Genomic DNA, 56,597 nt, shown 5'->3' with positions numbered 1-56,597 from the left:
GCGCAGCAGCGACATCACCAGATTCGAGAAACCCGTGACGACGGTCACCGAAAGCGCCATGACGATAGCGGGCTTGAGCTGCACGGTGACGGCCAGCGCCGAACAGATACCCAGGATCTGCACGATGACCGGGTTGTTCGCGGAGAACGGCCCCGTCAGGAACTTCCTGTTCTTAGCCGAAAACAAAGGCTCTTTTTCTTGCTTACTCATTGTTTTCTACGTTTTCTTGGTTAGACTCTTCCCGCACGGGGGCAAATACGATCGCCTCGATTGCGGCCTTGCGCTTGGCTTCGAGCAACGGCAGGTAGTGGTGCAGGCTGTTGTAAAGCATCGCCGTCACGCCGTCCGAAGTCTTCGTACCGCCCGAAATGGCGTCCACTTCGTGCTCGGGATCCTGTGCGCCGCCCTTACGCAGCTTCACGGAAACGAACTCGTCGCCCTTGAAGATTTTCTTGCCGACGAACAGCGCCTGGTATTTCGGCGTGGCGATCTCGGCACCCAGGCCCGGGGTCTCGCCCTTGTGGGCCATGATGATACCGGCCATCGTGTCCATATCCTTTTCGAGCGCCACATAGCCCCAGACTGGGCCCCAGAGACCGGTACCCGTAACCGGGATCACCACACGGCCGTCCTTGGCCTCGAACACGGGGAATTTGCCGTCGTCGAAAGCGCCCTGCAAGTCCTTAAGTAGTTCGAATACGTCCTGTCCCTCGACCTTCTCGCCCCGGGCGTCGACGACGTAGGCGTCGATGAAGGTATCGTAATCCTGATCCTGCGCCGAGAGCGACGAGAGGATCGAGGATTTCTTTTCGTTCAGCTCGTTGGCATACTGGCGCTTCTGGAGCGAGAGTGCCGCCACGGCGAGCAGCGTCGCCACGATCACGACCATCACGGTCGAATACATTATAATATATGCGTTGCCGTTCTTGTCGCTCAGCATCCCCTTCTTCTTCGCGTCCTCGATCTCGACGAACGCCGAAGCGGGAGCCGCGCAAACGGGGCACGTTTCGGGAGCGGCCTTCCCTTCGTGGATATAGCCGCAGACTGTGCATTTGAATTTTTTCGTTGCCATATATCTCCCCTATTTCGCCAGTTTAACACGTTTCTTTCTGCGCGAGATGTTCGCCTCGACCACGTAGTAGTCCACCAGCGGAGCCAGCGCATTCATAAAGAGGATCGACAGCATCATGCCCTCGGGATAGGCCGGGTTGACCACGCGGATCAGCACTGCCAGCGCACCGGTCAGCAGCCCCACGATGTACTTGCCCGTATTGGTCTGGGCCGAGGTCACGGGGTCGGTGGCCATGAAGACGGCACCGAATGCGAAACCGCCGATGATCAGGTGGTACCATGCCGGATAGGTCGTCACACCGATCGCCTGGAAGAAATAGCCCATCGCCAGCCCGCCGACGAATACCGAAACCATCGTGCGCCACGAAGCGACGCCCGTGAACAAGAGGATCGCGGCGCCCAGGAGGATCGCCAGCGTCGAGGTCTCGCCGATACACCCCGGAATGAAACCGAGGAAGGCATCCATGGCCGAGTAGCCCATCTGGCCCGTGGTGCTCAGGTTTTCGAGTGCCGTGGCGCCCGAGAAGCCGTCCACCACGCCCTCGCCCGAGGAGAGCCCTGCGATCCACACCGTAGCGCCCGACATCGAGGGCGTATAGGCGAAGAACGCGAAGGCGCGGGCCAGCAGCGCGGGGTTGAAGACGTTCATACCCGTACCGCCGAACACCTCCTTGCCGAAGATGACCGAGAAGGCCGTGGCCAGCGCCACCATCCACAGCGGGATGTCCACCGGCATGATCATCGGGATCAGCAGGCCCGTCACGAGGAAACCTTCGTTGACCTCGTGGCCGCGGGCCTGTGCGAAGGCGAACTCGATGCCCAGGCCGACGACGTACGAAACGACGATGATGGGCAGCACCTTGAGGAACCCGAACCAGAGAGAAGCCCAGAATTCGGGCTGTACGCCCTGCGAGAGGAAATGCAGGTAACCCGTGTTATAGAACCCGAACAGGAGCGCCGGCATCAGGGCGACGACCACCATGATCATCGTACGCTTCATGTCGTTGCAGTCGCGTATGTGCGCGCCCTTCTGCGTCGTGGTGTTCGGTACGAACAGGAATGTCTCGAACGCATCGAACGTCGACTCCAGGAAGCCCAGCTTGCCACCCTTGGTGAACGTGGGCTTGATCTTATCTACCAAATTGCGTAATGCGCTCATCGTTATGCCTCCTTAATCATTAAGTTAATACCGTCGCGGATGATCTGCTGTATCTCGATCTTCGAGGGGTCTACGAATTCGCACAGGGCGAAATCCTCCTCTACGACCTCGTAGATGCCGAGGTTCTCCATCTTGTCGATGTCGCCGGCAAGGCAGGCCTTCAGCAGGTACATCGGGTAGATGTCCATCGGCAGGTACTGCTCGTAGAGTCCCGTCACGACGAACGGGCGCTCGCCGCCGTTCATGTTGGTGTCGAGGTCGTAGGCCTTCTTCGGGCAGAGCCACGAGAAATAGGAGCGCGATACGGAGAACTTGTTGAAACGGGGCATCGCCCAGCCCAGCAGCTCGTACTTGTCGCCCTCGGGGATCACCGTGAGCTGATTGGCATAGAAACCGAGGAAGCCGTCGGCCGGAGTCTTCGTGCCGGTGAGCACGTTGCCCGAGATGATGCGTACACGGTCGCCCTCCTTTTGGGGTTTCACGTTGCCCCGGAGGATCGAATCGACCCTGGCGCCCGCGACGACGCGGCAGTACTGCGGTTTTTCGATCTCAGAGCCGGCTACGGCGATGATCTTCGTCATGTCGACGCGGCCTTCGTTGAACAGGCGGCCGATGATGGCCAGATCCTGGATATTGACTGTCCACACGACGTCGCCCTTGTTCACGGGGTCGATGTGGTGGATCTGGATGCCGACGTTGCCCGCGGGATGCTTGCCCGCGAAGGTGTGCAGCTCGGCACCCTTGAGCATGGGCATCTGCCCCTCGGCCTTGGCACGCACCGAAAGGTGCACTTTGCCCGGCGTGAGGCGGCGCATCACCTCGATGCCGGCCTGGAGGTTCTTCTGCTCGTTGCGGAGCACGAAGTTGTAATCCGGGGCCAGCGGCGCGGAGTCGAAGGCGGAAACGAAAACGGCCTTCGGCGTGTCGTTCGGGTCGGCGATGATGCCATAGGGCCGCTGCACGATCATCGGCCAAAGGCCCGAACGGAGCAGCAGTTCGACAATCTCCTCGCGGGACGCTTTCTGGAGGTCGGGCTTGGCGAACTCCTCGTAGCTCTGCGTGGCATCCGGCGTTACGGTTACGGAGAGCACCTTGCGCTTCTCCCCGCGGTTGACGGCAGCAACCGTCCCGCTGACAGGCGACGTGAAGAGGACACGCTCGCTGTACTTATTGAAGAACAGCGGCGTACCGGCTTTCACCTCATCGCCTACCTTAACCAGCAACTTGGGAGTCACGCCTTCGAAATCGAGCGGCGAGAGGGCATACTCCGAAGCCTGCGGCGCGTCGGCCAGAGACTCCTGAGCCTTTCCCCGGAGATTGATGTCGAGACCCTTGCGTAGTGTAATGATTTTCGACATGGTTAAAGATTTTGATTGTTATGTTTGGATATTTTTGGGTTAAATTTCGGGCCGGTTTTTGTTGTTAGCCTGCTAACAGCATAATTCGCGTGCGAAAGTACGAATTTTTTCCGAAAAATCCGTATGCATTATCTATTATTTTTTAATTTACTTAAAATTTGTACTTTTGTCGCAATGACTGCCCAATTCGTCAACATACACACCCACCGCCCGACAGGCCGGGGCATCGAGCTCCGCACCGCCGGCATCCACCCGTGGGACGCAGACAAAGAGGACATTGCCGCACTCGGCACGCTCCCGGCGGACGTACAGGCCATCGGCGAGACGGGGCTCGACTATGCCCGCGGCGCCGGGCGCCAGCAGCAACTGGCCGCCTTCCGCGCCCAGCTGGCACTGGCGCGCGACCGGCAACTGCCCGTAGTGCTGCACTGCGTCAGGGCCTTCGAGCCCGTCATGCTGGAACTGGCCGCCCGCGAGCCCCGTGCCGTCATCTTCCACGGGTTCATCGGCTCGCCCGAGCAGGCACGTCGCGCACTGGAGAAAGGCTACTACCTCTCGTTCGGCGTGCGGACGTTCTCGTCGCCCAAGACCATGGAGGCGCTGCGCGAAACGCCCCCCGGGCAGCTCTTTCTCGAAACCGACGACAGCGACACCGGCATCGAGGAGGTCTACGCGCACGCGGCAGCGGTGAGAGGCACCACCGTCGAAGCCCTGAAACGGGCGACGACCGAAAATTACGAACGGATATTCGCCCCGCAAAATGGATAACTGGCTTGAACGCACCGAGCTGCTGCTCGGCAAGGAAAAACTCGACCTGCTCCGGCAGGCGCACGTGCTCGTCGTGGGACTGGGCGGCGTAGGCGCCTATGCCGCCGAAATGATCGCCCGGGCGGGCGTGGGACACATGACCATCGCCGACGCCGACACCGTGGCGCCGAGCAACATCAACCGCCAGTTGGTGGCCCTGCATTCGACCGTAGGCCGGCAGAAGGCCGAGGTGCTCGCCGACCGGCTGCGGGACATCAACCCCGCGATCGGGCTGACCGTCGTCAACCGCTACATCCGGGACGAGGAGACCTACACGCTGCTCGACGCCGCCGCATACGATTTCGTGGTGGACGCCATCGACACCCTCTCGCCCAAGCTGGCGCTGATAAAGGGCGCCCTCGACCGTTCGCTGCCGCTGGTCAGCTCGATGGGCGCCGGCGCCAAGACCGACCCCACGAAGATGGAGATCGCCGACATCTCGAAGACCCACCACTGCCCCCTGGCGCACATGCTCCGCAAGCGGCTGCACAAACTGGGCGTCCGCAGCGGCTTCAAGGCGGTATTCTCGCCCGAGGCCATGCGCGAGGGGGCGATGATCCTCTGCGACGAGCAGAACAAGAAGTCGAACGTCGGCACGATCTCCTACATCCCGGCGCTGTTCGGCATCGGCTGCGCCTCGGTGGCGATCCGCACGCTGATCGGGGAAATGGACTGACAACAAAACCATAAACACATACGCCAATGAAACCTAACATCGTATTTCTGGACGAGTACACCCTCGGGGGTGCCGACCTGACCCGCCTGCACGAGCTGGGCCGGTACACGGGTTACAGCACGACCGCGCCGGACGAGGTCGCGGATCGCTGCCGCGATGCCGAAATCGTCATCACCAACAAAGTCGTGATGCGCCGCGAGACGCTCGCCGCACTCCCCGGGCTGCGCCTGATCTGCATAGCCGCCACGGGCATGAACAACATCGACCTCGACGCCGCGGCCGAGCTGGGCATCGCCGTCAGGAACGCCGCGGGCTACTCGACGCACTCCGTAGCCGAAACCACCCTCGGGGCGGCCATCGCCCTGCGGCGGCACATCGTCTACTACGACCGCTATGTCAAGAGCGGCGCTTACTCGGCCGCCGGGCAGCAGTTCCACTTCGCCAAACCCACGCACCAGCTCTACGGCTCGAAGTGGGGCATCGTGGGGCTCGGCGCCATCGGGCACGAAGTGGCGCGGCTCGCCGCGGCCTTCGGCTGCGAGGTACGCTACACCTCGACCTCGGGCGCCGTGCGCGAAGAGCCCTACCCCGCCGTGTCGCTTCCCGAACTGCTGGGCTGGGCGGACACGGTCTCGGTGCACGCGCCGCTGAACGACCACACGCGGGGGCTGATCGGCGCCCCGGAGCTGGCCGTGATGAAGCAATCGGCCATCCTCGTGAACGTCGCCCGCGGCGGGATCGTCGACGAGGCGGCACTGGCCGAAGCCCTCGACCGGGGATCGGTCGCAGGCGCCGCGCTCGACGTATTCTCGCGCGAGCCGCTGGCCGCGGATAACCCGCTGCTGGGCATCCGCGAACCCGACCGGCTGCTGCTCTCGCCCCACAACGCATGGTCGCCGCGCGAAGCCATCGACGTGCTGGTAGGCTGCATCGCGGAGAATATCGAAGAATTCTGCAAGGCCCGATAGCCATGGACGGAATGGAAACGGCAAGCCCCGGCGCCGCAACGGCCGCCCCGACGCCGGACGAACGCCGGCAGCGGGTTTTCGGCTGGCTCGACGCCCGCGGCATCGCCTACACGTGGTACGAACACCCCGAGGCACCGACCATCGAGGCCGCACGCCGCTACTGGCGCGACGACGGGTCGAAGCACTGCAAGAACCTCTTTTTCCGCAACCACAAAGGCAACCGCCACTACCTCGTATGTTTCGACTGCGAACGGAACCTGGCCATCCACGACCTGGAACACCGCCTGAGGCAGGGTAAACTGTCGTTCGCTTCGGAGCAGCGCATGGAGCGCTGGCTGGGGCTGCGTCCCGGTTCGGTGTCGCCCTTCGGGCTGATCAACGACCCGGCCAGGCACGTGCACCTGTTCCTCGACGCCAGCCTGCAACGGCTGCCGGCCTACTCGTTCCACCCCAACGACAACCGGGCGACGGTGGTGATCTCCCGTGAGGAGTTCCTGCGTTACCTGGCGGCCGTAGGCAACACCTACGAGTTCATCGAGCTCTACTGACCCGCCCATGCGGTATATCGAAACCAAAACGATCCTCTCGAAGCTGCGGACGGCCGATCGGTGGTTCGGCATCGCCTACAACATGAACCTCTACCGGGGATGCCAGCACGGGTGCATCTACTGCGACACGCGCAGCGACTGCTACGGGATCGGGGACATCGCCCAGATAGCCGTGAAGCGCAACGCACTGGAATTGCTGCCCGCCGAGCTGCGTGCCCGGCGGAAAAAACGCGCCACGATCGGCACGGGGTCGATGAACGACCCCTACATGCCCGTCGAGCGCGAGCTGCGGCTGACCCGCCGGGCACTGGGCATGATCGCCGACGAGCGTTTCCCGGTGCATGTCATCACCAAGAGCTCCCTGGCGGAGCGCGATGCCGACATCCTGCAGGAAATTTCCGCCACCTACGCGGCGGTGAGTTTCACCGTGACCTGTGCCGACGACGCGCTCAGCGTCCGCACGGAACCCGGCGCCCCGGCCTCTTCGGAGCGGTTCCACGCGATGGCGGCACTGGCTGCCAAGGGCATCTATACGGGTGTCACGATGATGCCGCTGCTGCCGCTGATCAACGACACGCGGGAAAATGTCGAAGCCATCGTCCGCCGGGCGAAGGACGCGGGGGCGTCGTATATCCTCCCGATGTTCGGCGTGACGCTCCGCAGCGGGTCGAGGGAGCATTTCCATGCCGCCCTGGAGCGCGGGTTCCCCGGGCTGAAAGCACGTTACGAAGCCTGTTTCGGCAACCGCTACGAATGCTTCGGCCCGAACTGCCGGGCGCTGGACGACACGTTCCGCAACCTGTGCGCAAAGCTGGGCATAGCCACCCGGATGGAGTTCTACCGGCCTGCATCTGCGCAGCAGCAAACGCTCTTTTAATTCCCGGAATTTGCCACGCTCCAAATAAGGGTTTATCCCGACACGTCACCCCTAACGAAAAACACCCCGGAATGTAGATTCCGGGGTGTTTTATTGAAAAGGCAGGCTATTTCATCTCCACGAGCGCCTTGCCGGTCATTTCGGCGGGTTGCTCCAGCCCCATCAACTTGAGCACCGTCGGCGCGACGTCGGCCAGGATACCGTCGTGCACCGACTTCACACGGTCGGAAACGACCACGATGGGCACGGGGTTGAGCGAATGCGCCGTATTGGGCGTACCGTCGGCATTGACAGCGTTGTCGGCATTGCCGTGGTCGGCGATCATGACGACCTCGTAACCGTTCTCCTTAGCAGCCTCGACAACTTTGGCGACGCACCCGTCGACGGCCTTCACGGCCTTCACGATGGCATCGTAGACGCCCGTATGGCCGACCATGTCGCCGTTGGCGAAATTCAGGCAGATAAAGTCGAACTTCCGCTCACCGAGTGCAGCAACCAGTTTGTCAGCGACTTCCGGAGCGCTCATCTCGGGTTGCAGGTCGTAGGTGGCCACCTTGGGCGACGCGACGAGGATGCGGTCTTCGCCCGCGAACTCCGCCTCGCGGCCGCCGTTCAGGAAGAACGTCACGTGGGCATATTTCTCGGTCTCGGCGATGCGCAGCTGCCGCAAGCCCTGCTTCGAAACGAACTCGCCGATGGTGTTGGGCACGTTGTCCTTGTCGAAGAGGATGTGCAGCCCCGTGAACTTGGCATCGTAGGGGGTCATGCAGCAATAGTAGAGGGGCATGGTGTGCATCCCCTCGGCGGGCATGTCCTCCTGCGTCAGCACGATGGTCAGCTCCTTGGCGCGGTCATTGCGGTAGTTGAAAAAGACCACCACGTCGTTGGGGCGGATCATGCCGACGGGCTGCCCGTTCTCGTCGATGCGCACGAAAGGCTTGATGAACTCGTCCGTAACGCCCTCGTCATAGGATTTCTGGACGGCTTCGACCATGTCCGACGAACGCTCGCCGATGCCGCTGACCAGCGCGTCGTAGGCGACCTTGACACGTTCCCAGCGCTTGTCGCGATCCATCGCGTAGTAGCGCCCGATCACCGTGGCGATCTTGCCCGTCGTGGCTGCGAGGTGCTTTTCGAGGTCGGCGACGAACCCCTTGCCGCTGTGCGGGTCGGTGTCGCGGCCGTCCATGAAGCAGTGCACGAAGGTATTTTCGAGGCCGTAGGCCGCCGAGATGTCGCACAGCTTGAAAAGGTGCTCGAGCGACGAGTGCACGCCGCCATCCGACACGAGGCCCATGAAATGCATGTTCACGCCGTTCTTTTTGGCATGTTCGAACGCTGCCTTGACCTCGGGGTTCTCCAGGATCGAATTGTCGCGGCAGGCGCGGTTGATCTTCACCAGATCCTGGTAGACCACGCGGCCGGCGCCGATATTGAGGTGCCCGACCTCCGAGTTGCCCATCTGGCCGTCGGGCAGGCCGACGTTCTCGCCGTCGGTGCGCAGCTCGGCATGGGGATATTTCGCCGTCATGGCCGAGATATATTCGGGATGGACGGTCGAAATGACATCGGCCTTGTCGTGGCGGCCGTTGCCCCAGCCGTCGAGGATCATCAGTAATACCTTGTTATTCATAATTATCCGGTTTTTAACTATTCTTTTACTTTACCTGGGCCATAATCAGCTCCACGGCCTTGTCGATGGCGGCCTGCAGCCCGTCGGGGTTCTTGCCGCCCGCCGTGGCGAAGAACGCCTGTCCGCCGCCGCCGCCCTGCATCAGTTTCGCAGCCTCGCGCACCACGGCACCGGCGTTCACGCCCTGAGCCGTGATCTCGTCGCCGAGCATCACCGTCAGCATGGGTTTGCCGTCGTTGACCGACCCCTGCACGAACACCAGTTTCGGGGAGCGGGCACGCAGGTTGTAGGCCAGGTCTTTGACGAACTCGGGCGTACGGTCGGTCTGCGTGGCGATGAGCTGCACCCCGTGGCGCTCGGGCGTCGAGGAGATGATCTTCTCGGCCCACTGTGCGACCTGCTCGCGGCGCATGGCCTCGACCTCCTTCGAAAGCGTCTCGTTGCTCTCGAACATCTTCTTTACGGCCTGCAGCACCTGCGGGTTGTGGAGGTATTCGCTGATGTCGCGCATCGTATCCTCGGCGGCGTAGATGATCTTCTCGGCCTGTTCGCCCGTGACGGCTTCGATGCGGCGCACGCCGGCCGAGATGGCGCTCTCGGTCAGTATCTTGAAGAACCCGATGTTACCCGTGGCGCTGGTGTGCGTGCCGCCGCAGAGCTCGACCGACGTACCGAAGCGCACCATGCGCACCTTGTCGCCGTACTTCTCGCCGAAGAGCATCATGGCACCGCATTTTTCGGCCTCCTCCTTGGTGGCCTCGCGGTTCTCCTCCAACGGATAGTTGGCGCGGACGGCGCGGTTGACGAGCATCTCGACCTGGCGAAGCTCGGCGGGGGTCATCTTCTGGAAATGCGAAAAGTCGAAGCGCAGGATCTCGGGCGTCACCATCGAACCCTTCTGCTCGACGTGCGATCCCAGCACCTTGCGCAGCGCCTCGTGCATGAGGTGCGTCGCGGTGTGGTTGTTGGCCGCGGCCTGGCGTTTGGCAGCGTCAACGACGGCCGTGAACTCGGCCGCAGGGTTTTCGGGAAGCTCCTTGACGATATGGATAATCAGTCCGTTTTCCTTTTCGGTAGCCACGACGGCGATGCGCTCGTTGGCATTCTCGATATAGCCGATGTCACCGATCTGGCCGCCCGAATTGCCGTAAAACGGCGTGCGGTCGAAGACCAGCTGGTAGGAGGTTTTGCCTTTGGAGGTCACGCGGCGGTAACGGGCGATCTTCACCCGCTCGGTCAGCGTGTCGTAGCCCGTGAAGACGCTCTCGCGAATGGGGAACAACTCCACCCAGTCGTCGGTATCGACGGCCGCGGCGTTGCGCGAACGCTCCTTCTGTGCCTGCAACTCGGTTTCAAAGGCTGCCAGGTCGACGCCGACGCCCTGTTCGCGGGCGATGAGCTCCGTCAGGTCGATCGGGAACCCGAACGTATCGTAAAGTTCGAAGGCGTCCTTGCCCGAGATCAGCTCGCGCCCTTCCCTGCGGGTCTTTTCGACCACGCCGTCCAGCAGGCTGATGCCCGTGGCCAGCGTACGCAGGAACGAGGCCTCCTCCTCCTCGATGACCTTTTCGATCAGCGCCTGCTGGGCCTTCAGCTCGGGGAACTGGCCGCCCATCTGCTCCACCAGTCCGGGAACCAGCCGGCAGATCGTAGGCTCCGTAAAGCCGAGGTAGGTATAGCCGTAGCGCACGGCGCGGCGCAGGATGCGGCGGATGACGTAGCCGGCCTTGACGTTCGACGGCAGCTGCCCGTCGGCGATCGAGAAGGCGATGGCACGCAGGTGGTCGGCGATGACGCGCATCGCCACGTCGCACTTCGCGTCGGCGCCGTAGGTCTTGCCCGAAAGCTGCGAAATACGCTGGATCGTAGGCTGGAACACGTCGGTGTCGTAGTTCGATTTCTTGCCCTGGAGGATCATGCAGAGGCGCTCGAAGCCCATGCCGGTATCGACGTTGCGCGCCGGAAGCTCCTCCAGCGAGCCGTTGGCCTTGCGGTTGAACTGCATGAACACGAGGTTCCAGATCTCGATCACCTGCGGGTGGCCCTCATTGACCATCCCGCGCCCGGGCTTGGAGGCGATCTCCGCCTCGTCGCGCAGGTCGAAATGGATCTCCGAGCAGGGGCCGCAGGGGCCGGTCTCGCCCATCTCCCAGAAATTGTCGTGCTTGTTGCCGCGGATGATATGGTCTTCGGGCAGAAACTGCTTCCAGTAGTCGTAGGCCTCCTGGTCGAAGGGCACGCCGTCCTCCTCGGAGCCTTCGAAAACCGTGGCGTACATGCGGTCGGCGGGAAGTTTGTAGACGCCGTGGAGCAGCTCCCACGCCCATTCGATCGCCTCTTTCTTGAAGTAATCGCCATAAGACCAGTTGCCCAGCATCTCGAACATCGTATGGTGGTAGGTGTCATGCCCCACCTCCTCCAGGTCGTTGTGCTTGCCCGAAACGCGCAGACACTTCTGGGTGTCGGCCGCACGCGGATATTTGCGGGGCGCATTGCCCAGGAAAATATCCTTGAACTGGTTCATGCCCGCGTTGGTGAACATCAGCGTGGGATCCCCCTTGACGACCATCGGTGCCGAAGGCACGATCACATGGCCCTTGCTCTCGAAGAAGTCCAGAAAGGCCCGGCGAATTTTATTCGATTCCATATATAAGATTTTATCCGATTTCCACGTTTGTGATTTCGGGTTGCAAAATTACACAATTAAAGTTAAATTTGCATCTTATTAACCGGAGTTTTTTCCGCAATGAAGCAAAAAGGGCAGAGATTCGACACGCAGGCGCTGACACAGGAAGCGCAGGCGCTGACGCGCGACGTGGTCACGGCACCTTTCCGCCTGCGCACCTACCGCCTGATCCGGAAAATACTCATCGGCTTCATCCTCGTCTCGATCGCCAACGTGCTCTTCTCGTACTTCTTCTACACCCCCAAGATGTACCGCATCATCCGCGACAACCGCGACCTGGTGATCAAGTACCGCATCCTGCAAGACCGCATCCGCACCTCGCAGCGGCGCGTGGACGAAATCCGCCACCGCGACAACTACGTCTACCGCTCGCTCTTCTCGACCGACACGATGACCCTCGACGGCGTGTGGCAGCCCTATCCCGACACCAAATACGCCGCGATGGCCGGGGACGACTTCGCCCCGCTGATGGTCGGCACCTGGAAACAGCTCGATGCGCTGGCCCGCATACTCTACCTCGAATCGGTGTCGTTCGACGAATTGCAGGCATTCGCCCGCGACAAGGAGAAGATGTCGTCGGCGATCCCGGCCATATGGCCCATCGACCGCTCGGCGCTGCACAACGACCATATCGGCGCCTTCAACATGCGGCGTATGCACCCCGTGCTGGGGTATATCCGCCCCCACAAGGGCATCGACCTGGGCTGCGACCGCGGCACGCCGGTCTACGCCACGGGCGACGCCGTGGTGGAGGTCGCCTCCTCGGGGGGCAACGGCGGATACGGGCGCATGGTGCTGCTGAACCACGAATTCGGCTACAAGACCCGCTACGCGCACCTGAGCAAAATCCTCGTGCAGCCGGGCGAACGGGTCGCCCGCGGGCAGGTCATCGCCGAAACGGGCAACACGGGCATCTCCTCGGGCCCCCACCTCCACTACGAGGTGATCCACAAGGGCATGCCGGTGAACCCGATCAACTATTTCAACCGCAACATGACCGCCGCGGAATACGACGCACTCATGGAGAAGATGCGCGATACGAACTTCGAAAAGCTCTGACATGGCAGGAAAGAAAGACCTGGAGCGGCTCCGCAGGCGTAAGCGCCGCAAACAGAACATCATACGCGCGACGGTGCACTTTTTCGTGTGGGCCGGGGTCGCCGTGCTCTACTACGTCGGGTTCTCGCTCTTCTTCGACACGCCCGTGGAGTACGAGCTCAAACACTCGACCGACCGCCTGCGCCGCGAATACGCCGCACTCACCCAGCGGTACGACTCGCTCACGACCGTCATGCACAACCTCTCCGCGCGCGACCGCAACGTCTTCCGCACCCTCTTCGAATCGGATCCCTACGACTTCGATTCGGAATACGAACGCCGGCAGGCCGTCACCTACGAAAACATCTTCAACCGTTCGTCGCGGCGGCTCAAGCTCGAACTGCGCGAACGGGTCGCCGACATGGAGAAGCGGCTCGACGAACTGAACGCCTCGTACCTCGACCTGCAGGCGCTCATCGACTCGGCGGGCAGCGGCTGCAACAACATCCCGGCCATCCAGCCCGTGATAAACAAGCAGTTGACGCTGCTCACGGCCTCGTACGGCATGCGCATACACCCCTTCTACAAGACCCTGCAATCGCACCAGGGCGTGGACTACACCATCCCCGAGGGGTCGCGCGTCTTCGCCACGGCCGACGGCGTGGTGCGCGACGTGGCGCTGCGCAACTCCACGTCGGGGCAGACGGTCGTGATCGACCACGGCAACGGCTACGAGACTTCGTACAGCCACCTCTCGAAGATCAACGTCCGCAAGGGCCAGCGCGTGAGCCGCGGCGAGATCATCGCCCTCTCGGGCGACACGGGCCTTTCGCTCTCGCCCCACCTCCACTACGAGGTGCGGCTGAACGGCATGCGCGTCGATCCGATCCACTACTTCTTCATGGAACTCACCCCCACCGAATACCAGCGCCTAATGCGCATCGCGCAGTCGGGCATGCAGTCGTTCGACTAAAAACATAAGGAGATGGGAAACGACTGGACAAAGGATTTCGGCTTTGCGCGCGAAGAAATTTTCCGCAGCGAAGAAACGCTCCGCACAATCCGCCATATCCGTGCCTCATGGGGCGGCGAACCGGAGTTCCTCTGGGAGAAATTCCCGGACTACGCCGTTTTCCGGCGGCAGGACAACGCCAAATGGTATGCCGTGATATTGACGGTGCAGGCCGGCAAACTCGGCCTCGCAGACCAGGGGCGGACAGAGATCCTCGACATCCGGGCCGATGCGGAGACCATGGCGCGGTCGCTGGACTTCGAACATTATTTCCCCGGGTACCATATGAATAAACGCACGTGGCTCACCGTACGGCTGGACGGCAGCGTACCCTTCGGGGAAATCGCCCCGCTGATCGCCCGCAGTTACGAACTGGCCGGGAAAAAGTAGCCCGTCATGCAAATCCGACTCATCCTGCTCGACTTCGACGGCACGCTGGCCGACACGCGGCGCGCCAATACGCTCGCCTATGTGGCCACACTGCGCGAGGCGGGCTATACGCTCACCGAGGAGGAGTATGCGGCAAAGTATTTCGGTATGCGGTGCAACGAGTTCCTGACCCGTTACGGCATCGCCGACCCCGGGGAGCGCGAGCGGCTGCGGCTGCGCAAGATCGCGCTCTACCCCGCGTTCTTCGACACCGTGCGGCTCAACCGCCCGCTGTGGGAGTTCTGCAGGCAGTTCCGGGCGCAGGGTGGCCGCGTATGGATCGTATCGACAGGCAGCCGCGCCAACATAGACAACGCCATGCGCCACCTGGGGATCACGGTCGCGGGACAGCGGACAGGGAGCACGGGTGCGGCAACCTCGGGTGCGGCGGGCAGAGACTTGACAGGTGCGGATGAGGCATGGCTCCGGACAGCCGGCACGGCAACGATAGATGCAGGTACGCCGACACACGCAACAATCACCCCCGAGCCGGGCGAAGGGCCGAACGGCTCCGTGGACGGCATACTCTCGGGCGCCGACGTCGAACACAGCAAGCCCGCCCCGGACTGTTTCCTGGAGGCCATGCGCCGCGAGGGCTGTACGCCGCAGGAAACGCTGATCTTCGAGGACTCCGAAATCGGGCTCGAAGCAGCCCGCCGCAGCGGAGCGGCCTATTTCAGGGTAACGCTCTGACCATCGCCGCCCAGGCCGTTCCCGGCATCCTGTATCCGGCATCCGGCACCCGACATCCGGCGTCCGGCACCCGACATCCGGCTCCCTGTATCCTGTATCCTGTATCCTGTATCCTGCGTCCTGCACCTCGCACCCGACACCCGGCACCCGCTGCCGGACGCACTCATTCCTCCGCGCCGTCCCCAACAGCATCCATCCGGCCGATCTTCCACAACCGAGCCATGTAATTTCCGGGAGTAATCACCACCCGGCAGCGGAACTCGTCCGCCCCCGTCACGACACAGCCGGTCAGCGCTTGCAGATCACGTTGAAATCGCAGTACTTGCAGGTATCGGCATCCTCGCACTGGCGGAACGGAACCGAGGTGTCGTAGAGTTCGGCGAGCTGCGCGCGCAGCAGTTCCTCGAAACGCTCACGGTAAAGCGTATAGCGCGCCCCCTTCACCCCCGTTTGCTTGTCGTCCAGCTGCGGCGAATAGCCGGGGCGATTCATGTTGCGGACATAATAGAGCGCCGGTTCGACGTCGCAGCCGCGCGACCGGTGCAGCATCATCGCGTAGAGCAGCGTTTGCAGGATGTTCGAAAGGCGTTGTTTGCCCGTGCCCGTGAACAGGCTCTCCACGCCGTCGAATTCGAGATGCGGCGCCCCGGTCTTGTAGTCCACCACCCTCAGCGCCCCGTCGTCGAGCGTGTCGATACGGTCGGCGATGCCGGCGAATTTCATCTCCAGGTCGCGCCCGCCCGCGCGGAAGCGGAACGGATAGGCTACGGGCTCCTCCAGCCCCGACACGGCGAAAGCATCGTGCGCAGCGTCGTAGGGCATCACCCCGCCTCGCAGGTAACGGATCACGATGTCCTTCACCAGCAACAGGTTGCCCGAATAATCCTCGGCCGTGGCATGTTTATCCTGCAAATAGTTCTCGTTGATGGCCGCCTCGACCGCCTGCGCCACTTCGCCCGTACGGATCATCGCACGCAGGGTTTCACCGGGATGCGCCTCCCCCGCGATGCGGGCGTAAAGCATCTGCACGGCGGCATGGAGGATCGTACCGAACATCGGGGCGTCGACCTCCTCGGAAATTTCGTCATCGGCCTCCAAGCGGGCTATGGAATGGAAATAGAAGCGCAAGGGGCAGGCCACATAGCGAAAAAAAGCCGTCGGCGAGAGCGTCGCAGGGCTTTGGGCGTCGACGAAACGCTCCAGCCGGGCCATCACCCCTTCGTCCTTGGGCACCTCGATCGGCGCCGTTTCGGCCAGGTTGACGTCCACCCCCACTTCGACCTTGCGCACGTCGAAGCCGCTCTCGTAGTCCAACTGGTAGATATAACGGCTCGGCTCGCCCGTCGACTTGTCGTCGGCGTGCGAGCAATAGAGCATGTGGACGGTCTTGGCGCGCTGGATCAGGCGGTAGAAATAGTAGGCATAGACGCCCTCGTGGTGCTCGGGCGTGGGCAGCTCGTAGGCCGCACGCAGGTTGTAGGGGATGAACGACGCCTGCGCCATATGGTTGCCGGGGAAATTGTCGTCGTTCATCGAAAGGATGATGACGTTTTCGAAATCGAGGTTGCGGGTCTCGAGGATCCCCATGATCTGGATGCCCTCCAGCGGCTCGCCCTCGAACGGGATGCGCAGCGTCTGCAAGTGCCGGCGCAGCAGCGAGGTGTAGACCTCGGCCGTAAGGTCGATATCGCACTCGTCGAGCGAGTTGCGCAACTTGGTGACCTGCTCGGCGATGACCGCCAGGAATTCGACCCGCTGCCGTGCGTCGTCGCCCTCGTAGGGCTGGCGCGCCACGGCGGCGACCACGTCCAGCATGTAGTCGGACAACTCGCGCCACGTCGCGGCGGGCGTAAAGATCCGTTTCAGCAGTTCGTTGCGGCCCAGCCACGCGGCATCGACCGAAATGCGGCGGTCGCGGACGATCTCCTCGTGCATCGTGCGCGTGAGTGCGGCGTCGCACTCGGCCACATAGGGGTGTGCGAGGATGCCGGCGACGTCGGCATGGTAGAACGTGCAGCCGTCGCCCTTGCGGCGGCGGTGGTTCTGCAACTCCACCAGACGCTCGACGAACGTGTAGGCCAGGCTCTGCCGCAGGGGGAAGCCCATCGTCACGTTCACCCGTCCGATATCGGCGGGCAGGGCGTACAGCAGCGGCAGCAGCAGGTTCTCGTCGGTAAGCACCACGGCGGTCTCCTTGCCCAGCGCGGGCCTGGCGCCCGCGGCGATGCCGGGGTCTTCCTCCCTGCGGCGGCGGGCAAGGTCGGCGAGGATCGCCGCGGCATATTTGCACTGCACGGCGTTCGAGACGGCGGCGACCGACACGACCTGCTTCTCCCCCCGCATGTTGTCGTGCCGAAGTTCCGTGCGGGGCGGGAACTGCGCCACGTTCGAACGCACGAACATACCCGCCTCCTGTTCGGGGTCGTCCTTATAATAGGAGTCGTAGTCCCAGTAAAAATCGGTTTCGGCCGCCGTGGCGAGGAACCCGAAGAGGCGCTTCTCGCACTCGGAAAGGGCGTTGAACCCCGCCACGACATAACGCCGGGGCTCGGGGAAGGCGAACCCGCCCCCGCGGATGCGGTCGGCGGCGGCGCGCTGCACCATGCCGTTGTAGGCGATGCCGAGCGACGAGAGACGCTCCCGGAAGCGGCGGTAGATGGGGCCGAGGGTCTTCCAGATCGCCAGGAAACGGCGTTTCTCCTCCGAAAGGTCGGCCTGCTCGCCGAACGAGGACCAGAACGAAAGGATGCGCAGCTGCGCGGGCGTGAGGTAGGAAATATCGGCTTCGATCTCCTTGATCTCCGAGATGTTGCGGAACAGCATCTGCGCGTCGATCAGGTATTTGTCGATCGTATCGAAGTCCGTGAGGAGCATGTCGCCCCAGAAATAGAACTTGTCGAAAGGTTCGTTGTGGTAGGCCGAGTAGACTTTGTAGAGCTCCGTGATGAGCCGCACGCGGTCGCCCGTATGCAGCCCCGATATTTCGCCCGTCAGGTCGTCGATCGTCACCCATTCGGGCTGCCACATCGGCCGCCCGGCGATACGCCCCAGGGCATCGACGAAAAACAACCGCGCACGCCGCGACGGGAAGAGCACCGCCCGATCGGACAGTCCCTCGCCATAGCGCGCATACAGGTCGGCGGCCACCTCCTCCAGAAATCCCTTCATAGCAGTTCGGACAGCCCCGGCGACTTTCCCGGCGGTATCGTCCGCCCGGAATCCGGAAGCCCCCTTCGCATTATTGTTCCGTGAGACTATTCTACGTGGCTGATCTCACCGCCCATGAACTTGGCGCCGCCGCGCACGACGGCAGGCTGCCCCTTATAGGTAATACGGGCGTTGGTCGTGGTCTTGCCGATGAACCGGTCGGTGATCCACAGCGACACGTCGGCCTTGCTCTGGGCATTGACCTCGGCCGACATCACCTCCAGCCCCGAGGCCGCGACCCTGCCCGTCGAGGCGAACAGCGTCAAGTAGCCCGCCTTGCCGGTGAGCGTCGCGCTGCTGCCGCCCGTGAGCTCCATCCTGAGGTCTTTGACATCGAACGCCGCCGTGAGCGACGCCTTGCGCCCCAGGGTCAGGTCGAGCAGCACTGCATCCACCGTTCCCTCGAACACGGCTGCGGCGCCCGACAGCGAAACGGACTGCAACGTATTGTAATAGACCGTCACCTGGGTGCGGTCGGGACGGCGCGAATCATACTTCTCGCTGATACGCAGGGTTTTGTCCTTCACCTCGGCGCGGAATTTCGAAGTATAGGAGCCTTTCGTGTCGTATACGATCTTGGGGGCCTCGGTGTCGGGGACTTTCACGAATTTGATATCCAGGTCGGCATCCACCGCGACGGCCTCGAACGTGGTCAGCCACTCGTTATGTTCCGTAGGACTTGCGGCACCCGCCTCCTGTGCACGGCCGGAGGCTGCGAAAACCAGCATCACGGCGCTCAGAATCATCTTCTTCATACATTGTAGGTTTAAATACGTCGCTAAAATACAAAATTATTGCGAACCCCGGTTTGCCGTTCGGGATTTGTTTTGTACTTTTACTACCTAAAACGACATTTCGGACAGTGAGGGCGAGAATTTTGAATGCAAGCGCAGGGTCGGGCAAGACCTACCAGTTGGCGTACAAATACGTGCGCGACGTGGTCGAACAGCCCGGCATTTACCGCCACATCCTCGCCGTGACCTTCACCAACAAGGCCACCGAGGAGATGAAATCGCGCATCCTCAAGGAGATCCACCTGCTGGCCTCGGGACAGCCGAGCTCCTACCTCGACAACCTCTGCCGCGAATTGTCGCTCGATGCCGCCACGGTGCGCCGACGCGCCCGGGAGGTGCGGTCGAAGATCCTGCACGACTATTCGCGCTTCACGGTGCTGACGATCGACACCTTCTTCCAGCGCATCCTGCGCGCCTTCATCAAGGAGCTGGGCATCGACCTCAATTACAACGTCGAGATCGAAACGGCCTCGGTGCTGACCAAGAGCGCCGACACGCTCATCGAGCAGATCACCACCGACCGCGACCTGCAGCGCTGGCTCACGGACTTCGTGCAGGAGCGCATCGACGAAGGCAAGAAATGGGACATCCGCGACGGCATCCTCACGCTGGGCGGCGAGCTGTTCAAGGAGAAAAACAAGGACGCACTCTCGGCGGCCCGCCCGCGCGAGGAACTGGCGCGTATCGTGGGCGAAGCCACGGCGCACGCCGCGGCGACCAAAAAACGGATGCAGGACGCTGCGGCCGAAGCCGTACGGATCATCGGGGACGCAGGCGCCTCGGTCGCCGACTTTCCCTACAAAGGCTCGGGCTTCGCGGCCTATTTCTACGCCGTGGCGGGCGGCAGCTTCGAGCGCTACGGAAGCCGCGCGGAGGCGGCCTGCACCAGGGACGAGGCGTGGGGAAAACCCGGCAGCACGGCACAGGGGCTGCGTTCCCGGCTGCAACCCCTGCTGCGCGAAATGTGCGGCCTCTACGATGAGAACGTCCGCGCGTGGAACACCTGCGACCTGCTGCGCGAGAACTACCGCAGCTTCGCGCTGCTCTCCGACCTCTATGCCAAGGTGCAGCAGATGTGCGACCAGGAAAACATGATGCTCCTCTCGGAGACCAAATACATCCTCTCGGAATTCATCGGCCACAACGACGCGCCGTTCATCTACGAGAAGGTCGGCAACCGCTTCGAACACTTCATGATCGACGAATTCCAGGACACCTCCGTGAAGGAGTGGGAGAATTTCCTGCCCCTGCTGCAAAACGCCATGGCGCAGAGCGAGGCGACCTCGGTGCTGATCGTGGGCGACATCAAGCAGTCGATCTACCGCTGGCGGGGCGGCGACTGGAAAATACTCCACTCGCAGGCGCAGCGGGCGCTGGGCGCGGACAGCACCGAGCTGGTCAACCTCACGGAAAACTACCGCAGCCTGCCCGCCGTGGTGGATTTCAACAACAAGGCCATCGGCCGCGTGGTCGAAGCCGACAACCGGGCGCTCAACGCGACGCTGGACGAAGCCGCGGCGCGGGGCGACATGGATGCCCGCACCGCCGCCGGGCTGCGCGACACACTGTGCGACGCCTACCGCGAACATGCGCAGACACCCCGCCGCCTGGGCGGGAGGCCGGGCTATGTTTCGGTGGAGACCTTCGCCGAACGGCCGCCCGTCGTGGAGCGCATCTGCGAGGTGCTGGACAAGGGTTTCCGTCCGTGCGACATCATGATCCTGGTGCGCGGGGCGACCGACGGCGCCAGGGTGGCCGCCGAGCTGCTGGATTTCAAACGCCGCAACGACGACCCGCGCTACCGGTTCGATGTGATGACGCAGGAAGCGCTGATCGTGGGCAACGCCCCCGTCAGTTCGTTCATCGCCGCGGCGCTGCGCCTGTCGCTCAACCCCGACGACTCGCTCAGCCGCGCCGTCTACAACCACTACCTCGGCCGCGGGTTCGACCGCCCGCTGCCCGGGGACGAACGCACCTTTTTCCGTTCGATCCGGCTGCTGTCGCCCGAGGAGGCGTTCGAGCGGATCGTCATGCGCCACGCGCTGCACGACGACAGGCAGCAGACGGCCTACCTGCAAGCCATACACGAACAGATCATCGGCTTCTGCGCCAGCAAGATCGCCGACATCGCGCTGTTCCTCGACTGGTGGGAGCAGCAGGGGCAGAACCGGTCGCTGAGCGTCGACGAAAGCGCAACGACCGTCGAGATCACGACCATACACAAGGCCAAGGGGCTCGAAAAGCGCGTGGTGCTGATCCCCTGGTGCTCGTGGCAGCTCGATCCCAAGTCGGGCGGCAACGTGACGAACATCGTCTGGGCCGAGGCGCAGGGCGATGCGGGCGCCGTCGGGCGCTTCCCGGTGAAATACAAGAAGGCGATGGCCGAATCGGGCTTCTCGGCGGAGTACTACCGCGAGCTGGTCTATTCGCACGTCGACAACATCAATCTGCTGTACGTGGCCCTGACACGCGCCGCCGAGTCGCTGCACGTCTTCATCCCCCGCAAGGGCGGCAAGAGCGTCGGCGGGCTGCTGCTGCAAAGCATCGGAGCCGACGGCGACAAAGCGCTGCTCGACGGCACCGAAGGGCGCCGCACCGCGACCGAGGAGGGCGAAAGGTTCGAATTCGGGCTCTTCACGGGCCCCGTGCCCGGCGGCGGCAAAGCTTCCGACGGCAGGCACGTCGTGCTGGAGAACTACCCCACGGCACGCGCCGACCTGCGGCTGAGGCTCCCCTCGCAACGTTATTTCGAGGAGGAGGACGAGGTGGAACTCTCGCCCCGCAATTTCGGCATCCTGATGCACAAGGCCTTCGAGGAGGCCGACGACCGGCAACAGATCTACGAGGCCGTACAGCGGATGCGGGACGACGGCACGCTGTCGCCCGGCGAAGCCGAAGCGCTGCGGGGGATGATCGCCCGGGCGCTGGCGCACCCCGTCGTGGGCGAATGGTTCGGGGGCGGCTGGCAGCGCGTGCGCAACGAGAACGAGATCATCGTCCCCGGCGCCGGGTCGACCCGGCGCCCCGACCGCGTGATGATCCGCGGCACGCGGGCCGTGGTCGTCGACTACAAGTTCGGAAACCGCGAACCCGGACGCTACCGCCGCCAGGTGGGCGAATACCTCGGCCTGCTGCGGCAAATGGGCTACACCGAATGCGAAGGGTACCTGTGGTACGTGAAACTGGGGAAGATCGAAAAAGTGGAAGGATAAGATGAACGAAACCATCGGCATCATACCGCGTGCGTTCCGCCGCCGGGGGGTGTGGGTCGCCTGCACGCTCCTGCTGCGCGCAGGGCTGAATTTCCTCGGGCTGGCCATGCTGCTGCCCGTGCTGGCGCTGGTGCTCGACCCCGGCAGCCTCGAGGGCGGCGGGATGCTGGCACGCGCCTACGACGGGCTGGGCTTCGCCTCACAGCGCAGTTTCGCGCTGGCGGTCTGCGCGGCCGTGGTGGGCGTGATCGTCCTGAAGAGCCTGCTCGGGCTGTGGCTCGCCCGCGTCGAACGCAATTATATCTTCGCACTCTACCGCACGCTCTCGCGGCGGCTGCTCGTCACCTACCACGACCGGGGGCTGCCGTTCGTCAAGGCGTCGAACTCGGCCGTACTGGCCCGCAACGTCAACGTCGTCTGCCTGGCCTTCGCGGCGGGCGTGCTCAAACCCGCCGCCGCCATCGCCGCCGAGGCGATGCTGCTCGTGCTGCTGTTCGGGGCGCTGATGTGGTACACGCCCCTCGCGGCACTGCTCGCCCTGGCGGTCTTCCTGCCCTCGATCTGGCTCTATTACGGACTGGTGCGCAACCGCATCAACCGCTACGGGGAACTGGAAAACAAGGCGCAGCGCGAAAAGGCGCGGCTCGTGGCCGAGACCTTCCGCGGCTATGCCGACATCGAGATCAACAATGCCTTCCCGATGATGCTCCGCCAGTTCGACCGGGCGATGGATCAGGTGATCCGCACGCGCCTGCGCGAAACGGCGATCGGGCTGCTGCCCCAGACCTTCACCGAGGTCGGGCTGGCCGTGGGCATGGCCCTGCTCGTGGCACTGAGCCTCGGCGACGGCGACGGGCGGGCGCAAATGCTGTTCGGCGTATTCGCCGTGGCCGCACTGCGCCTGATGCCCTCGGTGCGCAACATCATGACCGGCTGGACGGCCATCAAATACAACCGCTACACGATTGGCATCCTGCGCGACGCCGCTGCGGACTGCCCCCTGGCGCCGGCTACCCCGAATCCGGGGAAAGCGGCTACCCGGAGCACCCGGGACTCCGCGGACACCGCCCCGGCCTGCGGGAAAACCCCGGAGGCAAGCCCAGTTCCCGGCACCTCGACAAATGCCCCGGGACAGCACAACACCCCGGAACGACATAATATCCCCGGACGGAGCGACACCCCTGAACAGCACAGCACCCCGGAACAGCACACTTTCCCCGGACGGAGCGATACCGCAGAGTGCCGGGAGACGCCCGCCCCATCCGCCACTCCCGGCCCGCACAGCACACCCGCCGCAACCGTTGCCGCCGGCAATTCCGGCACTCCCTGCAATCCCGGCACTCCCGGGAACCCCGCCGCCGATAGTATCCGCACCCCCGAAAAACTGCCCTTCAACCGCGAGATCGCCGTGCGCGACCTTAGGTTCCGCTTCGCGGACGGCGGGCGCGAGCTTTTCCACGGCCTTTCGCTGACGATCCGCAAGGGCGAGCGCATCGGTATCCGCGGAGCCTCGGGCGCCGGGAAAACGACGCTCTTCAACCTGCTGCTGGGACTGTACGAGCCGACCGGGGGTGAAATCGTCATCGACGGCACGCCGCTTACGGCGGCCAACCGCCGGGCATGGCAGAACCGCATCGGGTACGTCTCGCAGAGCCTCTTCATCGCCGACGGCAGCTTCGCGGCCAACGTCGCGCTGGGCATCCCCGCCGGGGAGGTCGACCGGGAGCGGGTCATGCAGGCGCTCCGCGCGGCACAGCTCGGGGAGCTGGTCGCCGGGCTGGCGAAAGGGATCGACACCCACGTCGGGGAGTGCGGCTGCCGCCTCTCGGGCGGACAGCGCCAGCGCATCGGCATAGCCCGTGCGCTCTACCGGCAGGCCGACGTGCTTTTCTTCGACGAGGCGACCTCGGCGCTCGACAGCCGCACCGAAGAGGAGATCAACCGCTCGATCGCCGGGCTCGCGGCACGGGATGCCGGGCTGACACTGGTCGTCATCGCCCACCGCGAAAGCTCGCTCGAATACTGTAACAGGATCATAACGATAGGAGAATAAAACATGGAATACCTCATAGCCGGCATACGCATCGACATCCCGCACCGGTTCACGACAGGCGCCTTCGGCATGGCGCTGGCACCGTTCGCGGCCGGAAACAAAACGGAAACGGACGCCGGCAGCAACCGTATGGCGGGCCCCGTGCCCGGAACGGCGACAACCGCAGCGCCCTCCCCGTCGGAAACACCGGGGACGGAAAGGAGTGCACCCCGCCCTGCGACATCCCCGGCGGGCACGGCACAACCAGACCTCATCCTGCGCACGGGACTGCTCGCCGGCGACACGGCCGGCTATTGCGAACTCGACGCATTCGACTTCACCGACGCCGATGCCGACTGCCGTTTCGGCCGCGACACGGAGGGCTACCTGCTTACCATGACACCCCGCGACGGCAGCGCCCCGGCACGGTTCCACAAAGCCTTCGGCAGCCCCGACGCCACGAGCGACATCACCCCGGAGCACAATCCGGCGCTGTTCCGCTTCGGGCTGTGGACGATGTTCAACATCGCCGCGCTGGAACGCCGGGCGGTAGCCGTACACTCGTCGGTGATCAGCCTGGACGGGCGCGCCGTACTCTTCCTCGGCGAATCGGGCACGGGAAAGAGCACCCACACGCGCCTGTGGCGCGAGCATATCCCCGGGGCACGCCTGCTCAACGACGACAGCCCGATCATCCGGATCGCCCCGGAAAGGGCTGCCGAAGCGGCAAGTGCTCCCGCGGCAGACACGATTCCCGCCCTGCAAGGCGTTCTCGCCTGCGGGTCGCCGTGGAGCGGCAAAACCCCGTGTTACCGCAACGTGAGCAATCCGATAGCGGGCATCGTGCGGCTTTCGCAGGCACCGCAGAACCGCATCCGTCGCCTGCGTCCCATCGAAGCCATCGGGGCGCTGCTGCCTTCGTGCCCGCCGTCGTTCGCACACGACGAGCGGCTGGAAGACGCCATCTGCCGCCTCGTATCCCAAATCGTGGCGCAAGTCCCCGTCTACCACCTCGAATGCCTACCCGATGCCGCGGCAGCCCGTCTCTCCTGCCGCACGGTATTCGGTGACGACGCCCCAAACACCCTCCGCTGATGCTGCTGACCAACCGCCTTTTCTTCGAACAGGTCGAAGCGATGCTCGCCGAAGGACACGAAGTCCAAATCCGCATGAAAGGGCACAGTATGCGGCCGCTGCTGCGCAACGAACGGGACATCGCCGTACTGACCCCGATTGCGAAATATGCCCCGGCACCTGTCCCGGCAGCCGGGGCATCGGCGGATCCCGTCCCCGAAACCTGCGCCGCCGACGGCAATGCCAGCACCGCCCGCCAGACCCGATTTTCCGGCGACACCCCCGGCACGGCACCCGACCTGCACACACCCGCCTGCGGCACCCGCCATCCGGCTTCGCCGCCGAGCGGCATCGGCGCCCTGCGGCCGGGCGACGTCGTCTTGTTCCGCTGCGAAGGGCGCCATATCCTGCACCGCATCGTCGGGATCGAAACAGGCGTCCGCTGCGAAGGGAACCCCGTATGCGCACCAGCCGCAGGGAATGCCCCGTCCCCTGCGGCATCCGCGGAAAACCCCGCAGAGAGGGATTCCGCCGCGGGGACGCTCCGTTTCACCCTGTCCGGGGACGGTAATTACCGCACGAAGGAGCATTGCCTCGACGAGGATATCGTCGCCGTGATGACGGCTGTCATCCTGCCGTCGGGACGCATCGTCCGCACCTGCTCCCGCCGCTGGAAACGGCGGTCGCACAGGTGGCTGGCACTCCCCCAGGGCGTGCGGCGTTTCGTCCTCCGGGTCATGTGGCGGCTCGGAATCCGGTAACCGGAATCCGGCCGGTTGATAAATGCGGCAGCCTGAAAACGGCAGCCTGAAAAAAGATTACGGCCGCCGATAAAAAGAAGGCCGAAACCCGACAAAGTTTCCGGGGATTTACAAAGCAATGCTGTAACTGAATGAGTTACGGCATTGCTTTTTTATGAGGTAATGATTTAGAAACGCAAGTCTCGAATAAACTTACATCGAGGTTCATCCTGTCAAACAACTCTATACAAATATACGAAATATCTGATAAAAAAAGCAAATATGATTTTTATTACTCCATTTGCCGATTTATGGCGGACATCAGCGTCACCGTCGATCATTTTTTCCTTTGAGCGGACTGGAACGGTCTGGAGCGGACATAGGAATCGTTTTCTGAAGGCTTGGATTATCTTGCACATCCTTAACGCAGAAATCACCTAAACCCTCAGCATTATGGATTGCGTCCTTATGGAAACGAGCGCCTATAAAGAGTTGCAGGCGCACCTTCAACGTCTTCTGGAGCGAGTGTCTGCGCTCCATTCCCTCTCCGCCCAACCGACAACTGTCCGGTGGCTTACGGCCGAGGAGGTCTGCAAGGCCTTGAGCATCACCAAGCGGGCCTTGCAATACTACCGCTCCGCCGGCATTATCCCTTATACAGCATTAGGGAATAAAGTACTGTTCCGGGACGACGACATCCGGCATCTCCTGGAAAAGAATCTGATAAAAAGCCTGTAGCATGCCCGAAGAGATCATCACCCGCGACAGCGCCGCGTTCAAGGAACTGTACCGCGACATCGTCAAAGCCATCCGGGCTGTCGATATTCTGATCGACACGCACCGCCCGACCATCGGAAATGAACTGTACCTGACCAGTGAGGAGATTTGCAGCATCTTCAGCATCTCGAAACGCTCCTTGCAGAATTACCGGGACAACCGCCAAATCCCTTATACTACTCTTGGTGGAAAGATTCTTTATCCACAGTCCTCGCTTTATAAACTGCTGGAACAGCATTATATGAAAGCGCAGCGCTGATGTAGCCTGTATAAGGGGAAGATCAAATCACTCTTCCCCTCCTTTTTTGGACGTATAACTGATATAGTTGCTCGGATGGATCACGCATATCTGCCCATCCGGTGTCCCGAAATCAATGAGGATCGGATATTTGTAAAGCGGAAGATAGTATTTCTTTCCGAAGGACTTGCGGATTGCCTCCGCAGCCAGCAGGATTCCCGATTCGGCCGTTATGGGACGATCGTATCCGGGATATAGTCGCATGATCTCCATGCGGCATTTATTGATGTCGTCGAGCGTAAAGACCTCTCCGCGGATGATGCGCAGCAGACGCAAGGTAAGTTCGTATTCGCGGGACAGATTTCGACGTTGGTCGTCGTTTGTAGCTTCCTCCAACTCTTTCTTCAACCGTTCGGCTTTTTCTTCGAATGTGGCCATATTTATAGTTCTTTTTGTGTAATGATTCTGTTGTCGGCAAGGGGCAGTAAAATTCCGAGGCCTTTGCCGTCATTCATCCTGCGGCAGAAAATCCCGGACGTATTTCCTGGCCGTGTAAATGTCGCGTTCGATGGTAAGTCCGAACGGCAGACGAAGAGATGCCAGCTCGGAGAGCATTAGGTAGCCCCACTCCCATTCGTAGATATGGCAATAACCGAACAGGCGCCAGTCGTCGCCTTCACGTTCGGCTTCGGTAATGAGCCATGTCCCCGTACCGCAGGGGTTGAAATATTTGACGAGGACTTCGGCATCCATTCCTTTTCCATCCTGTGAGTGGAAAGGGTGTTTCTCGAATTTCGAGATAATTTCTTTCGTGAGCAGTTTCATAAGAAATAATATTTTGACTGTCCGGAACGCCCGGACAGCAAGAGACGAATAGCCGCTGCATGCGACAAAGACAAGGCGAAGACCTTGGCGTGTCGTCCGCAGCGGCTATCTTGCTGGACGGGTCGGCGTAAGAAAAAATCATTTACAATCCTTGTTCACAGCAGGATAAATGGTTATCTTTGTTATGGACTACTCTAAATGACAAGCAGATGATGAATCGGATCATATTAATCGGTAACGGCTTCGATCTGGCGCACGGACTGCCGACGAGTTATGCGGATTTTATTCGTGGATACAATATCACTTTGAAATTAGGATTGCTGGAGGGTGAATATGAGCGATATGATGGTCTATGTTCTGTCAATATTTCTGATCCGGAGGATAGGAAAACCCTGGAACAGTTTCGCTGGATGTTGCAAGATAATACGTTTCGGTTTATACGAAATTTGGGAGAAATAACACCAGCAGAACAATATGATCATTTCGTCAGTGATCATTTAATTTATGAAAGTAAGTTCTTCGAAACAATAAATAAAGCCGTCGAATCAAAAAAATGGGTAGATATCGAGGGAGAATACTATTCACTGCTCAAAAAAGTTTTCAAGGACAAGTCTTGTAAGTATGGAGATCCCATTCAACTCAATGAAGAACTGGAATTGATAAAGGGGGCTTTGACGGGCTATCTAAAATCTGTTCAAAAGCATTATATCAAATCAGAGTTAAGGAATCCGGATATTGAACAAATTATTCATGAGCCATTTAACTTTCGTGATGTCGCCGTGAGTGCTCAAAAGCAATTTCTGGAATATATCGTGAACAAGTGGGCCGAGAAAAACAGGATTGAATCGACAGGCGAAGAAACCAAGGCGGATGAGAGTTTCGCTGCAATAGCATCAAACCTCGTAACAAACTGGGAAAATGAAGGGCTGAAGTCCAAATTCATTGAAGAAATTAAAAACGGCAATGGTGCAGTTTGCGACGAATTTGCATATCCGGAGAGAACCCTATTATTGAACTTCAACTATACGAAGACTGCCGACTTATATCTTCCAGCAAATTCAGACATTCCCGTAAATCATATTCACGGAGAATTGGATAATGAGCAGAATCCTGTTATTTTCGGTTATGGGGACGAACTGGACGAGGATTATAAGACTATTTCGAATCTGAATGATAATAGCTACCTAACCAATATCAAATCTATCCGTTATCTGGAAACGGACAATTACCGTCAATTACTTCAGTTTATTGACACCGGTCCCTATCAGATCTATATCATGGGGCATTCGTGCGGCAATTCGGACCGCACATTGCTCAATACTTTATTCGAGCATAAAAATTGTGTATCGATAAAACCTTATTATTACGAATGGACTGACGAAGAAGGAGGTCATAGCGATAATTATATCGAGATCATCCAGAATATTTCGCGTAATTTCAACTCCATGCAGTTGATGCGCGACCGTATCGTAAATAAACGTAAAAGAAAAAGGCAAGGTTAATGATAATACAGCAAAAATGCAGTCCACTAATCAGTTAGGTGTTTAGCTCATAATACTGCATAAGCTGAAAAAGGAGGTTCGATAAAAGTTGCGAAAGACTTCAGTTCCCATATCGTTACTGATATAATAGGAACAAGAAACGGTACAACAGGTTATATTTCAGTAATTTGCACAATTTTTCATACTTGGAGACAACTCGCTTGATATTAACTTTGTAACAATCAAAAAAGTATGAAAACGAGTATGAGCAGATCGACTTTCAAAATCCTCTTCTACGTGAAGAAGGGCAGCGAGAGAGCCAACGGCTATCTCCCCCTGATGTGCCGTCTTACGGTGGACGGCGAAATCAAGCAGTTCAGCTGCAAGCTGGACGTACCCCCGAAACTTTGGGACGTGAAAACGGCACGTGCCACCGGCAAGAGCGTCGAGGCACAGAAAATCAATGCGGCGGTTGACCGGATACGTGTGGACGTGAACCGTCGTTACCAGGAACTGATGCAGTCCGACGGCTATGTCACTGCTGCCAGGCTGAGGGATGTCTACCTCGGACTGGGCGTGAAACGGGAGACTTTGCTGAAACTCTTCGAACAGCACAACGAGGAGTTCATCAAGAAAGTGGGACACAGCCGCGTACAGGGGACATACAACCGCTACCGTACCATATACAAGCACCTGTGCGAGTTCGTCCCGAAAGTGTACCGACGTGACGACATCCCCCTGAAGGAACTCAACCTGACCTTCATCAACAACTTCGAGTATTTTCTGCGTACGGAGAAGAAATGCCGCACCAATACCGTATGGGGTTACATGATCGGGCTCAAGCACATCATCTCCATCGCCCGCAACAGCGGTGCACTTCCCTTCAATCCCTTCGCCGGGTACATCAACTCCTTCGAGAGCGTTGACCGGGGCTACCTGACGGAGAGTGAGATACAGACGCTGATGGAGGTCCCGGTGAAAAGCGGGACCTGCGAACTGGTACGTGACCTCTTCATCTTCTCGGTGTTTACCGGACTGGCATACGCAGACGTGAAGGCGCTGACGACTGACCGGCTCCAGACCTTCTTCGACGGCAACCTCTGGATCATCACCCGCCGGCGGAAGACGAACACCGAGTCCAACATCCGCCTGCTGGACGTTCCCAGGCGCATCATAGAGAAGTACAAGGGGCTGTCCAAGGACGATCATGTATTTCCGGTACCGAGCAGCAGCAGATGCAACGTCATATTGAAGGAACTTGGTAGGCAGTGCGGTTTCAAGATACGGCTGACCTACCATGTTGCCCGGCATACGAACGCCACCACCGTGCTGCTCTCGCACGGTGTGCCCATCGAGACCGTAAGCCGTCTTTTGGGTCATACGGATTTGAAAACCACCCAGATATATGCCCGGATAACCAACCAGAAGATCAGCAGCGACATGGAAGTCCTGTCCCATAAGCTGGAAAAGATGGAGAAGGAGATATGCGATGCCATCTGAGGGAAGGCATTTACGGGACGAGTGATTTTTCCCCTTCTTCATCAAAGTTCCGCCGTCCCCGCGGATCTGCGCGTTTTCCCTCCGGTTTCCGGCAGAAAATTTCCGTACGGTGAAATTTTCTGCCGGAAAAACGCTTCGAATGCGCGGGTGACGGACGGGAAAATTGATTCAGAAGGCGAAAACTGCGACCGACGTAGTGCATGTGCGACAAGGAAAAAGGAAAAGAATTGTCCAGGAGCCCCTTTTCATGTCGGGATACGGCATGAAAAGGGGCTCCGGCTGTGGTGAAGGCTCTCCTGCTCCCTCTGCATTGCATGTACGGGTGGTTTTGCCCATATCCACGTCCGCCGGTATTGCTTCTTTTCCGACAGCCGACCATCCTGTCACTTCCCTGTAATCCTCCTCAAAATCAACACCGCCGTATAAACTGCATGAAAACCCGGGCACGCTTCCTGTTTCCAATCCCATATCCATTCCTTCCGCAACATCACGTATTGCCGTTCTCATTTCATATCCTTGAATATTTCTCCAAACATACCGAAGACAGAAAAGCTGCATGGAATCTAAATTCTCACCGGACAGACAATAGATAGAAGGAAGTAATCTGTCATCCTCATTTCTTGCGGCAAAAATAGTTGTTTTTCAGGCCGGTCCCGCAAGGCGGCCCTGCGGGCTGGTTGCTCGTGAAAAAATCTTCCTCACGCTTCGCGTGAGCGTATTTTTTCACGGCAAGCCTTGCCGGAGACCGCCGAAAAACAAACTGGAGGAAGCACAAGAAATAAGAATGCCTACCCGTGTAGGCCATGTATAACGTACAAATGTACGACTCAAAAAAAACATAAGGCTATGGCAGACAAGAGCGCAGAAAAGGAAAGACTGTTCAACGAGTGGTTCACAAAATCCTATGACAGGTTGAGAGGGACGTTACGCCGGTACGGAATGCTGGACGAGGACAATTTCCATGACACCTACCTTTTCGTAAGAAGGCAGGTGCTGGTTCCCGGAAAGGACATAACGGACTATGACGCGTATTTCATCGGATGCTACAAAAAGGCGGCCCTGGTAAAGATTAAAAGGGAGAACCGGTATGCACACCCTGAAGATGATTTCTTCCTCCGATGTGGCGAGGAGGCAAAATTCCTTTCCGAGGACGACCTGAACGGGTGCGAGAGGCTGGTTAAGGACATACTGCGTTTCGTAAGGCAGAAGTTCTCCTACGAGGAATACCGGATGTTCATGCTCAGGTTCTATGAGGCGCAGTTCTCGTTCAAGGCACTGGCGGAATGCATGGGTATCTCGGCATCGGCCATATCGCAGAAAGTATGCAGGATAGTGGACGCGGTACGTACCCACAGCGGTTTCGCATGGAGAAGCCGGATGCTGGCGGTGGAAAGCTTCATGTATTGAAAAACGAAAACAGTTCAACCGATAAAAGAAAGACAATTATGGCACTGATAGTATACAACAGGGAAAACTCCCGTCCGCAGGAAGTCACATACAAGGGAAAGCGGACCATCAACCTTGACAGCAGGGGAACCGTCTATCTGTCAAAGACGATGTCAATCGAATTGGGAATCCTCGGCGGTGGACGGGTGAACTTCGCCCACGATGACGAGACGGGTGACTGGTATATCTGCCGGGCCGACGACAGCGAGGGGTTCATCGTCTGGAAGGATAAAAGATGCGCAAGGTTCTCGGCCGGGTTTATCGTGCAGAGGCTCATGCGGCAGGCGAAGGTGGAGAGGAAGAGCGTGCAGTTCATGATGGCGAGGATGCCGGTAGAGATTGGCGGGGTGGCCTATTACAAGATACTGCTCTCGAATCCGATACTCAGATAGAGGCATGGGCCGGAGTAGTCCGGCTGTATATGACATGATGGAGACAGGCGCATCCGACGGGACAGGAGCCCGGAGGGTGTGCCTGTTTTTATGCGCCGCCATGTTTACACACGGACATGCGGTTGTCACCGGCCGGCATAAGGTCACTCCGGCAAGACCGGGAAACAACATTGCCGGCGGATAATGATATCAGTACGGGATGTGCCGCCATTACAGGAACGGACCGTTCCACCGATACACGGGCAGCCCGCCCCAATTTCAGAATAACATAATGACATAATAAAATAAGGGTCTTTTTTTATAATGGAATCCCCGTATCTTATTGCCATACCGGAAAAATGTTTCCATGTCCCGCCATGTTATGCCAATGTCGTCACCGGATCATAATTTATAAAGAAAACACTCTGTGTATAAATACTTTATGAGCAAATTAAAGTCGTTCATCCGGTGGAAAGAAAACGAAGGGACGGCCGGTATGACAACCGCCCGCCCCTTCATTCACGATCCCGTACGGAACTTTTCTAAAGTTCCTCCGGTCTGGTTCTCGCCTCCCTGTAGCAGCCGTCAAGCAGCTTCTCGATGTCGGAAGAACGGTACAGTATCTTGCCGCCTAGCCGGGTGAAGGCAAGCAGACCGCTGTCCCGGTACTGTTGCAGGCTGCGGCGGCTCACTTTCAGCTTTTCAGCCAGTTCGCGGTCCGTATAGAAGTTCTCGCCCGCCATCGCCGGTGACCTGCCGGCAAAGAGACGCTCCATGGAAACGGAGAGACGCTCGACGGTAGAGAAGAACTCTCTTATATGCTCGCTGCTCTCACGGGTGAGCAGACGGTTATCGGTATTCATCATGACTTGATCTTTTTTTGTTCGACATTCGTTTTTCATGGCCTTTCAGATCGACCTTCCCATACTTTCAGCCCGCTTGCGGCGCTCCTCCACTATCCGGATGATACTTTCCACGTCCCCGGGCTTGTAATAAGTCTTGTGACAGATCTGTGTGTATGCCAGCGTGCCGTTGTCACGGAGGGTCTGCAGGGTTCTCGGGCTGACCTTCAGCAGCAGGCACACCTCCTGGTTGTCCAGCCATTTCTTCTCCTCTATGTCGCCGTACAGCCGGCAGAGGGTGTCCAGCCGGTCCGCGAACGTCCGGAAGGCCGAGAGCATCGCCTCGAAGGTTCTTGCCTCAATGTTCACTATTTCCATAATCACTGTAATTTCAGGTTTGACATCTGTTTCATTCTCTCTTCGGATCCGGATTCCGTGCCGCAATTTAGTGAATCCCAGCGGAACATCCTGAATTTCAAGACAGGATGACTACCTTTGACACCATATGCGTGCCTGTTTCATCCGCAAAGTAAATGATTGTTCCCGGATATGGTTCCGGCCCTTCATCAGATGTCATTATATGTCATCAGATGTCCGGAATAGATATTCAATTGGAATCGAAGCGATCTTTCTTTTTCATAAGATGTACTTTTATTGATTTATACAATAGAAAGATGCGCCAAATGTTATCGTGGAGACGCTTATGAACATGACGGATGTCCATCAGTTTTGTCCCATCCCGGTAAAGAGGCCGGTTATCAGGATGTTCTTCCATATCCGGACTGAAAGATGCCTGCCGGACAAACACTGATGCGGGCATCAGTGTTTGTAACCGGCCATTAATAATTATAACCAACCATTAATGACCGGTTATAATCATTAATGGTTGCAATCGGTCTTTAGTGATTGCAACTGCATCCGTAAAGTTCATGCCCTGCTTCCGATGCGTATAATAATGAAGTTCTCACCGTCCGTACACCCTGAAGCAGAGAATGATACAGAAGAATACGCCAACAGAACCCTAAGTGTCGATCCGTCTGTTTTTTATCGTTTTATTTGCCGGCGACAATCGGTTTCCCGGTATATGGGAAACCATCGTATCAACGTAAATCCAAGTTTCTATGAAAGAAGGAAAAGAAGACATGCCCCTTGTGGGAAAAACGATGGCGGAAGGACATACGCACCGTATGGCCGTCCTGTGTGAGAAGTTGGGAAGTACCCTCAGGGAGATACTTGACGGAACCTGCCCACAGCCGGCAAAGCCGGAGAAGGCACCGAAGCGCCCGGCTTTGGAAAAGTATCGGGAAACTTATCTCATTCCCCCTAAAATCAAGGGACCTAAAGCCGTGTTCATCAGTGAGGAAACTCGTAGTGCCCTGGACATGATCGTCCTGAGACTGGGCTGCCGGGGAATGAGCGTATCCGGGCTGCTGGAGAATCTGGCAAGACGGCATCTTGAAACCTACCGGCAAGACATCGAACGCTGGAGGAAACTTTAGAGTACCGGTGACTGTCAGACCGTGTGAATGACTGCCGGTCGTATATCAGCCGGAACGGATGACTGTAGAAAATATATGTACACCTCCGGCGGATATACTTTCATTGCCACCTTCCGGACCAGGAATGGAAACGGTTATCTGAAACCATTGATATTAATATTTCCTGTTGTTTTGAAGGGTGGATTCTGTAATAGTAATAGCAAGGTTATGTTTCCGGATTCCCGAAAACCCTTGCTCCCCAGCGCCCGGCGGTTGCAGGGAGGGTAAATCCACTCCCGCCGGTCGCAGATTTTGGAATGAAAGAAGTACGGACGAAAAAGAAAAAACATATGACAAAGGATATGAATGAGATGAAGAAAAAACGCGGCCGTCCGGCACTGGGCAGGACGCGGAAGCTGACCAAGGGAGTGACAGTGAAGTTCTCCCCCGTCAGCTACGAGGCTCTCAGATTCAGGGCAAGGAAGTCCGGCCGGAGTCTGGCGGTCTATATCAGGGAGGTGGCACTGGCGGCCACCGTTACGGCAAGGCATACGCCTGAAGAGAATGCGCTGCTGCGCAGCCTGGCGGGAATGGCGAACAATCTGAACCAACTGACAAAGCTCTCGCACCAGACAGGCTTTTACAGGACAAGGCTGCTGATAGACGGGCTGCTGGGAAAGCTGAAGCGGATCATGGTCTATCTTCTCGGTATGTTGAGCGACAGTCCTTTCAAGTTCTGACAAACGTTTATTAATGGAATACCCCTTTAAAAGATAATCCTTTAATACACTATTCGCCCATTTCCTAAAAAGGGTTGCGTTCTTGCTATTAACCCGATATCCTATTGACAGAATCGCATCAAGATTATAATATTTAGTAGTATATCTCTGTTTGCCGTCATTACCCATATGTTCCAAAATGGAACATGTGCTATCTATATCAAGTTCGCCGCTTTTGTAAATGTTGTTCAAATGTTTGGTAATAGCTGGCCTTTTAGTCCCGAACAAGTCGGCTATTTGTTCTTGTGTCAGCCAAACGGTTTCATCTTCCAACCTCACTTCCAACTTGACCGCTTCATCCGGCTGGTATAATATGATTTCTCCCTGTTCCATTGCTTACTTACCTTTTCTTAATTCATCAAGCCTCTGCATCGCACCGCTGAACTTCTCACCAAACATCATATCATCGGGCAAAACAAACCAGGTGGGAATACCTCTCGACTGTGGATTACCTATACATTCATCTTGCCCGTTCTGTTTGCGGTAATCGTCCCATTCACTATAAGCGATGTTCCAACGAATACCTAATTTATAGGTATTTTCCCATTTAATAATAGCCAGTGAATAGGCCGGATCATCTTTGCCGTCATAAATCACTTCTACAACTTCAACCACCCCTTTAGGGGAATTTATAAACTTCGGATTTTTATACGAATAAGTGCTCATGTCTTTTATTTTTTATTTATAGCACACAAAGATACTCAAAAACAAATATATACATATATACATACGTATGATTAACGTATAAAAACATTTATGGTTATTCTAATCTTTGATTAATTCCGGTACAGAAACAAAACGTACCGAAAGACGGAAACAGGATTTATTTCGGTACGCTTCCCCGATCGGTACAAAAAACACGCAAAAAACGAGAAATACTACTTTTAGTATTTTAGTATATTAGTATTTTAACTATATTTGCGGACATGACAACCATTTAAAAAACTGAATTTATGAGCAAAGCAAAAGTAATCTCCGTATTGAATCACAAGGGGGGAGTAGGAAAGACCACAACCACGATCAACCTGGGCGGCGCGTTACGTCAAAAAGGGTACAAGGTTCTTTTGATCGACCTTGACGGGCAGGCCAACCTGACCGAATCGCTGGGCTTCTCCGCGGAGCTTCCCCAAACGATCTACGGCGCGATGAAAGGCGAATACGACCTGCCGATCTACGAGCATAAGGACGGTCTTAGCGTCGTTCCCTCCTGCCTGGATCTCTCGGCCGTTGAAACGGAGTTAATCAACGAGGCCGGGCGGGAACTTATCTTAGCCCACCTTATCAAGGGCCAAAAGGAAAAATTCGATTATATCCTGATCGACTGCCCCCCCCCTCGCTGTCGCTGCTCACGCTTAACGCACTGACGGCCTCGGATCGGTTGATTATCCCGGTTCAGGCTCAATTCCTGGCAATGCGTGGAATGGCCAAACTTATGCAGGTCGTCCACAAGGTGCAGCAACGTTTGAACTCGGATCTTTCGATCGCCGGGGTCCTGATAACCCAGTACGACGGAAGAAAGAACCTGAACAAGAGCGTTTCGGAACTGGTACAGGAAACATTCCAGGGCAAAGTGTTCAGCACCCATATACGCAACGCCATTACGCTGGCCGAAGCCCCGACACAAGGGCAGGATATTTTTCACTATGCCCCAAAATCTGCCGGGGCAGAGGACTACGAGAAGGTATGTAACGAACTGCTAACAGAAATAAAGTAACCATATGGCAAAGAAGAACGATTTAAAAAACAGTATGTCGGCCGGGCTGACCGGGGGATTAGACAGCCTGACCCAATCCACGGCCGGGCAAAAAGAGGCTCAAAAGCCGAAGAAAGCGAAAACCGTGCATTGTAATTTTGTCATGGACGAAACCTATCACCAGAACTTAAAGCTGATCGCGATCCGCAAAGGCGATTCGCTAAAATCGGTATTGCAAGAGGCTATATCTGACTACTTGGATAAAAACAGTTCCCTGCTATAACAGCGTATCGGGAATATACAGGGCAAACACTCCACAAAAGAAATTCTCCAGGAAAAAGGTACGCAAAAAGCACCCCTACACATCAAAAAGTATATTGAAAATGCGATTCCCTATAAAAAACCCGTTGGCAGGGTTAATCTTGCGTATGTTTAACCTGCCAACGGGTACGATATTAATAAACGTTTGGATTAAGGTTGGACGTTTACGTCTTTATCTGCATCAACCCAGCCTGTTGTCTCTGCATCAAACTGGATCGGATTCAACACAGCCTCTCCCTGATCATCATAACCACCACCGAAAATCAACGTGTAGATATGACGCTTGCCCTGTTCCCATGTATCTCCGAACGGAACATAAATTGTTTTGTATTCGCTTGCTGAACCCAACAGATAAGCTCCGGACTGCCGGATTTTGCAGGCGATCTCCAGATAACATTGCTTCGCATTATCGGCCTCCAACTTGCTTTTGGTGGCTGTTTCGGAAACTTTCCAAGCAGTCAGCTCCTGTGGTATATTCAGCATAGGAGTATTTGTGGTAATATCGGTAGCTTCGGTATTGCTATTGACCGTGATGTTTGCGTTTTTCACTACGGTAAATGCGTGTGGAAATGCTAAATCAGACGAACTCCAACTTCCCGTTCCATCGGCTGCCGCAGGCAATGTGAAGGCGCCGGCAAATTTGAAATTATGAATCTTGATCACGTCGATGTCCACCTGCATGTTATCGTATTGGGTCTTTGCTTTGAATACGACCTGTGACAGAATATGTTTGAAATTAAATTTCACTATTCCGTTGTTCATGTCTTTTGTCTGGCCTTTGGCCATGGCATACATCACGTCGTAGTTTGCATGAGTAGTACCGCTTCCATACTCATCCATGCAGGTATAACTTATCTTTTGGACATCCTTGGTGGCTTCCCAACTATAAAACACTATCATGTCTTCACTAACCGTTCCGGGATTGAACGCGTAAAAGTCCAAAGCCTCGGTAGGCCAATAACGAAGGTCGTTCGCATCGTCATAATCCCACTTACCATTTTTGTACACGATCTTCACTCCGTCATGTCCAAAATCCGTGTCTACCTTTCCCATGAAGGCAGTACCATCCGTCGTAAAAGCGAACACGTCGAAATCGGTGCTCGTCAAGTTGTCGGGGGTAGTAGGGATAGCCCTCGTTTCCGCCGCATTACTTAACACGTTAAAACCAATCGCATTCCGTGAGGAGGTTTCCACATTCGCAATCTCCTCGTCTGAGCAACCCATGAGTAGAGCTCCAAAGATTGCCCAAAGCATTACTGTACTTTTTTTCATAAATAAAAACAATTTAAATTGATACATATAATTAATTCCAATCAGCAGTTCAACTGCTGATTGGAATAATTAACAAACTCGTATTACAACACTATATCCATATTCACATCATCCCAATCATCAACGTCCACATCAAATCCCGCACCGTCACTTCCCGGCTCGGATGGTACCTCATAATCAAAATTCAACACCAGATGCACATCACCGACATGCCCCGCTACCGGGACATCATGCACTTGGTCGCTCACGTCCTGTTCCAATACAGACATGCTGCCGGAACGGTTCTTGAGATACAGCCGGAAAACATTGGGCTCTCCTTCAAGTGCGGAATGTCCAAACGTATAGAATCCGCCTATAATCTGATTCCGTGAAACCATTCCATCAAAGAGCAGGCTCTCCGAAAGACCGGCGGGCAAACTGTCGCCGGACATGTTAAGCGAGCCGGACATGCCGGAAAGAGCGGCCCGCAAATCCGCCACCCTATCCAGTCCCCGAAGACCGTTCACCTCATACGTGTAGTGACATACCATGTTTACGGGAGTTAGCCGTACTATCTCCGCGCTTCCTCCCGGAATGTCCTTGAGGATAACTCTGTCTATATGGTCGCCACACAGCCAGGGTGGGGTGACAGCCATTGTCCGGTTATCCGGCGACTGAACATCACGCGTATCGGCAGTAAAAAGCGTGTAACTGCCGTTTTCTTTCCAAACCATCCCGTCGGTATCGTAGTTGAAGCAAATTACCCGGTAATCATTCTCGGGGAGCTCCACTTCCCCATCCTCTCCTCCGGGGAAATCAAATATCCACGTGTTGCTTTCATCGTCGGTCGGATAAAATACGACCCTCATGCCTTCAGGCTTGTCATGATTGGAAATCTTGGTCCAGTCGAATACTACCCGCACCTTGGCAAAGTGCGGATGATCGTAACATAAATCCTTATGCTCACAAGCCGTCAGTCCTATCCATAAAAATATGAACACCAGACAAAAGCGTATCCGTATCACTGCCTGCCTCCTTTCTTCTCGTTGTAGTTGCCACGGCCGATCAACCACACCAAAGAGATACCCGCCTTGGTCGGGCCGAACCAGCGGCGGTTTTTAGTGGTCTGCCATACATAGTGACCGTCCAAAGGGATGTACTCCTTGTACGATCCTCCAAGGTAGCCGATTCCCAACGTGAAATCCACATTGAACCGATGTCCCACAGGTAACGAGTAGCCGTAAGCCACGCCTCCCCCGTAACTCCATTTATCCCCCAAGTAACCTTTCCCACCCAATTCGAAATCATAGGTGACGATCTGCCCGTACAATCCGACATGATGCCCGGAAAACGGTTTTTCCACCGCTCTCCGACCGAACCAGCGGCGCAACTCCACATCTCCCCCATAGATACGCCAATAATTATGCTTCCGATCACTTTTCCACCAGGCATACATCCAATTCCCGGCCACAGACCAGTTCTTCCCCAAACAGAACTCAACCCCGATGTCAGGTATCAAAACAGCGTCATAAAGCAAGTTTGTTTTCACCGCCATGCAAAACGGCCGTTTCTTTACCGGAGCTATGACGGTAACGGTATCACGGATGCACAACGTATCACGTGTATGTATATATACCGTATCTCTGACGGGATTTATCGGATCACTATCATAGCATATTTTCACCATCGACGAACGAAGTTTCGGAAAATGGAATTTATACAAATATGAGTATGGCCTCCCCCCTTTCAGTCTTTTCAGTTCTCCCCCCAAATAAGGGCTGTCCTGGTTTTCCAAACGGACGATCTTCTCCAACAAACGAAGGACATCCTCCCTCTCCGGAACATTCACATCCGCTCTCACCATCGTTATAAGTCCGTTCCAGTCGCTTCCCGAAAAATGAAAATCCCTCTCCAATACCGGAATCTTTATATAAGGTGATATATACCGCCACAAAACCTCTGCTCGTTTTTCAGACAGCCTTCCATTCAACAGCCCCCCTCCTTCCGGGGAAGCTCCTCCTATTATTTGAATTTTCCTGATAAGACGGACGGAGTCGTTCAATGCGGAACAGATTTTAGCAAACCGCTCCATCTCGTTCCCATTGTCAAGTAAACATGTATCTATATTTACCTTTCCTTGATGAAAATAGATCCTTACCGAATCACGCTTCTCCTGAGCGGATATTTCTCCGCTTATACTCAACACGAGCACGAACAATACACATAATATAAAAACCTCTTTTCGTCATTTAATCATTTGTTAATATGACAATCCAAACCCAGGCTTTTACACCCCCTTGAATTTCGACCGCAAAAATACACACTTATAAACCAGCTTCCAAAGCAAAAAACAAACATTTTAAACTTATAAATACTTAAAAAGACAACCACACAACAACTACAACACTTACCACAGCAGCCAATCATGCTTACACAACAACTAAAAATACTTAACATCATAAAGAAAAGTACTTAAACATACAAAAAAACAGTTATCTTTGCAAGAAACATCATACTTAATAACACTTAAAACAATAAAATACATGATATTCAGCACAAAAGCCGCCTCTTTTCTAAGTTCAATAAAAACTCAAACTTACGACAAAAAAGAAAGAGAAATGATAATAACGTATCAACAAAAACGAGTCTTTCATCTATCCCTGCTCATGCTGGTCTTATGCGCACCCATATACATATATTCAGTTCCATTTCCCAATGAACAGTTTTATTATATTAACAGCGTATTATTCCTGTTTATCATTATGTGCACTCTCGCTTATTTTAAAAAGAGAGTAAATCTGACCACGACCTTTTCCATTATACTGATAGCCATACATATCGAGATTTTTATCGAAATAATTTATTGCTCAATATGTAGCGGATATGAATATAGTTATCAAAGAGCATTGATAATGAGTAACATTACTATCTCTCTCTTATTTACCATGCTTTCCATCTGTGCCTATATGAGTAATATCTCCATCCTATTGTCCTCCCTTACCATAGCTTCCTATACAATCTGCACACTTATCACCGACGAACCGTTCCTATACAGTTATCTGCCTTTGATCATCATCATATACACCATGATCCCCTTATTAGGAAGATCCTTACACAGTAATATCAGCAGCTTGCTAAAAAGTAGCAACTTGCTAAAAGAGGAAGAGGAAATGCTTTTGAAACGTCTCCAAATGAAAAAGGAAGAACTATTCGCGTTCGCCGAGTTGTTAAGCGAGAATAACCCGGAAGAAAAGACAAGCTCCCTGTTAAACATAATAGGGGAACAATCCAAAGAAAATCTTTTTACAGCCCTTGCCGCATACCAGAAAAAGGAAAAAAGTAAACTTGATACAATCAGGAGAATATATCCCAATTTATCCCCGTCCGAATTAAACATCTGCCGTTTAATACTGCAAGACAAGACCGTCAGCCAAATATGCGAATTATTACATCGGAGTAGCGGAAACATAACCAGCCAACGAGCGAACATACGTGCCAAACTCGGACTGAAAAAAAGCGACAATTTAAAAGAAGCATTACAAGAACGCATGAGGCTGTATGAAGAAGAACACCACCGGCAAGAGGAGTTTTCAGCCATGCGTTAGGGATTGCAGAGTAAAGCCCACAGCCTTTAGGCGAGGACTTGAAACGTAAAGCCCGACCGTCCCACGGGAACGCCCAAAAGAAAAAAAATCCCCCGAACATTCATCCGGGGGACATTCAGGTCGTCACGTCAATTATAATACAGATTAAGATCATCCATACCGATCTCCTTCCCGTCCCGGAAAGAAAGGCTCTTTTTCTCGATCTCCTTTCCGTTCTTGTAAACGGTCACAACCCACTGCATCGGCTCGTTCACGACACCGTCCTCCCCGTCCACGACACTACCGGAAACGGCGAACTCGATCGCCTTTCCCGTCGTGGTTAACGTCACCTTTTCGACGGCCAGTTCTTCATCGCTTAGAATCAACGGGCTTGCGAGGCTTTCCCCCGTCGCCCCGTCTTTCAACCGCGTACCGTTGGCGACTACCACGACCGACTTAATGAAGCTGCGGAAATCTCCCGACTGCTCGATCGTTACCTCATACATCGCCCCTTTTCCTCCCGGTTCGTCGTCGTCCTTGCTGCAACCGACGAAACACAATGCCATGCACACGCATACGGCCGACAAATACAAATACTTTCTCATACCTTCAATTATTTAAGTTTATAAATAGATCACGCACCCCAGGCCGACATGGTTGTTATTCCGGAGAATGGAGTTAAACAACATTTCAAACCTGTATTCGGCAAAAAGAGCCACTTTCGGGCTTAGCAACATTTCCGGCCTTATCCCGACCTCGTATCCATACACGAAAGCCTTGCTTTTCGCCAGGTACACAAGATCGCTTTTCGCCTTGGCTTTTTGGTAGCCGATCGTCCCGGCTGCGATCCCCAGGAGCGAGAATTTCCGTCCTTTCAGGGCGTAATAGGCCAACTCCGGGCCGACCGTCACGGTGTTTGCCTTTACCAGATCCCGGTTTAGATTCCGGTAATTAAGGTTTGCCCCCACCTTGAAAGCCTTGTACACCTTGTTCGAGGGCTGGAACAAAGGATGGGAGAACTGGGGCGGAAACCAGCAGTTCGACTACCTCGAACCCTATGCGGATTTCGATCTGGAGCGAATAGCCGCCTATGCCCGTGAAAAGGGCGTGCAACTGTGGATGCACAATGAAACGGGAGGAAATATTCCTGAGTACGAAGCCGTCCTGGAAGCAGCGATGAGGAGGTATGCCGAACTGGGGGTTCACACGCTCAAAACGGGATATGCAGGGGGATTCAAAGGCGGTTACCTCCATCATTCGCAGTATGGAGTGCAGCACTATCAGCGGGTCGTGGAAACGGCGGCGAAATACCGGATCATGCTCGACGTACACAAGCCGATAAAGGAGACGGGGATACGACGCACGTGGCCCAACATGATGACACGCGAAGGGGCGCGGGGCATGGAATGGAACGCATGGTCGGAAGGGAATTCGGCAGAGTATCTCACGACGCTGCCCTTCGTGAGGATGCTGAGCGGACCGATGGACTACACTCCGGGAATCTTCGACATCGACTATTCCACAGCGAAGGCCGACAAGGGACGGATCGAGTGGAACGGGCCCAACGCGGAATGCTGCATAAAGACCACGCTGGCACGGCAGATAGCAAACTGGGTGATCATATACTCGCCCCTGCAGATGGCCGCAGACCTGATCGAGAACTACGAAGGGCATCCCGCATTCCGGTTCTTCCGCGACTTCGACGCAGACTGCGACTGGTCGAAGGCATTGCAGGGAGAGATCGGCGACTATATCGTCGTTGCAAGACGGGCCAAAGACAGACACTTTCTCGGGGCAGGAACGGACGAGAAGGCAAGGACGCTCGTGCAGAAGCTCGACTTCCTCGAACCCGGAGTGACGTATACCGCGACCATATATGCCGATGCTCCGGATGCGGGGCGCAATCCGGAGGCATACCTGATCGGGAAGCGGGCGGTGACGGCACGAGATACCATACGCATCGAGATGGCTGAACGGGGCGGGCAGGCAATAACTTTTATTCCGGCAGAGAAATAGAAGATGCCGGTGGCACGGGGAGGCCACGACGGAAAGCCGACAGGGAACAATGAGAAACGGGATCTGATCCATATCAGACCCCGTTTTTCGTATCAGGAACGATGTCGTCTTTTTTTACGCCTTTGTTGCATCTGCCGTTGCTGTTCTTCATAAGCCTGCGTGTCGGCCAAATCCAATACCGTATCGACAATGCCAGAAATAGGATTGGCGGCATGGTTTTGCACTTCATGTTTCTGTTCCGCCTGTCGTTCTGCAACCTGTTGCGTCTCTTTCGGAGCCGGATACAATTCATTGAAAACATTGGCCGAAAACTCTTTTCCCAGCACCGATCCGTTGGCAACGATGCCTGCGTTGTGGTCGATGAAGGTCGCACCGTAAATCCTTCCCACGGGATTTATGCGGAACACGACATCGATACCGTCCGCTTTCAACAGTTGCCGAAACTCTTCCCTTGTATTGTCCGGGCTCATGGCGTCTTTGACTGTTTGCCGCAGCCGGTCGAGTGTCCCGTCCTGCTTCAACGCGCTCTTCGACCGCTCATAATACTTTTGAAGGGCCTTATAGCCGACATCTTTTCCGATACGGCTCGATTTGAACGGCGTGCCGATACCGTAGCCATCGTCGGTCATGGCACCGTAAATCACTCCGGCATAGTCCCGTCCGTCGACGGTTCCCGTACGTTCCTCGACCGAAACATTGAGCAGCTCCAACAGGGTGCGGAATTCTCCATACGACGAGCATTTGTAATTTCGCAGACACGACCGGGCGACGGACGAAATCTGTTGCTTGACATTCCCCTCGGAATAATTCACCTTCCGCAGGCCCTCCCTGTCCGTCAGTCCCTGTCCCTTGACGCTCGGATGCAGACCGTATTTCCGCTCCAAGTCACGCAGAATCTCCATCGAGCGCCGGGCCTCGAAATCGTGCGGGAGTTTGCGGCCCTGCTCATCGACACGCAGTGACACGATATGGAGATGCTCTCTGGAAATGTCCTTGTGCTTGAAAACGATATAAGGCTGTTCGCCGTAACCCATGCGTTCCATGTACTCACAGGCGATTTTCCGGAGCTGTTCGTCTGTCAGCCTGTCCTCCGGTGAAGGGTTCAGCGAGGCATGGAAAACCGTGTTCGTAGTCCTGCGGTTGGCTTCGAGATACGGCATGAAGCTCTCCATGCAGGCGTCAATGTCAAGGCGTCCGCATTTATCGTATGGTTCGAGCATCTTCTGCCAGAGGAGCACTTCGGCTTCATCCTTATCCACTTTCTCCTTGTTATAGCGCAAAGCCCCACCGGGCGAGGAGCCCGATCTTATATTCGCAACCACTCCTTAGCCTGTTTTGCGAGGTTGAGAATCTCGATACTGAGGGCTTTCAGTTCGCGGGTTCGCTGCTCCAGCATAGCGATCTGATGCGGGATAGCAACGTTGGAAAAGTGCGCGTTGATGGCTTTTACGATCTGGTTATAGTTGTTCCCGAGCTTTTGAAATTGGAAATAAAAGTCGTTCAGCCGGGCGATGAACTGCACCTTCGAAGGGTCGCGTTTGACGACGACGAACTCCTCGTTGAAGATTCTTTTGACGATAAACCGGCTGCGGTTATGCTCCAATCCTGCCTTACAAAGCATCTGCTTAAAGCGGATATTCTCTTCCGTGGTGAGTTTGAAATTATACCTGTGGACTCTGGGATCTGTCGTTGTCGGGCGTCCGATCCTCTTTTTCGTGGTTGTCATCAGTCTGGTAGTTTAAGTGGCGTGACTCGGGAACGCCACCCAGCCTCGCAGAGCGAGCACCTTTCGTATGCCGAAAAACTTTTCGGCATACAAAGGTACAGCTCGCTCGCCTCAAGTGAGGCGAAAAATCCGCGCCGGAGAATCTCTGACCGAAATTTCGAAAATCCTCCATTACGGCTTCCGGGGTCGGGTCTGTTCCCGGTGCAATATTACAACCGTTTCGGGGCAAAAAAAATCCATCGGTGCGGACTGGAGCGGACTGGAGCGGACTGGAGCGGACATCGGAGCCGGGTTGGAAAATGAAGATGTATATTGCGGCAGAAAGAATTATTCGGATAAACAAACGGATGATTAAGTCGATATTTATCGGGTTCGCTACTCAATCAAACAGACGATTCGATAAGGAAGCGGAGAAGAGCAGAATTAAAAAAATAAATATATAAATAAACCCATATATGTACGATAGTTTATCGAAACAGACATCAATAGAAAACATTACCCATATAAATAATTCTTAACATATTCAAATGATGGAACCTGTAAACATTTCAATCTGCAATCAGAAAGGCGGCATCGGAAAATCCACATTCACGGTATTGCTGGCCAGCTACCTGCATTACACTTTGGGGCATGACGTTCTTGTCGTGGACTGCGACTATCCGCAATGGTCGATCCATGCCCAGCGCGAACGCGAACTGGCAGTCGTGGAGCACAGCGACTACTACAAGCTGATGATGGTACGCCAGTTCAAGGCTACGGGTCGGAAATTGTGGCCCTTGCTGAAGTGTATGCCTCCCGAGGCTCCCGAAGAGGTGGAGCGCATCCGGCAAAACGGTTATCTGCCGCGCGTAATTCTCTACGACCTGCCGGGAACCGTAAATGCCGGGGGCGTGATCCGGATACTTTCCTCCTTAGATGCCGTCTTCATTCCTTTGAAGGCCGACAAACTCGTCATGGAGAGTTCCCTTACGTTCGCACGGGGAATAGAGCATGGATTCGTTCAGGACAAGGACACCTCATTGCAGGCCGCCCATCTTTTCTGGACGATGATCGACCGTCGGGAGCGTACTCCTCTTTACGATCAGTATGAGGCGATCATTCATAAACTCGGATTGTCGCTCATGGCGACGCATGTTCCCTACCGTTCGAAATTCAACAAGGAACTGCTGCCCGACGGCTCGGGTATCTGTCGTTCGACACTTCTGGCTCCGGAGCGCATCTTCGCCCGCGAAGCGCAGATCGAGGCACTGGCGGCAGAAATCCTCGAAATCCTTAAAATACGATAATTATGGCCAAGAAACCGAAAATCGAAGTCGACGAAGACCTCATGCGCCAGATGATCGCCGGGCAGGCGCCTCTTACCTCGAAAGTCGTCCGGCGAATCCCCGACGACGAACCTGAAGATACTCACGATGCGCCCCGGGAGACCCCGGATGCAGAAGAACAATCGCCACCTTCGGACGACGGGTCTGAATCCCGGCATCGGCGAATGATCCCCGCACCCGATTACGAACGGACTTTTCTCGCTCCGGCAAACTTTGACAACAGGGCCTCGCTGTATGTCGGTACGGCAACCAAGCGCAAACTTCTGGAAATATTCAAAAGAATCGGCGGGGAGCGTCTGACCGCAACAGCCTATATAGACAATATTCTGCGGTATCATATCGAAGTTTTCCGCGAAGAGATAAACCGCATTTACAAAAAACGCAATCCCAAAAATATCGTTTAACAATCCAAAAACTTTCGAATCGTGTATTACGATCTTTTTTCCGAGCCGCACCTATTCGGTATTCCGCCCCTCACGGCACTGCTTCTTGCATCAATTTTTATTCGGAGGCTTCCGGCTTTTTCCTTACGGCAAGCTGCCATGACAACCTCATCCCTTCTCCAGCCTGCGGTCGCAACCGAAACACCTGCCATTAGGATTCCTTCGGCGGCAGCCTGTCTTAAAACCATGACGAAAGCAGCCTCCTCCGGGCAGGGCATTGCCGGCACTGCGCATGTAAAACCCGGCGGTGCGGTGGCAAAGGCGCCGAAATCCCGGCGTCGGAGGACTGCCGTCCCCTATTTCGAACAGACCTTTATGAACTTAATGGAGATCAGGCAGCGTGCAGCACTCTATGTCAGCATCGGAACCAAACGTAAAATTCTGGAAGTCGTAAAGAAAATCGGCGGGGAGTATATGACCGCAACTTCTTATGTCGAGAATATCCTGCGGCAGCATCTCGAATTGTATAAAGACGATATCAACCGCATTCACAAAGAGCAAAACACAAAAGAACTTTTATAATGATGAATATGCTCGCAATCGTAATCAGCCTGCTATGTGCCGGCTTCGTACTTTTCCAACGACATTTTTTCGGTCTTCCCGGACAGAGTCGGGAGAAACAGTCCAAACCGGGGACTTCCAGATCGGAGCCACCACATGCCAAGTCCCTGGTTCCGAGTTCCGAAATTCTCGTGTCAAAATCCTATCGGAGCGGACTGGAGCGGACTGGAGCGGACTGGAGCGGACATCGGCACCGCCCCGGCAGGCGGAGATGCTATATTTGCCCCGGTTTCGGAAGAGAAGTCCGCGATGCAGGGGTGGAACACCCTTGTCGTGCAACCCCCGATCGGCGAAGACGGCGAACTTGCGGAGCCCGAAGCTCCCGCCGACGCCCGCTCTCTGCTTCCGGCTCTCCCCGCCAGAGCAGAACTCCGCGATGCGGAGGTTCATGCGATGCTCGGAGAGCTGGACTTCGGAGAGAGCGCCGTCATGGGCGACGCCACGGCCGAGGAGCGGCAAGCCATCGCCAACTTCGACATCCGGGCCTTTGCCTGACACGTAAACGAGAGACGACATGAAATGTGAAACGGCCCGTCGATGAAACAATGCGATCATGGCCGTCCGGATCAATCGCATTGTTTCATTTCACAAAAATATAATAATCATCTCAAAATCTCGTATAATTCACACACGAGGTTAGAATATTGTTTGCAAATTCATTCGATTTATTGGAGGGGCATAACTAAAATAGAGCTGTTCGCAAATGGTTATAGTAGATATTGCCCGTTGTCAATCATCCATAAGTTCTGGGGGGGGGTATTGTCAGTGGTAGAGTCTTTCTAACGGGGATGTATTCCTCCGCCATGCCATATGCCTGTTACTAACCAAAATTCATAATGAAGCAACCACTCCGAGGCCCACGGGACAATGGTGTCAGCAATCATCTTGTCGGGGGTCCATTCTCGCGCTGGACCATAATAAAGACAAAGCTGTTGCTTGACATGATCATAGACATGAGGCAGACGTTGCGCACCGTCTGCCAATGCCAATGGTTTGGGTGATACGACGTACACCTTGGGACTTTGCCCCAAGGTGTACACGATTTTTATCTCGTAAGCCAAGCTTAACTCTGAAGGTTGCAACGTAGTTTTCCATATCAGTCGATTCGTATGGATATCCATATAATTCGTAGAGTTGGGAAAGTAATGTTTCAACTTTCCCAACTGGACACTCAATGGAATAACCCGATTACTCATGATTCCCGAAAAAATGGTGAGCCTTGGCCGACACACTACCGGCAGAGCCCAAGATACCGCTGCCCGCAGCCATCTTCATCGTCCCGGATTCTCTTAAGGATCTTGCCTTCTCGGCCAGGGAATCAAATCCTTGAGAGACAGCTTGTCGTCCAAAACGGGGCATCATGGATTCTGCTATCACATGCATACCGCGCAACTGCAGAATCAGCGACAAATCTTTTCTGACCTTTTCCAGCCACTTATAGAAGTTATCTTGACGCTTAGGGTGTTCGATCCATTTGTCAGCAAAGTTTTCCTCTGGATTTACGGGATTTTCCACTTTCTTGATCGTTTTGCCGCTTTGTGGATCAAACTCATTGAGTATGTACTTATCCATATGTATAAGAATCGTTTGCAAGGCTTCGGTAATCGCACCTTCTCCCTGATATGCTTTTGCTGCAAGGGTTGTGATGATGATGGAGACGGGTTTATCTTCATCTCCGGCAAACATGATGTCCCGGTGTCGCTTGAGAATCTGCACGGCCCTTTGCAATGGAGTTTTGTTGGACTGATATTTCGGAACCGCTCGTACCGATTCCGCCAGCAACATCATTTTTTGCCGATCTCCTGCTGTTGCCCGTTGAATAAACCAGATCCCATATCCAAACGGATTACTCTTCATCCAGTTTTCGGGTGAAGGATCATACCTGTAATTTGCGCTCTCCTTGTCGGTAATGCGAATGGCAAGATTATCCAGTTCACGTATTGCCCCCAATGAAGCTGAAAACGAGCGCTCCATCACGGTCTTATAATCTTTCGCAACCAAACACGGAAGGATGTCCATATGGTAGTTGGACTCCTGAGCATATTTCAAGGTCCAGCATCTACGCCCCTCTTCATCAAGCATTCTTTTATAGGTTTCATGATCTTTCAGCCTGTTACCCACCTTATGCTTCAGATCATATTGTGTCCACGAAGCGCCTTTTCCTGTGAGTTCGCAGACAAGGTCTATATCCAGATCATCCTGCTCATTCAAGGGTCGAATCATCGTGCCCAGCATAAATGATCCTTGGGCTCTGATGATCGGATTATAGGAGACCAAAACCGAGTCCGCCTTTGCCAACCAATCACCAACGGCCCGATAACTGCGAACCGCGGCTTCATACTGAGTCTCCGTAATATCCAAAGACTCGCTAAGGGCATTGAAAATGCTGTCGAATTGTTTTACCTGTTCTGTATTCATATTAATCAATTTGAATCGTTTTATAAAAGCCTTCACGTCCTTTATTCTGGTCGTAGATGGTCAAGGGCATATCCGCTTTAGGCATCCAAACTCGGCCAAACTCGACTGCGGCAGCAACGGGCATAACCGGAAATACATGCAGTTCCGTAAGGCCATGGCGGGCTTTGATAGTGTCCAAGGCCCGTCGGACACATTGCCGAAACAGGGAGAGCGACGCCTCATTTCTGAGACTGTCATTGTTGGGGTCTGGAATCGTGATGCGCCATATACCCACTTCGTCTCCCAACACCCTGATGATTCGTTCATCTTGCACCGTAGCGCTTAATCCGATCACTAATGCCGGGATTCCGTTACGCCGTGAAGGCTCGATCAGTTCAATTTGCCAGACCGGTCCATCATCAAGCCATTTCCACGTATTAGGTTCTCTGTGCTTCTGATAGACCCGCACATTTTGCAGATCATTGATCATGGTGCCAAACTTGATCAGCAGTGGCTGAGGAGCCAATGCAAACACCGAATAATGCTTTGCTTCGCCTCTGCGCATTCGTGGCAGGATCTGTTCTTTCACTTGTTCACACAGATTGGTTTCTTCTGCATTCCAATAGGCGTCGGAGCAATCGGTCATGGACGAATTCTTCAATCCTATTTCAATTGCCGTACTGCTGGCCGGATAAAAGTTCGGCGTTAAAGTCCGACATGCCTCGGCATAGCTCAACGGTGAAGCGTGTTTCCCGATATTCGCACCGTAAAGGATGATCTCCGACTCTTTTTCCGGAGCTATAGCTGTAATACGGGCGATACGTTCTTCGTGTTTGCGCTTCATCTCAACCAATCGATCTTCGGGATGATTGGCAACATCCTTGTCAATTAAGGTGTGATGCGGATCGCAAAGCAGCATCAGGTTACTTATTTCATTGGCCAATTTTTCAGAGCGTTCGGGGTCTCCTCGAGGCCCGTCGAGGCTATCCGCCACAATATGCGCTATGTATGCTTTGTTGTACTTCTTTTTCGTGAGTATATCCATGTATAGGGGCGTATTGCAACCCTCATACTCACAACGTCCTCCTGATATTGCCCAAAGGAGGTTTTGATTCTTCACTGATATTGGTGTTTTACTCATGCTTTTTTATTTTAGTATACAGAAAAGCGTGACAAAATACTATCTTTGTAGAAAGTGTCACGGTTTTCAGTATATTTTATAAGAGTGGCAGCATGATTGCAGATGGAGAATATGTCCCAGACCTTAAAAATATAAGCGACGGTCAATTGTTTGCACTGATTGCCGCCAAAGATGATCTTGCACATGCGGCATATCGTGTGTTATATGACCGATATGCACAATTAATCTGGTCCTTATGCTGCGACGCTGGCAGTAAATTGGTCCGCCGGAATAAAGAACAATTTGTCGAGGAACTTTTCTCGCAGACCATGATTAAAATATACGTTCATCCAACCTACGATCCTATCAGAGGAAAGGTTTCGACCTGGATCTCCGGCATCGCCAGAAACACGGCATTCGACTTGCTGAAAGAATGGAATGACCACACACAAACCACAGTCGAACCGATACCCGAATTTTCTTCGGAGGAGGATGAGTCTACGACATCATCACCCCTGCATTTATTGCTAACTCAGGCTCTCGAAATGCTATCCGACCGGGAAAAAGACATATTGTTGACATACTTGATGTATGAGGATGGAACCAAGTATTTGCCTGGAACTGTTTTACAGGAGCTCTGTACAAGACATGGAATAACCGCCGACAACGCACGTCAAATAAAGTCACGGGCCATGAAGAAGTTACGTCAACAGATTCAGCTGTTGGAAATGGACAAATGATATTAAAGATGGAAAAGAAGCGTCAAACAGATGAGGCGTATATTAAAGACCTCTTGAAATCCACGGGATACTTATTCCCTGAAACAGACGAGCAGATGTCCATTTATGAGGCAAATGTAACGCTCAGAGAGTTACCCGAAAAGTTCCGCACTCCGGAATTTGTCTTTAACGCCGTACAGAATCAACGATCCTCAAAACATTGTACCGACATGGATAAAGCAATCCTCGCCGGACATATCATCAATACATGCAACATGAAAGATTTTGGAAGAGTAAAATTTCAAAAATTGCTTTATTTGGTTGAGCATGTATGTCAGCTGAACCTGCGCTCCAATTACATACGACAAACCGCAGGTCCATACGATGGAATCCTGCTCAAAAGAGTCGAGACGATGTTGCAGCAATATCATTTTTATGATATCTCTCAACAGCATACCGACAACAAAGCTGTGCAATATATCCCCTTGTCGTCTGCGGAGGAGCTTGACGATCTGTTTCGCAAGAATTTTCCGACCGAATGCGACATGATTGATACCTTCCTATTCAAATTCCATAAAGCAACAATGGAGCAATGTGAGATTGTTGCAACGCTTTATGCCGTATGGAATAATCGAATTATTCGACAACAGGAGATCACAGATGAATTATTGAAGGCAGATTTTTTAGCTTGGGATCCTCATAAGTATAAATATCGGGATCGCGTAATGAAAGCCTTGATTTGGATGAGAAAAGACAATATTATTCCGGTTGGTTGGGGAGACATTGTTGAATAAGGATAAAATGAAAATAAGGCAAATTTATGTTATATAATTTGAGACGACTTACGAGTGCAGCAAGCACATCTTTATCGGACAGGTATCACCGAATAGGATGATGGACTTCCCCAAGTAAATCACGACAATAAACTCTCCCTTGATAACAATTTACTCGTCCTCGGTTTCGGTGGCGTGCGCTTTGAAGCAGATATTTGTCTTGTTGCCTGCGGTGCTGTCGTAATCCCAAAGTCTGTTCGCGATCATAAATAGGAACTTTCTGAATGATTCACCCTCTGTAACTGCTCTCTCCAAGGTACTAGCCGCGGTTTACCGAGATTCCCGCGATATTCGTACTCATCGTTGATCTCACTTAAATAGGCCGTTTCTGGCATATTGGCAGCATATGCGTATCTCGGAGAATAGGTCGCGCGTGTGGTAGGAGAATCCCCCAATCACAGTGCTCACGCTTTTGCTGGAAAAGTAGTCGGTCATCGGGTTACTCTCGTCATTTCTCAATCTGGTAACGATCATGGCTTTGCGTCGAGGGACAGGATTTTCGCAAGGTGCTTGCGTCCGGTAGAGGATTGTTCGTCGGCTCGCTTGCGTTCAGCCTCGGCGTAGACTGTTATCATCGAGTTCAACAACAACGGGGGAGCGATCCCGGCCGAGGTCGCCGAAAATATCTTTACCCCCTTCTACACGACCAAGCCCGACGGCTCGGGCATCGGGTTGAGCCTTTCGCGGCAGATCATGCAGCTCCACGGCGGATCGCTGCGTCTGACAGGCAATACCGACCGGCGGGTTACTTTCACCCTGCAAATCGGATAAGAGAGCGTGTATCGCATTCAAGGCCATCGACTGTAACAAAAAGAACAATTCCAAGAAGATGGACTTGCTCTTTTTGTTAACGGTTGTGTGAAGAATTAACTTACCTTTTGTCGATTGTCTGCATCGACTTGCACGACAATCATCTTGCGCTGTGGACGGTAAAGCAGCCATTTTCGAAAGGCTTCGGATTCCATGGTGCACACCCGAAACGATAGAGCGGCAATCATTGCCAAATTGTAGAAATCTCCACATTCGGTAAAACGATGGGTACAATACTCGCTCATTTGCTTCGTCTTGTAGATTGAACGAATATTGCTGTTGATGGCTGACACAAAACTCCGAACAGTCGCGCAATTTGCGATTGCGTCATCCAGACCGTTCCATCTGATGAAAGCTCGATGGTCACGTTCCCGTTTTCAATGCTCAATGAGCCGAATTCGTTTGTTATGACTGTTTAGTTTTGTGGTTTACTGAAGCAAATGTAAGAATTTTTTTATATTGCAAAAAGATTTCGTCTTACATGGAAGTTAATTCTGCTACCCAAAATGGATGGAGAGCTACTTTATTTGTACGATAAAATAGCGATCTGTTGGGGGAGGAAGATCCTAAAAGAAGAATCAAGAAAGATATTATAGTTTCTTGATTTTTGGGTGCAAAATTGGGCGTAAATCTTATAACTACTTGATTTACACCCTTGCTGGCGGTGCGTATGGGTCTTGCCCTTGAAAACATCGGGCAGCGGGACGGTCGTTCCGCACATATAGCCGTCTTCGGTAGTTCGCTGGTCGAGCTGCCGCAGGTCTATCGCGCTGCCGCGGATCGCTATGACCTGATAGAAGTCGATATTGGTCTGCTCCCAGCCCCACGACGAGTAGAGGATGTCGCCGACGCGCAGCGAACGTCGGAACTCCTCACTCGACCGCGCTACGGCTTCGTCATGGCGCCGGAAGCGCTCGGCCTCCTGCCGGATACGCTCCATAGCCTTGTCGTATTCTTCCGGGGTGTGGGCCTTGTAGACATACCGGGGGGGGCGCTTCATCCCCGGTGTCCATGCCGCGATACAGCGGCCGTTACGGCCCTGAAACCGGACAAGCGAGATGTTATAGATCAATTCGGGAGCGAAGCCCGTCCCCTGCGCGAGACGCGCGGCGTTCTTGTTGATGCGATAGGTTTTCATTGTATTTCGGATTTAGGGTTCGTTTCTTCTTCGACGATTTGGAACTTGTCGGGATTCCAGCCCTTTGCGAACAGCGCGGCCTGCGCGTCGAGGACGCTCGGAAAGATGCGGCGCCTCTGCCGCGAAAAAGAGATGTATCCGACATAAATACGCCGCACAGGGCTTCTTTGATATTCGAGGTGGCAGCGGCACGGAACGGGCCGATAGTGCAGGAAGCCCCGCATGCGCAGCAGCAGGCCACGTTCGTACTCCTTGTCCTCGCGGCAGCGTTCCCACGCCTCGTATTTGTCGATGCCGTCGGTCAGCAGCGTGTAACCGACAGCCCGGTCATAGCGGGTTCGGCCCTGCCAAAGGCCCTTGAAAAAAGCGACAGCAGTTCCAGTTCGAGCGTCGGACGGCCTTTCGTGCGCAGCGTTTCTGTCAGGGATACGACCTCGTCGTAACGGAAGTCGAGCGGGCGGATGTTGTTCGCCGCCATGCGCACCATCACCCGCAGGTCGGGGGTAATAGTGATACGTGTTATAATCTGATAGCTCATAATGATATGCAATTAAAAGACCGCAGCTTTAGGGCTGCGGCCTGATTTGACAATACGTGAAGTGTCGTGTTATTTCGGATTGGTCGTGTCCCGGAGCTTCAATCCGAAATCGCCGCAGGCCGTACGCAGATCTTCGCTGAACTTGCTGCTCTCGCAATAATAATCGCCCATCCGTCCGGCCAACTCCTGCAGATCGCTGTCTGTAATCGTCGCAGTATCGTATCCGTGTCTTTCGAGTACCGCACGGTTCAGAAAGGCGATGTCGAACTCCGCATTCGGATCGTCCTTGTTCGGAACGCTTTGCAGCTTCTCAGCGGTGAACCTGTAAATCTCGTCGAGGAACTCCTTCTCCGTCCAGTCCGTATCCTCAT

55 protein-coding genes and 4 pseudogenes (2 of these 59 cut by a window edge) are annotated in these 56,597 nt (G+C 55.3%); 32 read left to right on the top strand and 27 right to left on the bottom strand.

Translation table 11 applies throughout. The features are described 5' to 3' along the window. The 4 genes in view from NQ559_RS13785 to NQ559_RS13765 are tightly spaced (at most 9 nt apart) and all read right to left on the bottom strand, a layout consistent with a single transcriptional unit that may run on beyond the window. Window positions 1-210: the beginning of an NADH:ubiquinone reductase (Na(+)-transporting) subunit D gene (locus NQ559_RS13785; protein WP_033395366.1), read on the bottom strand. Its footprint begins 447 nt before the window's first position; the window shows 210 of its 657 coding nt (coding positions 1-210); the start codon lies at window positions 208-210; its stop codon lies off the left edge, out of view. After that, window positions 203-1,072, bottom strand: a complete 870-nt coding sequence (locus tag NQ559_RS13780) for a Na(+)-translocating NADH:ubiquinone reductase subunit C (RefSeq protein ID WP_018697115.1) — start codon at window positions 1,070-1,072, stop codon at window positions 203-205. The genes NQ559_RS13785 and NQ559_RS13780 overlap by 8 nt, the downstream gene beginning before the upstream one ends. A gap of 9 nt (window positions 1,073-1,081) precedes the next feature. Then, window positions 1,082-2,230, bottom strand: a complete 1,149-nt coding sequence (locus NQ559_RS13770) for an NADH:ubiquinone reductase (Na(+)-transporting) subunit B (RefSeq protein WP_018697116.1) — start codon at window positions 2,228-2,230, stop codon at window positions 1,082-1,084. A gap of 2 nt (window positions 2,231-2,232) precedes the next feature. Further along, window positions 2,233-3,588: a Na(+)-translocating NADH-quinone reductase subunit A gene (locus NQ559_RS13765; protein ID WP_018697117.1), complete on the bottom strand. Its 1,356-nt coding sequence runs from the start codon at window positions 3,586-3,588 to the stop codon at window positions 2,233-2,235. A 174-nt stretch (window positions 3,589-3,762) separates the two neighbouring features. Between NQ559_RS13765 and NQ559_RS13760 the strand changes: the two genes are divergently transcribed. The 5 genes from NQ559_RS13760 to NQ559_RS13740 are packed head-to-tail and all read left to right on the top strand — an operon-like array spanning window position 3,763 to window position 7,464. Beyond that, window positions 3,763-4,356 carry a TatD family hydrolase gene (locus NQ559_RS13760; protein ID WP_018697118.1) on the top strand — a complete coding sequence of 198 codons (594 nt, stop codon included), beginning with the start codon at window positions 3,763-3,765 and terminating at the stop codon, window positions 4,354-4,356. Further along, window positions 4,349-5,071, top strand: a complete 723-nt coding sequence (locus NQ559_RS13755; protein WP_018697119.1) for a tRNA threonylcarbamoyladenosine dehydratase — start codon at window positions 4,349-4,351, stop codon at window positions 5,069-5,071. Before NQ559_RS13760 ends, NQ559_RS13755 begins: the two co-directional genes overlap by 8 nt. Before the next feature lie 26 nt (window positions 5,072-5,097). Further along, window positions 5,098-6,039 (top strand): NAD(P)-dependent oxidoreductase, encoded by a 942-nt coding sequence (locus NQ559_RS13750; protein ID WP_018697120.1) that lies wholly within the window; start codon window positions 5,098-5,100, stop codon window positions 6,037-6,039. 2 nt (window positions 6,040-6,041) lie between these two features. Further along, window positions 6,042-6,587: a prolyl-tRNA synthetase associated domain-containing protein gene (locus NQ559_RS13745; RefSeq protein WP_018697121.1), complete on the top strand. Its 546-nt coding sequence runs from the start codon at window positions 6,042-6,044 to the stop codon at window positions 6,585-6,587. Window positions 6,588-6,594: 7 nt separating this feature from the next. Then, window positions 6,595-7,464, top strand: a complete 870-nt coding sequence (locus tag NQ559_RS13740; protein WP_018697122.1) for an SPL family radical SAM protein — start codon at window positions 6,595-6,597, stop codon at window positions 7,462-7,464. Between the two features lie 106 nt (window positions 7,465-7,570). Here the strand turns inward: NQ559_RS13740 and gpmI are convergent, their stop codons facing one another. Together gpmI and alaS are read right to left on the bottom strand one after the other, a co-directional pair. Beyond that, window positions 7,571-9,097 carry a 2,3-bisphosphoglycerate-independent phosphoglycerate mutase gene (gene gpmI / locus NQ559_RS13735; protein ID WP_018697123.1) on the bottom strand — a complete coding sequence of 509 codons (1,527 nt, stop codon included), beginning with the start codon at window positions 9,095-9,097 and terminating at the stop codon, window positions 7,571-7,573. A gap of 25 nt (window positions 9,098-9,122) precedes the next feature. Then, window positions 9,123-11,744 (bottom strand): alanine--tRNA ligase, encoded by a 2,622-nt coding sequence (gene alaS / locus NQ559_RS13730; protein ID WP_018697124.1) that lies wholly within the window; start codon window positions 11,742-11,744, stop codon window positions 9,123-9,125. Window positions 11,745-11,843: 99 nt separating this feature from the next. Between alaS and NQ559_RS13725 the strand changes: the two genes are divergently transcribed. The 4 genes from NQ559_RS13725 to NQ559_RS13710 are packed head-to-tail and all read left to right on the top strand — an operon-like array spanning window position 11,844 to window position 14,955. After that, a complete protein-coding gene (locus tag NQ559_RS13725) occupies window positions 11,844-12,842 on the top strand; it encodes a M23 family metallopeptidase (RefSeq protein WP_018697125.1) in 999 nt (332 codons plus the stop codon). A gap of 1 nt (window position 12,843) precedes the next feature. Beyond that, window positions 12,844-13,794, top strand: a complete 951-nt coding sequence (locus NQ559_RS13720; protein ID WP_018697126.1) for a M23 family metallopeptidase — start codon at window positions 12,844-12,846, stop codon at window positions 13,792-13,794. Window positions 13,795-13,806: 12 nt separating this feature from the next. After that, window positions 13,807-14,223 (top strand): MmcQ/YjbR family DNA-binding protein, encoded by a 417-nt coding sequence (locus NQ559_RS13715; protein ID WP_018697127.1) that lies wholly within the window; start codon window positions 13,807-13,809, stop codon window positions 14,221-14,223. A 6-nt stretch (window positions 14,224-14,229) separates the two neighbouring features. Then, window positions 14,230-14,955 carry an HAD family hydrolase gene (locus tag NQ559_RS13710; protein WP_018697128.1) on the top strand — a complete coding sequence of 242 codons (726 nt, stop codon included), beginning with the start codon at window positions 14,230-14,232 and terminating at the stop codon, window positions 14,953-14,955. 288 nt (window positions 14,956-15,243) lie between these two features. Here NQ559_RS13710 and NQ559_RS13705 read toward each other — a convergent pair whose 3' ends face one another. Continuing rightward, window positions 15,244-18,123, bottom strand: coding sequence for a PD-(D/E)XK nuclease family protein (locus tag NQ559_RS13705; protein WP_018697129.1), 2,880 nt, complete (start codon window positions 18,121-18,123; stop codon window positions 15,244-15,246). Window positions 18,124-18,209: 86 nt separating this feature from the next. After that, a complete protein-coding gene (locus NQ559_RS13700; protein WP_018697130.1) occupies window positions 18,210-18,917 on the bottom strand; it encodes a GIN domain-containing protein in 708 nt (235 codons plus the stop codon). Window positions 18,918-19,024: 107 nt separating this feature from the next. Here NQ559_RS13700 and NQ559_RS13695 point away from each other — a divergent pair, with 107 nt between their 5' ends. The 6 genes from NQ559_RS13695 (at window position 19,025) to NQ559_RS13670 (ending at window position 27,050) form a co-directional block, all read left to right on the top strand. Continuing rightward, window positions 19,025-22,168: a UvrD-helicase domain-containing protein gene (locus NQ559_RS13695; protein ID WP_026318614.1), complete on the top strand. Its 3,144-nt coding sequence runs from the start codon at window positions 19,025-19,027 to the stop codon at window positions 22,166-22,168. 1 nt (window position 22,169) lies between these two features. Next, window positions 22,170-24,221 carry an ATP-binding cassette domain-containing protein gene (locus NQ559_RS13690; protein WP_018697132.1) on the top strand — a complete coding sequence of 684 codons (2,052 nt, stop codon included), beginning with the start codon at window positions 22,170-22,172 and terminating at the stop codon, window positions 24,219-24,221. A gap of 3 nt (window positions 24,222-24,224) precedes the next feature. Next, window positions 24,225-25,295: a hypothetical protein gene (locus NQ559_RS13685; RefSeq protein ID WP_018697133.1), complete on the top strand. Its 1,071-nt coding sequence runs from the start codon at window positions 24,225-24,227 to the stop codon at window positions 25,293-25,295. After that, window positions 25,295-26,035: a hypothetical protein gene (locus NQ559_RS13680; protein ID WP_018697134.1), complete on the top strand. Its 741-nt coding sequence runs from the start codon at window positions 25,295-25,297 to the stop codon at window positions 26,033-26,035. Before NQ559_RS13685 ends, NQ559_RS13680 begins: the two co-directional genes overlap by 1 nt. Before the next feature lie 432 nt (window positions 26,036-26,467). Beyond that, window positions 26,468-26,752 (top strand): helix-turn-helix domain-containing protein, encoded by a 285-nt coding sequence (locus NQ559_RS13675; RefSeq protein ID WP_018696786.1) that lies wholly within the window; start codon window positions 26,468-26,470, stop codon window positions 26,750-26,752. 1 nt (window position 26,753) lies between these two features. After that, window positions 26,754-27,050: a helix-turn-helix domain-containing protein gene (locus NQ559_RS13670; protein ID WP_009598269.1), complete on the top strand. Its 297-nt coding sequence runs from the start codon at window positions 26,754-26,756 to the stop codon at window positions 27,048-27,050. 27 nt (window positions 27,051-27,077) lie between these two features. Here NQ559_RS13670 and NQ559_RS13665 read toward each other — a convergent pair whose 3' ends face one another. Further along, window positions 27,078-27,467 carry a hypothetical protein gene (locus tag NQ559_RS13665; RefSeq protein WP_015546615.1) on the bottom strand — a complete coding sequence of 130 codons (390 nt, stop codon included), beginning with the start codon at window positions 27,465-27,467 and terminating at the stop codon, window positions 27,078-27,080. A gap of 69 nt (window positions 27,468-27,536) precedes the next feature. Further along, window positions 27,537-27,854 carry a DUF2958 domain-containing protein gene (locus NQ559_RS13660; protein ID WP_009598209.1) on the bottom strand — a complete coding sequence of 106 codons (318 nt, stop codon included), beginning with the start codon at window positions 27,852-27,854 and terminating at the stop codon, window positions 27,537-27,539. Window positions 27,855-28,063: 209 nt separating this feature from the next. Here NQ559_RS13660 and NQ559_RS13655 point away from each other — a divergent pair, with 209 nt between their 5' ends. From NQ559_RS13655 to NQ559_RS13635, 4 genes are all read left to right on the top strand, one after another. Next, window positions 28,064-29,356 carry an AbiH family protein gene (locus tag NQ559_RS13655; protein ID WP_149875158.1) on the top strand — a complete coding sequence of 431 codons (1,293 nt, stop codon included), beginning with the start codon at window positions 28,064-28,066 and terminating at the stop codon, window positions 29,354-29,356. Between the two features lie 231 nt (window positions 29,357-29,587). Then, a complete protein-coding gene (locus NQ559_RS13650; protein ID WP_026318690.1) occupies window positions 29,588-30,835 on the top strand; it encodes a site-specific integrase in 1,248 nt (415 codons plus the stop codon). An 846-nt stretch (window positions 30,836-31,681) separates the two neighbouring features. Continuing rightward, a complete protein-coding gene (locus tag NQ559_RS13640) occupies window positions 31,682-32,242 on the top strand; it encodes a sigma-70 RNA polymerase sigma factor region 4 domain-containing protein (protein ID WP_004330050.1) in 561 nt (186 codons plus the stop codon). A gap of 38 nt (window positions 32,243-32,280) precedes the next feature. Further along, window positions 32,281-32,673 (top strand): hypothetical protein, encoded by a 393-nt coding sequence (locus tag NQ559_RS13635; RefSeq protein ID WP_004320820.1) that lies wholly within the window; start codon window positions 32,281-32,283, stop codon window positions 32,671-32,673. A gap of 521 nt (window positions 32,674-33,194) precedes the next feature. Here the strand turns inward: NQ559_RS13635 and NQ559_RS13630 are convergent. Together NQ559_RS13630 and NQ559_RS13625 are read right to left on the bottom strand one after the other, a co-directional pair. After that, complete coding sequence (locus NQ559_RS13630; RefSeq protein ID WP_004295308.1) at window positions 33,195-33,518, bottom strand: helix-turn-helix domain-containing protein; 324 nt, start codon at window positions 33,516-33,518, stop codon at window positions 33,195-33,197. Window positions 33,519-33,560: 42 nt separating this feature from the next. Continuing rightward, the gene (locus NQ559_RS13625) at window positions 33,561-33,872 is read right to left on the bottom strand and encodes a helix-turn-helix domain-containing protein (protein ID WP_004330047.1); all 312 of its coding nucleotides are present in this window, start codon (window positions 33,870-33,872) and stop codon (window positions 33,561-33,563) included. Window positions 33,873-34,615: 743 nt separating this feature from the next. Between NQ559_RS13625 and NQ559_RS16110 the strand changes: the two genes are divergently transcribed. Both NQ559_RS16110 and NQ559_RS16105 read left to right on the top strand, forming a co-directional pair. After that, complete coding sequence (locus NQ559_RS16110; RefSeq protein WP_004330044.1) at window positions 34,616-34,993, top strand: DUF3408 domain-containing protein; 378 nt, start codon at window positions 34,616-34,618, stop codon at window positions 34,991-34,993. Between the two features lie 329 nt (window positions 34,994-35,322). Next, window positions 35,323-35,712, top strand: a complete 390-nt coding sequence (locus NQ559_RS16105; protein WP_014776481.1) for a plasmid mobilization protein — start codon at window positions 35,323-35,325, stop codon at window positions 35,710-35,712. Here the strand turns inward: NQ559_RS16105 and NQ559_RS16100 are convergent. Together NQ559_RS16100 and NQ559_RS13605 are read right to left on the bottom strand one after the other, a co-directional pair. After that, a pseudogene (locus NQ559_RS16100) lies at window positions 35,668-36,084 on the bottom strand (virulence RhuM family protein); the annotation flags it as partial. The gene NQ559_RS16105 and the pseudogene NQ559_RS16100 overlap by 45 nt on opposite strands. 3 nt (window positions 36,085-36,087) lie before the next feature. Beyond that, window positions 36,088-36,417: a hypothetical protein gene (locus NQ559_RS13605; protein WP_004327465.1), complete on the bottom strand. Its 330-nt coding sequence runs from the start codon at window positions 36,415-36,417 to the stop codon at window positions 36,088-36,090. 287 nt (window positions 36,418-36,704) lie between these two features. Between NQ559_RS13605 and NQ559_RS13600 the strand changes: the two are divergent. Then, a pseudogene (locus NQ559_RS13600) lies at window positions 36,705-37,465 on the top strand (ParA family protein). Between the two features lie 4 nt (window positions 37,466-37,469). After that, window positions 37,470-37,727, top strand: a complete 258-nt coding sequence (locus NQ559_RS13595; protein WP_004328504.1) for a hypothetical protein — start codon at window positions 37,470-37,472, stop codon at window positions 37,725-37,727. Window positions 37,728-37,915: 188 nt separating this feature from the next. On the opposite strand, the gene NQ559_RS13590 is transcribed toward NQ559_RS13595, so the two are convergent. From NQ559_RS13590 to NQ559_RS13580, 3 genes are all read right to left on the bottom strand, one after another. Beyond that, on the bottom strand, window positions 37,916-39,037 hold the full coding sequence (locus NQ559_RS13590; protein ID WP_026314684.1) for a fimbrillin family protein: 1,122 nt from the start codon (window positions 39,035-39,037) through the stop codon (window positions 37,916-37,918). An 83-nt stretch (window positions 39,038-39,120) separates the two neighbouring features. Then, the gene (locus NQ559_RS13585) at window positions 39,121-40,041 is read right to left on the bottom strand and encodes a DUF5119 domain-containing protein (protein WP_004328506.1); all 921 of its coding nucleotides are present in this window, start codon (window positions 40,039-40,041) and stop codon (window positions 39,121-39,123) included. Next, entirely contained in the window at window positions 40,038-41,108 is a 1,071-nt protein-coding gene (locus NQ559_RS13580; RefSeq protein WP_248605654.1) for a DUF3575 domain-containing protein, read from the bottom strand. Before NQ559_RS13580 ends, NQ559_RS13585 begins: the two co-directional genes overlap by 4 nt. Window positions 41,109-41,559: 451 nt before the next feature. Here NQ559_RS13580 and NQ559_RS13575 point away from each other — a divergent pair, with 451 nt between their 5' ends. After that, entirely contained in the window at window positions 41,560-42,621 is a 1,062-nt protein-coding gene (locus NQ559_RS13575) for a helix-turn-helix domain-containing protein (protein WP_015545978.1), read from the top strand. A gap of 128 nt (window positions 42,622-42,749) precedes the next feature. Here NQ559_RS13575 and NQ559_RS13570 read toward each other — a convergent pair whose 3' ends face one another. After that, on the bottom strand, window positions 42,750-43,205 hold the full coding sequence (locus NQ559_RS13570; protein ID WP_014776477.1) for a DUF4425 family protein: 456 nt from the start codon (window positions 43,203-43,205) through the stop codon (window positions 42,750-42,752). 18 nt (window positions 43,206-43,223) lie between these two features. Continuing rightward, a complete protein-coding gene (locus NQ559_RS13565; protein WP_018697531.1) occupies window positions 43,224-43,586 on the bottom strand; it encodes a conjugal transfer protein TraO in 363 nt (120 codons plus the stop codon). A 1-nt stretch (window position 43,587) separates the two neighbouring features. Here NQ559_RS13565 and NQ559_RS13560 point away from each other — a divergent pair. Beyond that, window positions 43,588-44,616 (top strand): annotated as a pseudogene (locus NQ559_RS13560) (glycoside hydrolase family 97 catalytic domain-containing protein); the annotation flags it as partial. 92 nt (window positions 44,617-44,708) lie between these two features. Here the strand turns inward: NQ559_RS13560 and mobB are convergent. Together mobB and NQ559_RS13550 are read right to left on the bottom strand one after the other, a co-directional pair. After that, the gene (mobB, locus tag NQ559_RS13555; protein ID WP_259802844.1) at window positions 44,709-45,938 is read right to left on the bottom strand and encodes a conjugal transfer protein MobB; all 1,230 of its coding nucleotides are present in this window, start codon (window positions 45,936-45,938) and stop codon (window positions 44,709-44,711) included. Then, complete coding sequence (locus tag NQ559_RS13550; protein ID WP_087401837.1) at window positions 45,923-46,342, bottom strand: plasmid mobilization protein; 420 nt, start codon at window positions 46,340-46,342, stop codon at window positions 45,923-45,925. The genes mobB and NQ559_RS13550 overlap by 16 nt, the downstream gene beginning before the upstream one ends. Window positions 46,343-46,869: 527 nt before the next feature. On the opposite strand from NQ559_RS13550, the gene NQ559_RS13545 reads away from it, so the two are divergent. The 4 genes from NQ559_RS13545 (at window position 46,870) to NQ559_RS13530 (ending at window position 49,166) form a co-directional block, all read left to right on the top strand. Further along, on the top strand, window positions 46,870-47,628 hold the full coding sequence (locus NQ559_RS13545) for a ParA family protein (RefSeq protein ID WP_018697559.1): 759 nt from the start codon (window positions 46,870-46,872) through the stop codon (window positions 47,626-47,628). 2 nt (window positions 47,629-47,630) lie between these two features. After that, window positions 47,631-48,071, top strand: a complete 441-nt coding sequence (locus NQ559_RS13540; protein WP_018697560.1) for a DUF3408 domain-containing protein — start codon at window positions 47,631-47,633, stop codon at window positions 48,069-48,071. A 21-nt stretch (window positions 48,072-48,092) separates the two neighbouring features. Continuing rightward, window positions 48,093-48,632 (top strand): DUF3408 domain-containing protein, encoded by a 540-nt coding sequence (locus tag NQ559_RS13535; RefSeq protein WP_018697561.1) that lies wholly within the window; start codon window positions 48,093-48,095, stop codon window positions 48,630-48,632. Between the two features lie 135 nt (window positions 48,633-48,767). After that, entirely contained in the window at window positions 48,768-49,166 is a 399-nt protein-coding gene (locus NQ559_RS13530) for a hypothetical protein (protein ID WP_018697562.1), read from the top strand. Window positions 49,167-49,450: 284 nt separating this feature from the next. On the opposite strand, the gene NQ559_RS16120 is transcribed toward NQ559_RS13530, so the two are convergent. Genes NQ559_RS16120 through NQ559_RS13520 form a run of 3 tightly spaced genes read right to left on the bottom strand, consistent with a single transcriptional unit; the run spans window position 49,451 to window position 52,113 of the window. After that, on the bottom strand, window positions 49,451-49,867 hold the full coding sequence (locus NQ559_RS16120) for a type II CBASS E2 protein (protein ID WP_055205013.1): 417 nt from the start codon (window positions 49,865-49,867) through the stop codon (window positions 49,451-49,453). Further along, on the bottom strand, window positions 49,860-51,089 hold the full coding sequence (locus tag NQ559_RS13525) for a nucleotidyltransferase domain-containing protein (RefSeq protein WP_026318700.1): 1,230 nt from the start codon (window positions 51,087-51,089) through the stop codon (window positions 49,860-49,862). The genes NQ559_RS16120 and NQ559_RS13525 overlap by 8 nt, the downstream gene beginning before the upstream one ends. Before the next feature lies 1 nt (window position 51,090). Next, on the bottom strand, window positions 51,091-52,113 hold the full coding sequence (locus tag NQ559_RS13520) for an SAVED domain-containing protein (RefSeq protein ID WP_018697565.1): 1,023 nt from the start codon (window positions 52,111-52,113) through the stop codon (window positions 51,091-51,093). 188 nt (window positions 52,114-52,301) lie between these two features. On the opposite strand from NQ559_RS13520, the gene NQ559_RS13515 reads away from it, so the two are divergent. The 3 genes and pseudogenes from NQ559_RS13515 to NQ559_RS13505 form a co-directional block, all read left to right on the top strand. After that, window positions 52,302-52,928 (top strand): RNA polymerase sigma factor, encoded by a 627-nt coding sequence (locus tag NQ559_RS13515; protein WP_018697566.1) that lies wholly within the window; start codon window positions 52,302-52,304, stop codon window positions 52,926-52,928. 8 nt (window positions 52,929-52,936) lie between these two features. Continuing rightward, entirely contained in the window at window positions 52,937-53,701 is a 765-nt protein-coding gene (locus NQ559_RS13510) for a hypothetical protein (RefSeq protein ID WP_211210450.1), read from the top strand. Window positions 53,702-54,307: 606 nt separating this feature from the next. Beyond that, a pseudogene (locus NQ559_RS13505) lies at window positions 54,308-54,511 on the top strand (ATP-binding protein); the annotation flags it as partial. Between the two features lie 562 nt (window positions 54,512-55,073). Here NQ559_RS13505 and NQ559_RS13500 read toward each other — a convergent pair. The 3 genes from NQ559_RS13500 to NQ559_RS13490 all read right to left on the bottom strand — a co-directional run. Then, window positions 55,074-55,688, bottom strand: coding sequence for a hypothetical protein (locus NQ559_RS13500; protein WP_259802837.1), 615 nt, complete (start codon window positions 55,686-55,688; stop codon window positions 55,074-55,076). Between the two features lie 301 nt (window positions 55,689-55,989). Then, entirely contained in the window at window positions 55,990-56,226 is a 237-nt protein-coding gene (locus NQ559_RS13495) for a hypothetical protein (protein ID WP_259802836.1), read from the bottom strand. A gap of 69 nt (window positions 56,227-56,295) precedes the next feature. Beyond that, window positions 56,296-56,597 carry the 3' end of a hypothetical protein gene (locus NQ559_RS13490; protein WP_018697547.1) on the bottom strand. 754 nt of this gene lie beyond the right edge of the window, so only the last 302 of its 1,056 coding nucleotides appear in the window; its start codon lies beyond the right edge, outside the window; the stop codon is at window positions 56,296-56,298.

This window comes from Alistipes onderdonkii, assembly GCF_025145285.1.
Classification (GTDB): Bacteria; Bacteroidota; Bacteroidia; order Bacteroidales; family Rikenellaceae; genus Alistipes; species Alistipes onderdonkii.
This window is presented reverse-complemented; position numbering and strand designations above follow the sequence as displayed.

Excerpts from the sequence above, each read along its gene's own strand:
- NQ559_RS13780 (WP_018697115.1), bottom strand. The coding sequence starts at position 1,072 with ATGGCAACGAAAAAATTCAAATGCACAGTCTGCGGCTATATCCACGAA.
- NQ559_RS13770 (WP_018697116.1), bottom strand. The coding sequence starts at position 2,230 with ATGAGCGCATTACGCAATTTGGTAGATAAGATCAAGCCCACGTTCACC.
- NQ559_RS13765 (WP_018697117.1), bottom strand. The coding sequence starts at position 3,588 with ATGTCGAAAATCATTACACTACGCAAGGGTCTCGACATCAATCTCCGG.
- NQ559_RS13760 (WP_018697118.1), top strand. The coding sequence starts at position 3,763 with ATGACTGCCCAATTCGTCAACATACACACCCACCGCCCGACAGGCCGG.
- NQ559_RS13755 (WP_018697119.1), top strand. The coding sequence starts at position 4,349 with ATGGATAACTGGCTTGAACGCACCGAGCTGCTGCTCGGCAAGGAAAAA.
- NQ559_RS13750 (WP_018697120.1), top strand. The coding sequence starts at position 5,098 with ATGAAACCTAACATCGTATTTCTGGACGAGTACACCCTCGGGGGTGCC.
- NQ559_RS13745 (WP_018697121.1), top strand. The coding sequence starts at position 6,042 with ATGGACGGAATGGAAACGGCAAGCCCCGGCGCCGCAACGGCCGCCCCG.
- NQ559_RS13740 (WP_018697122.1), top strand. The coding sequence starts at position 6,595 with ATGCGGTATATCGAAACCAAAACGATCCTCTCGAAGCTGCGGACGGCC.
- gpmI (WP_018697123.1), bottom strand. The coding sequence starts at position 9,097 with ATGAATAACAAGGTATTACTGATGATCCTCGACGGCTGGGGCAACGGC.
- alaS (WP_018697124.1), bottom strand. The coding sequence starts at position 11,744 with ATGGAATCGAATAAAATTCGCCGGGCCTTTCTGGACTTCTTCGAGAGC.
- NQ559_RS13725 (WP_018697125.1), top strand. The coding sequence starts at position 11,844 with ATGAAGCAAAAAGGGCAGAGATTCGACACGCAGGCGCTGACACAGGAA.
- NQ559_RS13720 (WP_018697126.1), top strand. The coding sequence starts at position 12,844 with ATGGCAGGAAAGAAAGACCTGGAGCGGCTCCGCAGGCGTAAGCGCCGC.
- NQ559_RS13715 (WP_018697127.1), top strand. The coding sequence starts at position 13,807 with ATGGGAAACGACTGGACAAAGGATTTCGGCTTTGCGCGCGAAGAAATT.
- NQ559_RS13710 (WP_018697128.1), top strand. The coding sequence starts at position 14,230 with ATGCAAATCCGACTCATCCTGCTCGACTTCGACGGCACGCTGGCCGAC.
- NQ559_RS13705 (WP_018697129.1), bottom strand. The coding sequence starts at position 18,123 with ATGAAGGGATTTCTGGAGGAGGTGGCCGCCGACCTGTATGCGCGCTAT.
- NQ559_RS13700 (WP_018697130.1), bottom strand. The coding sequence starts at position 18,917 with ATGAAGAAGATGATTCTGAGCGCCGTGATGCTGGTTTTCGCAGCCTCC.
- NQ559_RS13690 (WP_018697132.1), top strand. The coding sequence starts at position 22,170 with ATGAACGAAACCATCGGCATCATACCGCGTGCGTTCCGCCGCCGGGGG.
- NQ559_RS13685 (WP_018697133.1), top strand. The coding sequence starts at position 24,225 with ATGGAATACCTCATAGCCGGCATACGCATCGACATCCCGCACCGGTTC.
- NQ559_RS13680 (WP_018697134.1), top strand. The coding sequence starts at position 25,295 with ATGCTGCTGACCAACCGCCTTTTCTTCGAACAGGTCGAAGCGATGCTC.
- NQ559_RS13675 (WP_018696786.1), top strand. The coding sequence starts at position 26,468 with ATGGATTGCGTCCTTATGGAAACGAGCGCCTATAAAGAGTTGCAGGCG.
- NQ559_RS13670 (WP_009598269.1), top strand. The coding sequence starts at position 26,754 with ATGCCCGAAGAGATCATCACCCGCGACAGCGCCGCGTTCAAGGAACTG.
- NQ559_RS13665 (WP_015546615.1), bottom strand. The coding sequence starts at position 27,467 with ATGGCCACATTCGAAGAAAAAGCCGAACGGTTGAAGAAAGAGTTGGAG.
- NQ559_RS13660 (WP_009598209.1), bottom strand. The coding sequence starts at position 27,854 with ATGAAACTGCTCACGAAAGAAATTATCTCGAAATTCGAGAAACACCCT.
- NQ559_RS13655 (WP_149875158.1), top strand. The coding sequence starts at position 28,064 with ATGATGAATCGGATCATATTAATCGGTAACGGCTTCGATCTGGCGCAC.
- NQ559_RS13650 (WP_026318690.1), top strand. The coding sequence starts at position 29,588 with ATGAAAACGAGTATGAGCAGATCGACTTTCAAAATCCTCTTCTACGTG.
- NQ559_RS13640 (WP_004330050.1), top strand. The coding sequence starts at position 31,682 with ATGGCAGACAAGAGCGCAGAAAAGGAAAGACTGTTCAACGAGTGGTTC.
- NQ559_RS13635 (WP_004320820.1), top strand. The coding sequence starts at position 32,281 with ATGGCACTGATAGTATACAACAGGGAAAACTCCCGTCCGCAGGAAGTC.
- NQ559_RS13630 (WP_004295308.1), bottom strand. The coding sequence starts at position 33,518 with ATGATGAATACCGATAACCGTCTGCTCACCCGTGAGAGCAGCGAGCAT.
- NQ559_RS13625 (WP_004330047.1), bottom strand. The coding sequence starts at position 33,872 with ATGGAAATAGTGAACATTGAGGCAAGAACCTTCGAGGCGATGCTCTCG.
- NQ559_RS16110 (WP_004330044.1), top strand. The coding sequence starts at position 34,616 with ATGAAAGAAGGAAAAGAAGACATGCCCCTTGTGGGAAAAACGATGGCG.
- NQ559_RS16105 (WP_014776481.1), top strand. The coding sequence starts at position 35,323 with ATGACAAAGGATATGAATGAGATGAAGAAAAAACGCGGCCGTCCGGCA.
- NQ559_RS13605 (WP_004327465.1), bottom strand. The coding sequence starts at position 36,417 with ATGAGCACTTATTCGTATAAAAATCCGAAGTTTATAAATTCCCCTAAA.
- NQ559_RS13595 (WP_004328504.1), top strand. The coding sequence starts at position 37,470 with ATGGCAAAGAAGAACGATTTAAAAAACAGTATGTCGGCCGGGCTGACC.
- NQ559_RS13590 (WP_026314684.1), bottom strand. The coding sequence starts at position 39,037 with ATGAAAAAAAGTACAGTAATGCTTTGGGCAATCTTTGGAGCTCTACTC.
- NQ559_RS13580 (WP_248605654.1), bottom strand. The coding sequence starts at position 41,108 with ATGGAGCGGTTTGCTAAAATCTGTTCCGCATTGAACGACTCCGTCCGT.
- NQ559_RS13575 (WP_015545978.1), top strand. The coding sequence starts at position 41,560 with ATGATATTCAGCACAAAAGCCGCCTCTTTTCTAAGTTCAATAAAAACT.
- NQ559_RS13570 (WP_014776477.1), bottom strand. The coding sequence starts at position 43,205 with ATGAGAAAGTATTTGTATTTGTCGGCCGTATGCGTGTGCATGGCATTG.
- NQ559_RS13550 (WP_087401837.1), bottom strand. The coding sequence starts at position 46,342 with ATGACAACCACGAAAAAGAGGATCGGACGCCCGACAACGACAGATCCC.
- NQ559_RS13545 (WP_018697559.1), top strand. The coding sequence starts at position 46,870 with ATGATGGAACCTGTAAACATTTCAATCTGCAATCAGAAAGGCGGCATC.
- NQ559_RS13540 (WP_018697560.1), top strand. The coding sequence starts at position 47,631 with ATGGCCAAGAAACCGAAAATCGAAGTCGACGAAGACCTCATGCGCCAG.
- NQ559_RS13530 (WP_018697562.1), top strand. The coding sequence starts at position 48,768 with ATGCCAAGTCCCTGGTTCCGAGTTCCGAAATTCTCGTGTCAAAATCCT.
- NQ559_RS16120 (WP_055205013.1), bottom strand. The coding sequence starts at position 49,867 with ATGAGTAATCGGGTTATTCCATTGAGTGTCCAGTTGGGAAAGTTGAAA.
- NQ559_RS13525 (WP_026318700.1), bottom strand. The coding sequence starts at position 51,089 with ATGAATACAGAACAGGTAAAACAATTCGACAGCATTTTCAATGCCCTT.
- NQ559_RS13520 (WP_018697565.1), bottom strand. The coding sequence starts at position 52,113 with ATGGATATACTCACGAAAAAGAAGTACAACAAAGCATACATAGCGCAT.
- NQ559_RS13515 (WP_018697566.1), top strand. The coding sequence starts at position 52,302 with ATGATTGCAGATGGAGAATATGTCCCAGACCTTAAAAATATAAGCGAC.
- NQ559_RS13510 (WP_211210450.1), top strand. The coding sequence starts at position 52,937 with ATGGAAAAGAAGCGTCAAACAGATGAGGCGTATATTAAAGACCTCTTG.
- NQ559_RS13500 (WP_259802837.1), bottom strand. The coding sequence starts at position 55,688 with ATGAAAACCTATCGCATCAACAAGAACGCCGCGCGTCTCGCGCAGGGG.
- NQ559_RS13495 (WP_259802836.1), bottom strand. The coding sequence starts at position 56,226 with ATGAGCTATCAGATTATAACACGTATCACTATTACCCCCGACCTGCGG.